The organism is Hoylesella loescheii DSM 19665 = JCM 12249 = ATCC 15930 (assembly GCF_000378085.1).
In the GTDB taxonomy this organism is placed as follows: Bacteria; Bacteroidota; Bacteroidia; order Bacteroidales; family Bacteroidaceae; genus Prevotella; species Prevotella loescheii.
On record NZ_KB899211.1, the window covers coordinates 214,071 to 271,741 of the forward strand.

Here is a 57,671-nt window from a genome sequence, read left to right on the forward strand (position 1 = left end):
GCCCTGGTTGTATTATATCTTCATTCTACATCAAACCACAACATATACCACTTACATTACTGATATTCAACTGTTTGAAAACCATATTGGGCGATATGAAGTTGTTTGATGAGGCTTATTTAATACAAAGTTACTAAAAAAACTCTAGTTGAATGGGCTTTGGGTGTTGTTTTGCTGCAATTTCTCCCCATACGTTGATAATGCTGGAATATTGTTTATCGGTTACGGCCAAGATGCTTATCATACCTTTGGTGGGAGCAAGCGATTTAACCCGTTTGATGTGTACGTTCATGCTCTCGTATGAACCACAATAGCGTACGTACACGCTAAATTGATACATGGTGAAGCCATCGCGTTCGAGGTCTTTCCTAAAACGGGCAGCTTCTTTACGCTCAAGTTTGGTGTTTGTGGGAAGGTCGAACATTAGGAAAAGCCACATGATATGGTAACGATTAAGGCGAAGGTAGGTCATTTGAGTATAGGTAGTTGCATCTTATTGGCTTCTTTTGAGAAACATTTTTCTAGAGAGGCGGTTGTCATTGTTAGGCCAACGCTGAGTGGCCGAACAACTTTCGAGAACGAGACATCGCAAAACAACACACTGATTAGTTGGCTTTTCACGTTCTTATCTAGGCTAAGTGCTTGTTCTGCAACCAGCTTACATACTATTTCATCGACAAAAGGGCGGTAGGGTTCCATTACATCATCGGCCAAAGGAAAGGCGTCGCCTCGGTTGCGATGAAATAAACCAAAGGCGGGATGCAAGCCCGAAGCCATTAAGGCGCGTGCAGTGGCTGCACGTAGCACCGCATAACCATAGTTAAGTAAGGTGTTGAGGCCTGGTAAATCGCGGTCGCGCCGAAAGCCCTTACCAAACAATTCAGTCCAATACAGTTTAGCAGCCACACCTTCCTTATTGTCCGTGTCGCCACTTTTCACGTTCATATAAAGCGGTTTTAACAGCTCTCCTCGTTTACCCAACTTGTTGAGCAAACGCGCTTGATTTCTAATCTTCGCCTCAATAAGTTGTTTCCACAATGCTTTCTTTAGTGTTTCGCTTACAGATATTTGTTCGCGGTAGCTCTCGCCTTGACTGGCGTTGGCGTGTAAGCTAAGCAAAAGAGCATTTGGCATGCCCTTTTGGTTACAGAAAATAAGGGCAACGTTGTTATCGGCCAAAGCGTTTATCAAGGGTATGGTTAGGGTTACCATTGGACTATCCACCAAAACGACCCCTAATTCTTCAATGGGAACAGTCCGACAAGCGTCGGGCTGTTCCTTTAAGGTTATCACCAGCTGTGCATTTTTTAACGAAAGGGCAGCTGGTGTTGTAAAAACGAGACATCTTTTAAGCATGACGCTCTTTCTTCTTTATCTCCCCAAGGACGTTAAACTCAAAGTCGACACCCTCGACAAGGGCTTTAAATTGCTTATGCGAAAGCACTATGCCTTGGCGTAGAACCTCATTATTCTTATATACCCCGCTTTGCATCTTCACGTCATCTTTCTTCTGAGCGTTTTGATGAAACCTCAACTCAATATTACCATAGAGGTACGTCTTCCCATTCTTTACATCCTTTTTGGTATTAATTCCTGTGACCTTATATAGTCGTCTTACCAAATCTTGTGGATTGTCAAACAAAATCTCTTCGGGAGAGTTCTCATAAAAAAGTACTTGTGTTCCTCGTTTCAGTACGGCTAATAAAGGGAGATTTCGTTCTTCACTCCGTTCAGGTACAAGTGGGGCTGCTTTACCTTTGTTGCTCCTCTTTAAACAAGCGGCAGACTCCAAGTTGTTGACAACACAAAAATCGCGTTCTTTTTTCCCTTTCAATTCTCCCTCATAGATGGCCAATAGATAATTACTTTCGTTTTCTACACAGAAAAATTGTTTGTATTCCTTTGAGGAGAGATCGCGCTGTTGGCGAATCTTTAAACGCTCCTGAGCTTTCACATAGTACCTCACCTTATTTATCCTTATGCCTTTTTCCTTATTCATAAATATGGGTTCGGTAATGGCTGTCTTGAAGTTCTTACCGGCAATAGCCTCCTTTATCTTTTCCTTTACGGCTTGGTCTACGATTTTTTCAAGCTCCGCTTCATTCTCGAACTTATTTAAAGGTTTACGAAGCACATAGCGAATTTCGCCATCTTGCTCGATAGCACCATAATAGGTGTCTTTGTGAAGCGAGCCTCTGGCCGTATCGCCTTGAGCGAGATACTTACCCGTTGCAGTTCGCACGCGCTTCTTGGCTTGTTTGGGCATGTTGTCTTTGGTGAGGTGTTTCACCAAGAGCGATTGCTCTATGGCCAACACATCTTCGGTAAAGGTGGGCCAAGGTTTATTGAAATGGGGCTTGGTGGTTGTGCCGCGCCATTGGAAAAGCTCTTCATCATGATAGTATTGAGCCATCTTGTCGTATTCGGCTTTACCAATACAGGCAATGGTTATGGCGTCGATGCAATGGTGGCAATGGTTAAGTCGGGATTTCTTTTCGTACTCGCCTTGAAGTCCCCACATACGCCTAAACTCGGCTGTGGTTACGCCTTTCACCACGTAGACGTTGCTCTTGTTGGGATTTTGTTCGTTGTGGAAGAGCGACTTTAAGAACAATCCCGCATACTTTGATACCAAACCGATGCCCGCTCCTTGACGGCGACTGAACCCTTCGGGTACTTCGGTCATCGTAAATCGGCTGTATTTGCCCTGCCAATAATCTAGATCCATCTTCAGACGATGGCGCTTTTGTATCAGCCGATCTTTCATTGCTTTCTCCATACCACCATAGGTGCGTATCTTGTCTAGCTGTTTTCGCAGGTCTTCGCACTTGCTTTTCCAATGGTCAATTCTTACCAATATGTCAGCATGGTTAGATAGTTGGGAGGGTAGTTGCGCACCTTTCACCTGCCTATTAAAAGTGGCATCGCAGAGCGTTAGGTTCATTTGCGTGCTGTCGCCACCAACACTTCGGGGAACGGTATGTTCGATATCGAACTTGGGATTGTCGCCAAGGAAATCGCAGATGCCAATCTGGGTGCCTGTATATAAGCACAGATGGTCTTGCTCTTCCCACAATTGGAACTTGAGAATATCGGTGTCTGTGGGTTCTATCTCTTTGTGACATTCACTCTTATAGAGGGCGATGATGTCATCGCGATATTGTTTTCGTTTCTTCTCTTGTTCTCTTTGGTAGTCGGCAATGGCCTTGCGCTTGTTGGCGTCGTTCAGTTCGCGGGCGTATTCTACATGCACCTCGGTGTTGCGGTCTATAATGCCATCGCGCAACAGCTGGTTAACAACACTGCGCAAGATGTGCAGCGAGCGCATGGCCATGGGGTTGCGAATGGCGTTGGTACGGGGACTACCCAACTGAAACACGCCCATCTTGTTGAGCTTTGCATCGGGATAGGTCTCTATCATCGAGGGGTGATAAAGCGCATCGGCTGCGCCAGGGCGCAGGTCGATCACGTCTTGCAAGTGACTTTTAATGCAGAAGTCTATCGTACCCTCAACGCCACGGTCTTTGGGGTTATAGTTTTCGATAATCTCCATTAGTCCCGAAAGTATCATCTCGCGTTTGTCGGCATCGTTCCAAACGGCTTTTGTAACGATGTCGGGTATCTTGGCCAAGTGCACGGCATGTGCATAAATGAACCCTTGACGCAAGAAAGGCAAGATGTTGCGAATGGCTTTAAGGCTTAACGAAGCAAAGCCATGAGGAAGTTTAGCGTTAGCGAACTTCGTGGCGCTGGCTTCATCGAGTTGCAACTTTTCGGTGGCGAAAGCCTTTAACTTGTCTTTCGAAGAAAATGAATAGAGCACATTCCAAACATCATCGGCCATTTCGTCGATGGTTTTCGTACCGTTTTTCTTTTCAACGGCCGTGTATGTCTCGGCAATGGCTGTCTGCCAATCACTGCCGAAGATGTCTATCAGCTGTGCAGTTACAGGACACCCCGACACGCCTTGTTGCATGCGGTAGTTAAACTTGAATGGTTTCTCGCCTGCATCCTTATACCAAGCATAGTTGTTTTTTCCCGCCAACGCCTTTGCAATGTCTTCGAAATCGAAGTTGGGTTTAGACTTTCTGAAGAATAGTGGCCATATCTTTTCGCGTTCGTCTTCGTTTAGAGGCCGTAGCGAAGTGTCGTTTGGGGTTTGTATCTTGACGTTATTGAGGAAGCAGAGCATCCTGAACGCTTCGTAATCGGGGTGCGATTCGGCGCAACGCGGCTTCTTTGGCTCGAAGGTACACTTGCCTACACCCTTGCGTTGCGACTTTAACGGGCGTTGGAAATATATGGCCCTTTGCAGTGCTTCAACCCATTTGGGATCTAGTTCTTGTTTTTCGCAGATAGCCAAAAACTCCTTTTTATAGTGTTCTTCCCTGTCGGTGTATCGGCTTCTTAGCTTAATGGTGTTGCCGTGTTGCTTGTAGAGCTGATAGAAATACTCGCCTAGAAACTCGCAACCTGCCTTTTCCATCTCGACAGAAAGCTCTGCTATGCCCGATTTAACCTTGCCCGACTCGTCGGAATCGGCACTGGTGTCGAGCCTGTTGCTAAGAAATCCACGACGTTGCGCCAAGTGATAGAATGCCCGACCAAGAAGAAAGCGCTGGCTTTGGTCGGTAAGGTCGAGCTTTTGGGTTAGGCAACGATGCCGGCAATAATAGGGATTGTTCTCTTCGGCACTACCCGAACGCTGCCAAAGCATAAAGTCATCGGTGAGCGGATAAGTTTTCTTAGCCTTCCATAGGTTAAGTTGTTCGTTGGAAAGATAAGGGCATAGGTCGAGTTCTACAAGTACTTTCAGCGTATCAATTTTGTGTAGACGTCGCCTGGAATAATGTACTCGCAATGCTTTGTGCGCAGTTCTTTCGGCTGCTTTGGACGATTCGATACCTTTCTCTATCTTTACGCCTTCGGTAAAGATAACGTCGCCACGTTTCACCAGTGTGTAATTGCCGTTGGCATCTCTGTCTACCACAGCCCAAGCAAGGCTGTTGGTGCCTGTATCAAGGCCTAATATTCGTGTAATCATAATCGTTAGTTATGGAGTTGTTTGTTCCTAGTTGTTTATTATCGTATTAAGATTTAGGTGTAAAATTACATTAAATATTTGGTAGAGCCAAATGTTATTGCTAAATTTGCAGCATAAGATATTCTACATCTTATCACAATAAGGCTATATGCCGAAGGGCTTAGACCCTATTGCCCCTCTTCGGAGGGGCTTATGTGTTTTATAACGTGCTCTAAGCGGAGTGGCATTGCTTTAGCTATAAAGTATAGTCGTTCAATCTGATTGCAGTAAAAAAATACGTTATAAACATGTTTTGTTATTCAGAATAATTTGTTTATGCCTGTTTGAGATAAGAGTAACGGCGTGAGTTCGGGATAAGCGACGATGTTTTTTTGAGCAAAATTAGATAAGAACAAAAGGCTACCTCACCAATTAGGGCTACGCGGTAGTTAGCACAACGAATTTCTCTTATCCCAAATTCTCGTAGCGTTTGATATTAGCTTGGCACTATCTAGGTGGCTCATTCCACAGCCTCTCACCCCCAACTAATCACCCTTCCTACCTCCAAACGCCATCTTTCGTTCCCCACGTTATAAGCTCGTGTAGTGAGCTTTTTAACCTCTCGCCTTGTTACAGCTAAGATGGAACCTTGTTCCAGATAAGTTGGAACAGTGTTCCAATTCAACTGGAACAGCATTCCAGATGACATGGAACAGCCGTCCAAAGCATATATAACACGGTGGTTAATGTAATAATGCATAATCAAGGCTTAGAAAGGGCATTTTCGGGACTATGAAAATGCGAACGATGGAATGGTTAATTGGCGAGTTCGGGATAAGGAACAAATCATCATAGCCTATGTACATGTGCGGGATGTTGCGCCAACCGCCACGCGGTAGTTGGTGAGGTAGCCATGCGTTTCTTATCTAATTTTGCGTCAAAAAACACCGCCTCTTATCCCGAATTTACGTTAAGCTATGTACGGGTTCTAATGACCGATTGGGGGTTAAATGATGTCGTAATAGGCATTTGATATAAAAAGCCCCAGTTTTAGGCAGGGCATTGAATGGGCGATTGTCGGCGTTTAACTTAGACAATAGGTCCATTTAGTGCCCTTAACCTAACACAGGGGCGGGTTATATAACGGCCTTTTTAGTTTTGGCCGCATACAATAAGCAGTCTGTTGTGTGGCTTTCGCCTTGAAAGTTTGGCATCGAAGCCTTGAAGATGGTTATAAAAACCATCAAAGAATTAATGGAGCAGAGAAGTTAAAAAGGGGATTCTGCCCGTACAATGGGGACATGAAGACCAACCTTCCCCCAATCTGCTTCTCTGCCTAACCTATTCTTCTCGAACCAGCTTGTTATTCCATTAATTCATCAAACCATTAAATCACAAACTTTTTTAAACTAACTCTATGATTCTAATAGTACTTGTTTTCGCGTTTAAGCGGTATTATCTGCTATTCTTGAGGCAGCATTTCGACGGTGATGCGGTTGCCGCTCTGCAAGATTTGCTTCATCAGCGCGCACAGCTTTTCGGGTGTTTGCTGCTTTATCATGTCGCGATAACGGGTGTGCATGTTGATGCCATGGCGGCGATACATGTTGATAACGCCACTCCAATAAGCATTGGTTTTCTCGGCACTAGCCACATTTTTGAGCATATACTCTTTCACCTTGTCGAGCATGGCAGCATCGCAAGTGCGCGTCATGTTCTCTGCTTCGCGGTAGATGATAGCCATAGCGGTGTCGCGCTTCTCGGGTTTTACGGGGCAAGTAACCAGCACGGAGTAGTCGTGATAGTCGCCCTCGATGGTTGATCCACCCTCTGCCGATACCGAGTAAGCTGCCGATGCGTCTTCGCGGATGCTCTTGATGTAGACCATGGAGAGTATTTGACCAATCATGTTCATACGTACGGCATTCTCTACAGAGTATGGTACGTCGGTGGTGTGCCACATAACGCAAGCCATGGCCTTGGGTGTTTCCATCTTGCGACGGAATACATTCTCTATCTTACCCTTGCTAAACGAGCTGGTGAGATGTCCCTTAATCACCTTTCCCTTAGTGGGCAGCGAGCCGAGATAACGGCATATAAGCTTGCGGAGCTGCGGTTCGTCGAAGTCGCCAATGAAACTGAACGTCCATGCAGCGGCGTTATTCGTACGTTCGCGTGCTATTTGCAGTATGCGATCGTAGTTGATGTCGGGTAAATCTTTCTCCAACACGGGCAACAGACGTGGGTTATGACCGTAGGCGGTTGCTACGAGCGAGTCGTTAAAGGCGATATCGTGGTTTAGGGCACGGTTTTTAAGGGCCGTACGCCACGAGTCCATAAGTGTGGCAAACGACTGTGCGTCTTTGGTGATGCCACCCGATAGATACAGGTGAGCCAACTGCAGCATCGTTTCGACATCGCGTTTAGACGATCCACCCGACATACCCATGTACTTATCGCCGATGGAAAGTCCTGCGTTAGCTATCTTGCCTGCAAGGATTTTGGGTAGTTCCATGTTGCGGAATCCACCTAAGCCACTGATGGCTACAATGTCGTTGAACACGGCTAGATTGGTATAATCCTTCGGTCCATAAAGCGATTTGCCACCATGTGCACTTGCAGCGAAGTTCACTTGATCTTTCTTAAAGTCGGTTTTCTTCAATATAACGGTCACGCCATTGGCTAGTTTCAGCTCGGTATAACCCAGTTCGGCATTCTTTTTCTCCTTTACAATCTTGCCAGGACGGGGTAACTTGATCATCAATGGCACCTCTTTCACCGTGTCTACGTAAGGTTCCACCTTGGTTTGGCGTGCTGTATGCACAGCTTGCAAGAGGGATTCGGGTGTAGGATATACGTTCCCTTCCTTCTCGTTGTTGAAGTTTACGATAACCATATTGTGATCCGTTTGTGGCAACAGCTGTGGCAACATGGCGTTGATGTCGGTCAACGGAATGTTGGGTACCAACTGCTTCATTATCTCGTAATAGTCTTCGAAGGCGGGGATGGGCTCTTGCGATAGGAAATGGCCTTTGTAATCGTCGGCAAACGAGGCGTTAGCACGCTTGTCGCGACCATTATATGCCTTTTCTAATGCACTGAGCAAGTTGGCCTTGGCACGGTCGTACTCGCTCTGTGTGAATCCGAACTTGGCCGCGCGATGCGCCTCGATAAGGGCAGCTTGCAGTGCTGCGGCTGTACCAGCCATGTCGCGCGGGGTGGCGCTGATGGTGAAGGCGCCCTTTGTTTTGGCGAAGATGAAGTTGCCATCCGAGGCCGAAGCGCCCAGATAAGGGCAATCGGTAGACTTTTGAACGGCTTCGGCGTAGCGGTCGTTGAGCATGCCTAGGGCCATATTTTTGGCATAATTGGCCAAGAGATAGTCTATGTTGCGCTTGAGTGAGTCGGGCCAAATCTCGTGTTTGAACGACACCTCGACTGCGCTACTTGGTTGTTCCTTGTCCTTATCCACAACGATGATGGGTTCTTCGTTGTCTGGCACGGGTACATCTACCACTTTCGCTTGGTTATCGGGGTTCTTCAACGGGCCGAAAAGCTTTTTAATCATGGCCTCGGTGTGGGCAACGTCGATGTCGCCCACCACGATAATACCCTGATTGGAGGGGTGATACCACTTTTCGTAGTAGTCGCGTAGCTCCTTAGGCTTGAAGTTATCTACCACGCTCATCAGTCCGATGGGGAAGCGCGCACCGTATTTTGTGCCCGAATACAGTTTAAGCAGGTTGCGTTCGAGCATTCTCATGTTAGGCCCAGTTCGTTCGCGCCATTCTTCGTGTATCACTCCGCGCTCTTTGTCAATCTCAGCAGGGTCGAGTGTTAGTGCGTTTGCCCAGTCGCTGAGTATCAGCAAGCACGAGTCTAGTGCCGTTTGGCGTGTGGTAGGCACGTTAGATATGTTGTAAACGGTTTGGTCGATGGAGGTATAGGCATTGAGATCGCCGCCAAACTTCACACCGAGTGTTTCCAAGTAACGAATGAGTTCGTTACCGGGGAAATGTTTCGTGCCGTTAAAGCACATGTGTTCGAGGAAGTGGGCCAAACCTCGTTGGCTCTCTTCTTCTTGTATCGAGCCCACCTTCTGTGCGATATAGAAGTCGGCGCGATGTTCAGGCCAGTTGTTATGGCGTATATAATAGGTCAGTCCGTTGGGCAGTTTGCCTATCCTTACGGCAGTGTCCACGGGTATGGGTGGTGCTTGATTAGTGCCTTGTCCACGCAAGTTGGTGGGAAAAAGCAAAGCTAATAGCGCCCAGCCAGACAAAATTGTTTTTAGGTTACTCATTTTGTTTCAATAAATCGGTTATTTGTTAGTGGTGCGAAACTATTGTTTTTTTCGCAGAAAACGCGGCATGGAAAATCCGCCCCGGCTGTTTCTCGTTTCGCATTCGCAAGGTTATGGGGAAGGATGCATTAGGAAACGTCCCCCTAGGTTATGTTCTTTTCTTCTTCATCGAAAAGTTGAGTTGATAGAGCGATATGCGGTTGGAGGAGAGGAACACACCGGGAGCGGGTTCGTCTTGCCTGCTACCAAGATGGGATTTAATCCTTACTTGGGTTGCCAGATAGTAATATACGTTTGTTTGTAACTACTCTTTTTGTTAACAGCATAACCTTAGCGGGCATATTTTGCCCATGCTTTTGGGTGCACGGTTGGCCATGAACCGTATAGCGATGAGCAAAATCTGCCAGCTAAAGTCATACGTTTCATCAAGAGCGGTTTATATCTTTCGCGTTATTCTTTAGCAGCGGGCGTGGTGAACTTCACCTTTTTAAGCTCGCCCCACTTGCCGTCCACGTTCTTGGCTATTGAGCAAGCGTAGTAGGTGGTGAGAGGTGTTGCGTTCCATCTAGCCCTGTCTACGCGGTATTGGTTCCAGTAGATGTCTTTGGGATGGTCGGTTTGCAGCATCTTGATAACGCCGATGTTGCCCATGTCGGGTTTGTTAAAGGCCTCTTCGGTGATGATGATGTCGCGGTGAAGCGATGCTTGGTCGTTGGGCGAGTACACCACATCTTGGTAGTATCCACCTTTCTTGCTTCCGCCAAACTCGCCAATCTTTATGTCAACAGTGGCTTCACCAGGTCCGCCCAGCTTCTTCGTGGTAACGGGAACCTTGGTTATTTCTTGGAAAACACCGTTCTTATCCCATGCCAACACGCAAAGTTCGTAGTTGGCATCGGGCACCATTTCGCGCCAAGTGTGTATCTTTTCGGTGGTGTAGTCTTTGCCACTGAACTGCTTAATCATGTCGTAAGCGTTAGAGAAGCCCATCATAGGACCATGTTCTTTCACGGTTTGTTCGATGGTTCCGCCCTCAAACTGGCATAGGGCATAGCCTGCCACGTCGGTGTTGGGGGTAAACTTCACCGTAACACTATCTGGTCCGATGTTTATTACTTGAGCCAGCACCTGCGCTGAAGCGAATCCTTGTCTGCGAGGGGCCGTAAACTGCGTGCGAGAGACCTTGCCTGGCTTGCCGTCCTTGCCATAACCAAGGGCGATGAGGGTGTATTCTTTCTCGGGAACAACCACTAGTCCGTAGTCAACCAGCTTCTTATCCTTGGCGTTTTCGGTGTATCTGGGTTTCTTTTGTCCGGTAAAATATCCGTCAACAACTTCGTCTTTGATGATGCCAGCAATGTCTGATGTGAACAAGGCTAGACAATACGCTTGGCATTCGGCCGACTTTTTGAGCGTAACTGTTGGTGCGCCGCCTTTGTTGGCAACGCTAACGTTCAGACTTACCTTATCTACACTTTGCGCTTGCACGGCAAACGCGCCAGCCAATAGCATAAATAGCGCGCCGGCACTTCTCTTTAAATACATCATGTTCTGCATTTTATCTGTTTTTGTTTTGCGACTACCCCGCCACCTTGGGCAAGGGTAGCCGCGTTATTGTATTCATTAATATAAGTCAAGATAACCACTAGGCATGGCCACTTGCTTGATGGCGCATACGCGTCCACCCACATTATACTTCTTCACTAATCGTGGATGCGAAACGGGAACAGCATAGTAAATCAGTACGTCGCCATTCTCACAGCCCACGATAAGATGGGGATATTCACCAGACAGACCTACCCAGTAGTCCATAACATCGTATACCATAAAGGTTATCTTGGATGTTATTCCCTCCAAAGGTATTTTCTTAATTTCTATTTCTTCTGCGCCAAAGTATGCCCTATTAGCGTCCCGTTGAATGCCATAAAGGTCTTTCCCCTCGGAGAACAGGTCGGTATAGGCCTTAGAAGAGTTACCTGTAAGGTGCTCGCCAGATGCTGTCAAGAACACAGTTTCGTTTGTGAACAAGTGTCCAGGTATCTCATACGGCCTTGGATATTTCATAAGATAGGTCAACCTACGTCCGTAGTTGTCCACTGCGAAACAAGACACCATGGATTTTCCCCCTGTTGTGTAGTAAGCTTGGAACCAACTATTTCGATTGTCATGGTATTCGTCCCCATTCATTGTCGTAAGAAAATACACCTTTGCGTCTTCAGGCATCTTTTCAGCAGGCGAATTGAATTGATCGGAATGGAGTGTGACCACAAAACTACGATGCTTATAAAAGTCAGAGGTGTTGGTAGTAGTTGCCAAAACTACTCTTCGGTTTTTCTCATCATAACAAGGAATATTGGTCACTCCCCAGTTTGTATGCCCGAATTTAGTGATCTTATAGCCCAATGAGTCAATATAATAAGGTTCGGTGATGAATTTACCACCTAAGTAGTTCTTGCCAAATTGGCGTGAGAACAATCGGCCGTCTTTCGTGGCGACCCAGGTCAATGCGGGCGTATTCATACCACCATCTTCCTGATCTTTTCGACCACTAACCTTAAAGTTGTCGGGTGTCCCATCGGCAAACTGCGAGCTCAAATCCCATTCTTTCTTCAAGTTGCCGGCGTTATATACCATTGCATCACCTTCTTCGGTTATCACTGTGAGTGAACCTGCTGCACCGACGTTCTTCGCTACAGCTACATCCAAAGACCTAGGTGTGCCGGGAATGTTGTCAAGCATATACTTGCCAAACTCAAAGTTCTCTTTCAGCTTACCTTGTTCTTTCAAGTAATTAAGCCTAAACACCGTTAGTTTACCTACGTTTGGCTCGTTAGGCGACTTAGTAGAGTAAACGACAAAGTCGCCACCTCCAATAGCAGGTTTAAAAAACAGTGTACATCTCACCTTGAATGTTACGCCCGACGATTTCTCGATAATGGAGAAGTCTCCAGACTGTTCTTTTACTGGCATTTCTTCGAGGCCCACTCTCTTCAGAAATTCATCAGTGGTCATTTCTTCCTTCAATTGCTCGCTATATAATTTCCCGTTCATTCGCCACTCATAGCGCACCTCTTGGCTGCGCTGTAACGAATCTAGTTTTCCCCAATTGAAGTATCTTGAGCCATCCAGTTTCACGGCGCGGCCACCATAGACCAACACTTGTATTGGCCTGTTCATAAAGTTGTCGAGCCATGTAGGTGGCTTCAGCGACTCGTATTCGTAATTCCCGTCGTCACTAAAACAGGATGCCAACATCAGTGGCATAAGCATTGCTACGAATGCATATTTTAAGTTCCGCATAATTTTCTATTTTTTAAGGTGTCACACTTTAACGGTCATTGGCGAGCCGTCTTCCTCTACAGCCTGGTCGGGATGCTTGCCCAGCCATTCCTTAAACTTCTGAACCAGCTTTCTTGCTTTCCAAGGAGCATCGGATAGCATTTCTCCATTTAGCGACGCTGTTGGGTCGATGTGGGTCACGAAAAGCTTATACTTACGGCTGGAATACTCTCCCAACAGCAGTTCTGTAACTTCAGTGTTCCACCAAGCAGGCTTAATAGCATCGCGTGTTAGTATAACGATAGCCTTTGTGCGTTCGGTCTGGCCCAATTGTAAGTTGCCAAGTGGAACCAATTCCACCATCAGGCGCACTCCCTTAGGCATGTCTTTAAGCCTGGGTCTGCGATACATCTTTATCACAACGGTGTCTGTACGGTTTGTGGCATCTGCAGCGACAGATCTTGCCCTAAACGTATAGCTATCTGCTATCTTATATTCATCGGGTATAGCTGTGGTCCCTTCGGGTACTACTCTTAACCTAAAAGTTTCGTCTTTGGTTAGGTTTCTCCCTGCCAGATGTACTTCAAGCATGGCATCTACAGCATCTACATCATCACTAAGGAAGAAGAATGACGCAAAAGTAGAGTCGGCCGTATGCTTGCCCGGTTCTTTCTCGTTTACATAATATTTGTCGAAATAAAGGTAATGGTCATCGCCAAAAGTTGTCAGCGCCTCCTCCCGACAAGAAGAAAACAAGGCGATTGCTGCCAAAGGCAGCGTAAACAATAACTTTCTCATAATGATATATGTTATGGGTCAGAGATTTTCATCAACAGATGTAGGTAATATCGTTTCTGCTTTGGTGAATGGTTTCACCGTCTTGTCATCGCGTTTCACGTCTGCTCCTAGTCTTTTATAAAGGTAGAACAGTTGTCCTTCGCTTATCCATTCTCGTTGAGCTTCTCTTACAAAGTCTTTTTGAAAGTCGCCAAAAGTGTTTTTTACCGCCAAAGGGTGTCCTGTTAGTCCACGTCGTTCACGCATGGCGTTGATTATTTCGTAGGCTGCAGCGAAGTTATTTCTACGAGCTTCGGTTTCGGCAACAATGTATCGCATCTCGGAGGTACGCAATAAGGGAAATATACTCAATGTCTTGTCGCGTTCGTCTAGGTTGTTTTCCTTAACGTACCACTTTACCGACAGATTTGTCTTGTACGCTCCGTCGGGAACATAAAGTAGGCGAGTACAGCGGATATCGTTTGCCGACTCGTCAATATTATCCACTGTCTTGAATATATCTTGACCTTCGGTGTTAACAATAAATAGTTGGTCTTGGGCAATAACTCCCTTTCTTCGAGGGTATTGGGCCAACATGTTTGTAATCAGTCCTAATTTGACATTGTCTCTATACACTCCCATAATGAGGTTGCTAACCATGCGCACACCCCTTGCGTCTTCAGCTCGTTCTGCATAAAAGAAACCTCCGAAGTCTTCTTCTTTAAATGGATAGTACTTCTGTTTGTTCTCAGAGCTGATCTCGCAATTCAGTATTTCCTCGGCACATTGTTTAGCCTTGTCATAGAAAGAGTCGTCGTAAGCTCCCTTATATTGATAAGCACGGGCCAAGGCTGCAGTTACAGCCCAATACGAGAAGCGATATCCACGGCCTGCAAAGAACTCGTCAAGCTCTTCGCGGTTGGTATATATGCTCGTTCCGTACTCAAATTGGTTATAAAAACGAGCATTGCCAGAGATGCTCGCACCACTGCCATAAGTCGATATATCGTAAGGCTTCACTAGTTCGCGTGCTTCTTCAAGGTCCGTAATCACAGCGTTTAGAGCCTCGCTTGTCTTGATGTGTGTAGCTAAGATGTTTGGGAAATCTCTTACGTAAGGGATATACGCGCCTCCGTCGTCATCTTTTGGAGCTGGTGCAAACAATCTGAGCATGTCTAAATGTAAGTAGGCGCGTATTGCTTTAGCCTCACCCAGTATCATGTTTTTCTCCATTTCGCCTTTCGCGAATTTACCTGCGTCTTCGTCTTTAACTTTCTGTATAAGGTCGTTGGCAGCACCTATGCATTTGTAGGCTGCCATCCACATCTGGTCTATCTGTGGTCGCAAGTCCTTGTTTAGATAGTCGCGTTTACCCGCAGCAATAAGAGCGGGGTTACTTAAGTCTTCGGGACGGGCGTCTATGTTATATTGGTTTGAGAAGAAATCAACCAATCCACATTGCAGGTTTTTCCCGTAAAGCACATCTTCGGCCATATTTATATATAGGCCATGCAACACGCTTCGATACCCTTCGCCTTTCTCGAACAGTTCTTTCGAGGTAGATTTTCCCTCCACTGGGACATCTAGCCAATCGTTGCATCCTGTCAAGGCCACAACCATCGTTATGGCCATTGCCATATATGTTATACCTTTCATAATTGTATTCTTTTGTATCCGTTAATAACTTGCACGCAACGATAAACTATATGTGTGTGCATAAGGATAAGAAAGTCCTCGCTCAACCTTTATGCTACTCCAGCGACCTAGGTCGGCTGCATTAAAGACAACTGATAGTGAGTTAAGCTTGAAGAGAGAAGCAATTCGCTTACTGAAGTCGTAACCAATGGCCACGCTGCTGAATGATATGTAATTGTTGTTTTGAACAAAGCGTGACGACATGTTTGTTATGCCTTTCTCTCGTATGCCGTAGAATTGTGCTACGTCGCCAACCCTATGCCAACGGTCGGTCATGACGCGCCTGTCTACATTCTCTTTTTCTATATTGGCGTTCTCCACTTTCGATACCAACGTGTTGTTGTAGGCCTGACCGCCATAAGCATATTGGAAAGATGTGTTGAGATAGATGCCTCGCCACATTACATTGATGCCGAAAGCGCCCTGCACATCGGGATTCAGATCCCCACAAACAACCATGTCATTCTTGTTCCATACTTGCGTTACCGTACCATCTTTCTTGCGGAAAAACTCTGTTCCTGTTGCAGGGTCGATACCCAGAGAGGGAACGGCATAGATGGCTGAAGTAGATGCGCCTACATAGTATAATAGTGGTGGGTTGGATGTCCCACGGCCAGAAGTTTCTGTAGAATAGTTCTCACGTATCTTCTTGTTGTACTCTTCCATAGCAGGGTTCAGTTTCGTGATGGTGTTCCTGTTATGAGCCAAGTTCGCATTAAGCACTACAGACCATTCCTTATTTCTGAAAACAGTTACGTTGGTCTTTAGCTCTAATCCCTCGTTGAGCACGCCACCTACGTTCCCGCTGTAGCTGTCGAAGCCCGATGATGGGCGAATCTTCACTTTGTCAATCATGCGGTCGGTGGCCTTGTGGTAATATGTTGCTTCTAAATAGAAGCGCTTCTTAAATAGTTCCATTGACAAGCCAAGGTCTAAAGTCTTTGTCAGCTCCCAAGATAAGTCGGGGTTGCCAAATGTAGCCAACAAATATCCAGGTCCAGTGTAATACCATGAATCTGCGCGGCTGTAACTGCTTATCACGTCGAAACGTGTAAAGGTTACCTTACCTGTGCTGCCGTATGTGCCTTTTAAGCGTAGGCTATTGATCCAAGGCATACGTTTGATGAATTCGTAATTGTGCATGTTCACACCCACGCCAATAGAGGCAAAGGGAGCGAAACGACGCTCAGCACCAAACTGTGATGAACCGTCGAGACGGAAGGACGCGTCTAGCAGATAAACTTCACCGTATGTATAGTTCAGGGCTGCCAACAAACCGAATGTGCGCACTTTGGTTTCCGTATCTCTAGTAACACCATCCTGTGATGCACTATATGAAGGCTTGTTCTGCGAACCAAGGCTGAATCCTTGATATCTGTAACCTATTGGATGGTAGACGGTCTCAATGGCGTCAACTCCACCCGTCAAGTTCACAAAGTGTTTTTGAAAACGCTGGTTAAAATGGAGGGTGGCATTCAAGTTCCATTTCAAATCAGTGTTTTTACTGATTGTCAGTTGACCACGCTTACTCTCTTCTACTCCCTTAAATGAAGGGTGCTTGGGATCGATGAAACTATCATTGTCTGTTTGCGTTTGGCTTATGCCAAAGGTTCCTCTCAAATAAAAGGTAGGAGTGAAATACAAGTTAATGCCCAAATTATTGGTGATGTCGGTAATGGTGCCTCGCTCATTATAGCTCTCTAGCTGTTGCTGTTGCCATAGTGGGTTCACCAGTCCCGATTGGGGTAATTTTTGCAAATACTCGCCATTTTCCCCATATATGGCATCGTAAGGCAAATATGCGGCATATTGTGAGAATGCTCCGAAGGGTGAATCTTCATGTGATGTGCGATTGATGGTTACATTGTCTTGTATCTGTAACCAGTCACGTAGGCGATAGTCTATCTTTAAACCACCTCCCCAGCGGTTGCGATACGAACCCTTCATCACGCCACGGTTATTGTCGTAGTTGAAAGCCAATTCGTAGCGCATCGAGTTTACACCACCCGAAAGTGTCACTCCGTTACGCCAGTTCATCACGTTGCGTAGTGGTCTAGCCAGCCAATCGGTGTTTACGCCACGGCGTATCTCGTTCAATCTGTTGTTATATAGAATTTCCTTCTCATCTTTTTGCCAGCTCTCTTTAGCCGTATAACATCCTGCGTCTTTCTCCACTTGCAGTTTCTCTGCGGCATTGGTCAGGTTATAGTCCGACAGGTCGGGGAAGGTTAGTTCCATTGTTGTGTTGTAGTCTACGCGTATCTCGCCCACTTTTGGAGGAACGGATGTTACTACAACCACACCGTTGGCAGCGCGTGAACCGTACAGAGCGGTGGCAGCGGCATCTTTGAGGATGGTCATACTTTGGATACGGTTGATATCCATGTCGTAAATCTTCTGCACAGGTACTTCGAACCCGTCGAGCATAAAGATTGGCATGTTGGGATTTCCTAGGAGGTTGGTGCGCCGCGTTAGTGCTTGGCCGTTGGCGTCGAACTCTTGACGTTGGATGCTCGACGCGCCACGGATATTGATTTCGTTGATATGGTTGGGATCCGAACCAAACCCATCGCGGTCGATAATACGGAAAGAAGGGTCGAAAGTCTCCAAAGCTTTCATGGCATCCTTTACGTTTACTTTCCTCAACTCGTCGCCCGTTACTACCGTAGCGGTACCCGTAAAACTGTTTTTCTTGAGTTTCTGGAATCCCGTAACCACAACCTGGTCCAGCTGGTTGGCGTCGTCTTCGAGGTAGATTGTTACGAACCGCTTCTTGCCCACGGTGAATTGGCGTGACTTGAAGCCAATAAAACTTACGTGAACCACATCGCCCACCGACAGACCTGGCATCATGAACTTGCCGTCGGCAGATGTTACCGTACCCCTGCTTCCGTTTTTTAGCTTCAGGGTGGCACCCACCACGGGTTCGTTCGTGTTGTTGTCGATTACAATGCCTTCAATCGTAATGTTGCCCGGAGTACCCGAACCCTGTGCGTGCGCCTGACTCCAGCACAGTAATAGTGCAATGAGCCAGTACATCACATTCATTGGTTTTGATAAGTTTCTTTGCATAGGTATTACAATTTTCGAGTTTGTAAATCTGTTGTTTAACTCTTATTTTTACACGTTTAGTGTTAGTTGTTCGTCGGTTGATTGGACTTGAGGGTCCGTAGTCTTGCGTTTTCTCCTTTGTTTGCCTTCTTGTTGCGCCTATATTATAATATGGTGTTGATTAGTGGCAGATTTGTTGGGGTAAACGTTTTGATTACTTTTGATGTGCGTTATAAAACAATTTTTCGCAAATATACGCCTTTTATTAATACAAACAAAATAAAAAATTCGGACAAGCCTATAAATGTTGCACTGCAACAATCCGATGAACAAAGGGTTTTCGCGTGTCTTTAAAGTGAAGAAAATCTCGCTATTTGCAACGAAATTTACTAACTTTGGACGTTTCATTTGTATGAAAATAGGGCGATAGAAGACCGAAATCGGCTCAAATCTTTGCTCTTATCGAGTATAACCTAGCAGCAAAGGCTATTGAGATAGCGTTATTTTGATTGGCCGAAAACCACCAATGGCGGTGTGTGAAGAATGCTTTTATCATGCGATTAAATGTAAGGTTTGATGGTCTTTATGGTCAGACGATTTGTTATCGCTTAGCTGGAATGGTGTTCCAGATTATCTGGAAGGCTGTTCCATTTCATCTGGAAGGTTGTTCCATCTAATATGGAACAGGAGTCCCGAACAGCTAGAAAGACCCCAATGGTTGTAAAACAGCAAACAAGCGTTGTGAGAACGCCAAGCAAAGGTTGTTTTAACGCGGAAAAGAGGCTTTGAAAGCGTGGGACAAAAGTGATGCATGCGCTAAGCAACAGTTGTAAAAACAGGAGGTGATGGCAGTGAGAGCACCCAGTAAACACCATGTTTTTGTGCAAAGCTTTAAGTGAGCAACCCAAGCGAGTTTTATTCCACGGATGAGCCTTATTTGGCCAATCTGCCCCGTTGTCCTTGTCCCATCTGTTCGATTAACCCTACCAAAAACAACAAAATAAGCCCAAAATTCATCTTTTAGGTAGAAAAAATTACGCTAAACGAACTATTTTTCATAATTTTGCTAACGAGCCGCCAATAACCTGTGGTGCAATCGGGTTGTGCCTTCGGTTGCTTCTGCGTGTGCCGCAGCTACGAAGCTGTACGCGCAACAACATTCGCAGAACAAACCTTTAATCTGTGCATGTACCATGGAAGCGGTCTACTATCAACGAAACCAAAACGATGATGTGCGCCAATAAACAATATCCTTTACTGACATTGTTTGCCCTGATTTTCTTGATTAGTGCCTGTAACAACCGCACTTCAAGCAGATTAGAGCAAATAGACTCGTTGTTGAGCCAAGACAACGTAGAAAAAGCCTACGCGCTAGTGCAGGCAATACCCGCGCACGAAATGGAAAACAGCGATGAAATGGCTTATTTTACGCTACTTAAAACCGAAGCAACCTACCGAAATATGCAACCTATCGACAACGATTCGATAGACCTACCCGTGTTTTATTACGAGCAGCACGGCCCCAAAGATATGCTTGCAAGGGCCTATTACTATAAGGCGTGCATCCTTTTTTTCAACCGCGACAATGTTACGGCAGCGGTTAAATTGCTAAAAAAGGCCGAAAACACCGCTCGCGGGAATGGTGGTCTGGCACTTATGCACAAGATTTTTTCGACCCTTAGCTACGTTAATCTCACCACCAAGAACTATAACACCGCGCTGTCGTATGCCAAAAAGGCTCGGGAAATGGCACTAAAGGGCGAGAATAAAATGTGGATGGCGTACAGTCTAACCTATACCGCCAATGCATACAGTGGTTTGGCCATGCCAGATAGTAATCTAACCTATCTGCTTAAGGCGCTGAAGCACTACCAATACTTAGATTCCGAAAATCAAACGGTGCTCTTAGCCAACATCAGTGACGCTTACAGGCAGATTGGAGACACGGTGAAATCGGCCAAATTCATACTTCGCGCATTGAAAGAACGCCCTGATAGCTATACCTATACCATCCTTACCGACCTCTATATGCGTAGGGGTGAATACCAAAAGGCGTTCGACTTGTTGCAAAAGGCCCTTTCAAGCGACGACATTTATACTCGCGAGAAGGCCCTGTACAATCTTTTCAAGCTGAAACAGAAAACTGGCGACTATGCAGGAGCGGCAGAGACGGCCGACTCGCTGCTGATTTTCAAAGACAAACAGCAACAAGGGTGGCAAGCCAACAATATATATGAAATACAAAATCGCTTTGATGTCGAAGCCAGCGAGCGCGAAATACGCTCGTATCGAATATATGTGGCATGCCTGGCATTGGTGTTGGTGCTCGCAGTTGTTACGCTAGTGCTCTACCATAAGTACAAAGTGGCCAAGGCTAAGCGCAGTATCTTGGAGAAAAGACTGCTCATAAGCGAGTACAGCGACCGTCTCGACCAGTTTAAACACTCACAAACCGAAGCCAATAAAGAACTAAGTGCGCTGCGACAACGCGTAAACAACCTTAAAGATAAAGAGCTGAAGATGCTTAGCAACGGTAAGTTGCTCTACGAAAGCATCCTCCAAAACCATTCCACCGTTCACTGGAGCAGTCGCGATTTCATCGATTTCATCGAGTATTTTAAGTTTATCGACGCGCCATTCATGGCCTCGTTAGATGGGGCATACAACAGTCTGTCGTCGCGTCAGTATCTCTTTCTCATCGTTACGGGCAAGATGGGGAAGAGCGAGGTCGATGCAGGTGATATACTTGGCATCAGTCCTGGAAGTGTGCGATCTATCAAAAGCCGCATCAAGACCAAGAAAAAATGATGCGCTATCTTACAAATGGCCATCTTTTAAGCTGTAAGCGGAAATCTTAAAAATAGACATCTGTTTTTATTAAAGCGCCTATAAATATGGTAAAAACAAAGTAATTAAGGTTTTTTAATTGCGAATTTATATGAGTTGACTAATGTTTTTCGTAATTTTACAACGTGAAACTCACTTGTTAGGGCTTGTCCCTTAATTTCTATTGTACGAGTATTATTTACACAGGGAAAACGTCTAGCCGAAGATAAGCAGACAGAATGCACCCAATTAAACTACAAAGCGCCAAGCGCGAGCATCACATATATATGATATGTATGCACATGCGAGGCAAATTTTAGAGAGAGTTAGAAGCTCAAAACAAAGCCATGAACAAACGCAAAACCACGTTATCATACGCTGAGATGGCCGCATACGCCACCCCAATGGGCGCTTGCACACCATTTAATCGCGTCTCCGCGCCTTTCTGCAGTATTCCGTTACAACGGATATACGGCAAAACCATGTCTTGTACATAGGTTAGGGCTTGTTCAATAAAACTTTATAGAAATAGAGAGTGACGAAGAACACGCATCATGCGGAAAACAAAAGCGACTTAAAAAACAAAAGAAATAATAATTTTAAACATCAAGAACCATGCGCATCAGATATGCTTTACCGCTCTTGCTGTTCACTGCAAGTCTTGCAGCTAACGCACAAGGGCAGTTTGTAATCAAGGGAACGATGCTGAGCGACTCCCTGTGTTACTCCAAGGGTACTGTGAGGAAGGTGTACCTCACCCACGAGGTGAACAGCCAAGAGGTGGTTGTAGATTCTGCCTACGTTACCAACAAGCAATTCGCTTTCAAGGGAACTGCGCCCGCCGTGATGACTCCTTACGCCATCACGGGGTTCGATAATGGGGCTGTACAGGTGTTTCTCGAACCGGGCAACATCGTTATCCAGCCTTTCAGCGCTAAGTTTCCCGCCCAAGCCAAGGTAAAGGGTACGCCTGCCAACAATACGTTCTTCGAGTATCAAGAGCTCTCCGAACAAATGGACCGTAAGGGTCGCGAACGCATGGACAGTGTGAAGGCAGGTCTTTCGCTTGCAGTTCTTGCCAATAAAATGGCGGTGCAGTCATACCAAAAGTCGGTAATCAGCGCCAACAACTTTGCCCTACAAGCCGCCACAATGCGCTTCGTGTGCCAACATCTTGAGTCGCCCGTGTCGCTCTACATCATGAAAAACCATCTGTTGCAATACTTTAAGCCCGACATTATTGAGGAGCAGCTGTTTAATGCAGTGCCTGCCGACACGCGTAAGCATCCCATGTACAAGCAACTTTTAAACATTGTGCGTTCCGGAAACATGCAAATTGGCAAGCCCGCACCAGATGTCGAGGGGCAAACGCCCGATGGAAAGACGGTCAGCCTATCGCAATTGCGTGGCAAATACGTGTTGCTCGACTTCTGGGCTTCATGGTGTGTGCCTTGCCGTCGTGAATTCCCATTCATCAAACAAGCCTTAAAGGTTACTGGCGATAAGGCACAATTCGTTGTGCTTAGCTATTCGATAGACAGCAAAAAGAATGAGTGGACCGACTGCATCACCAAAAACAAGCTTGCCAACGAGGATTGGAAGCACATCTCTACGCTAAAAGGTTGGGATTCGGAAGCCCTAAAACTCTACAATATCACAACCGTTCCATGCACAATTCTCATTAGTCCCAAAGGCAATGTATTAGGTTTCGACCTGCGGGGCGAACAGCTGCTCAACACCGTAAAACGCTTAAAGAATGGAGAACTAAGTCATGATTAAAACCATACATCTCACTCGCCAACACCTGTGTGCCACCCTCTCGACCTGTGCTCGCAAGTTGAACACGACGGGGCAACAAAGGTTTGCCCTTGTGCGCAACGTTGCATTAACGCTGGCTTGTTCGCTAATGGCCACCAAGGCTATGGCACAACTGCCCACGCCCACATTGCCACAAGACAACACCGAGACATGTGTGATTCGCGGACAGATAAACTCGCTGGTGGCGGCAGGTGCCAAAGCGAAGGTCAAGAACGTGTCGCTCTGCGTTGATTATGGTGATGGCAATCTCGTTCAGGTCGCTTCCACCGTAACAAATAAAGGTCGTTTTCGCTTCAATCGCAACATAACGCCCGCCAATCCCTCTATGCTTTACTATGTAACGGGGCTTGGAAGCGGTGCCATTCCCGTGTGGGTGGAGTCGGGCGAAGTAAATATCGTGGTACCAACGATTACTCAAGGCGCCGATGCCACTGTTACGGGGCCCACCACCAACACGCTATACCAAGCCTATTTTGCCCTCGCACGTCAGCGTGACCTTGCCTATAACGACTCGGTTTTGGCTTTGCAACGTCGTAAGGGAGCAGATTTCATGGCCACAAATGCGGGTAGGGATGCCCGTCAGGCTCTGCGTTCGGCAGTCGAAGTGGAATGGAACGCCAACCGAATGCAATTCTTGCTCGAGCACAACGACCTGCCACTTGCACCGCTTTTGATAAATCGCGATTTGTTGCCGCTCTTCAATAAGGGCTATGTACGCCAGTTGGCGCAATGCATTTCGCCTGCATTGGCCAAGCATCCATATACCCAAACGCTCGAAAACAACATCAAGGCGTTGAGCTTGGGAGAAGGAAACGAAGTGCCCGACATCCGTCTTCCGCAAGAAGATGGTCGCACAATCATGCTTAGCGACTTGCGTGGTAAGCACGTGTTGCTAACCTTTTGGGCGTCGTGGGCACCGGGATGCCTCGACGAAATGCAAAACCTTAAGCGCATATACGACGAAACGCGCGATGCCACCGACAAGTTCGCCATGGTGAACATGTCTATCGATAGGGAAAGAGATGCGTGGATTCGCACCGTCAAAGCACTCGGAATTAATCGCCCAGGATGGTTGCAAGCCTACGACACGCAAAACAAAGTGTCGCCCTCGGCCAATCTTTTTGGGGTTCGCGACATTCCCAAGTGCATCTTGATAACCCCTGATGGCAAGGCAATATCCTTCACGCTGATGGGTATCGAACTGTTTGCGCGAGTGAAACAAATACTCTCGGGCGACCTCTATTATCTAAGAGACGAGAGCGCAGACGAAGGAAATTAAACGCCAAGGCTTAGAAAGTTGGAAGCCAAAGGATAGGTTTGCCTAATCAGCTAGACTACTCTTGCTGGACAATCCCTTTAATTTGCCCAATTAGCACGACGCCTTTGGCTAGCCAACTTGTCTCATCTCTACGATTAGTCAGATTGTTCCAAGCAGTCAATCGGTCTTTTTCGTTCCACAAGTCTGATAGCTATTGCTAGACTTATTGGCCTTATTCCCACGGCCAAATTAAGCTTTTTTCCAAGAAAAAGCTTGTCGTTTGTACGATTGTTATTAATTTTGTGCGCGTTATCCATGGGTTAACGCGCACTTTATATATGATTATGTGTGCCACATTCCGCCTCCAATCAGCATGCTATGGCATGCTGCGCGTAACGCAAACACCCCATACCAAACCTCATTAAGCAATGAAAGAAAAGATTAAAACGATATTAGAAGATGCCCTGCCATTGGTTGATTTAGACTCAGAATTTTTGATGGCCGAACTCGATTCGTTAGATGTCACCACGATTATGATGCTCTTGTCTGACAGGTTTAACATACAAGTGGATGCCACCGACGCCACTCCGGCCAACTTCAAGAGTCTAGACACCCTTGCAGAGATGGTTCAACGAAAGATGGCAGGCAATGCTTAGCATTGAAGCACGCATCGAAAGGCATGCCCACACCACACCCAATAAGATGGTGGTGGTAACTGCCGACGACTCCATAACTTATCGTCAGCTGTACGATCAGGCAGTGGCGCGTGCCGAACACTACAAAAACATGCGAGGAAAGGGCGTCGTTCTCACCGCTACATCCAATATCGGCTTCCTCGTTAACTACTTCGCCACGCACATTTCGGGTGCTGTGGCCGTGCTTTTGCCCGCTACCGCCACGCCCGAACAGGTTGGCAGGATGGAGAAAGCCCTGCAAGGGTTCACCTTTCCCGAAGGTTCGGCCGACGTGTTGTTTACCACAGGCACCACAGGCGCACCCAAAGGGGCTGTTATTAGCACGCTCGCCATTGCCGCCAATGCCGAGAACATTACGCATGGGCAAGCCTATCACCCCGACATTACTTTTATCATACCAGGCCAACTCAACCACTTGGGTTGCCTGTCTAAGGTATTTGCCACCATTGCAACGGGTGCCACATGCCATCTTATGCCCAAACTAGACCTCAACGAGTTCTTCGCCATAGCTGCCAAAGGCAACGATATGGGCATTGCAGCCTTCCTTGTTCCGTCGTGTATACGTATGCTTGCGAAGTTCGGTGGCACGCAGATGGAGAATTTGGCAACAAAGATGGCGTTCATCGAGACAGGCGGTGATGCCTTAGACGCAGCCACAATGGCCGACATTCACAGGCAGTTGCCCCATACGCGCCTATACAACACCTACGCCTCTACTGAAACAGGAGTGGTCGCCACCTTCGAATTTACCCACCACCATGTGGCAGGATGTGTGGGCCAAGCTCTGCCTCACACGCGCTTCACCATAACTCCCGATGGCTATATACGTTGCACTGGCGACACGCTGATGAGCGGTTATCTGCGCATGGGCGAGCAAACCGCCTACGAACCGCTAGCTAGCGAGGGATTTACCACCTGCGATTGGGGCGAGATAGACGAACAAGGGAGTCTGCGTTTCAAGTGTAGGGATAGCGATGTTATCAACACGGGCGGATTCAAGGTTAGTCCGCAAGAGGTTGAGTCGGTTGCCAACAGCTTCGCCGAAGTAAAAGCTTGCGTGTGCATTGCCGTGCCTCATCCCATTTTGGGGCAAGCATTAAAATTGCTTGTTGTTGCTGATAAGCAAGCATCCATTAATCCCAAAGACTTGGCACGCCGACTAAAAGCGCATTTAGAGACGCATCAAGTGCCGCTATTTTACGAGCAGGTGGATGCTTTGGCGCAAACGCCTAATGGTAAGATAGACCGAAAATGGTATCGCAACAACCTTTCTTAAATAGGAAAGTCAGTGCATGGCGCATCGTCAAGCATTTAGGTTTGAGACTATATAATGCACCCAATGGCTTACCCCCGCTCGGCTAAACACACCATATTCAAATAGGGCATACGAACCACCTGCAAAGCCGATGGCTCGTATGCCCATATAATTTCCCATTCGACCATTAGGTTTTCCGAAGGCATATAGCATTGAAAAACCCTAATTGCCGATTGAAGATAAACCACCTTTTGTGGTTATATGTCCTTTTCTATTGGCGTTCCTACCCTTATAACCACCTTTCCTCGCAGTCCTTTACGATACTCAAAGGAGAATTTCTTGTGAGCTTTGGAATTCTGTAAAACAGTTAGCGTGTACTTGCGATTGGTGAGTTTGCCAATCTTAAAGTTCAAGTCGTAAGGACAAAAACAGTCGGCTTGTCCATCAACCTCAGTCTCATTGAGGGTTATTTCCCCGTCAACTTCGGTCAGCGAAGCCCTTAAGCTCTCGGGACGGCAATTGAAAACGGCATTCACGTGCTTAATGATGAGGTTGCCATCATTGTCTGCCTCATATTCAATATACTCTCCATCCGTTGGTATAGGCTTGCCTACATTGTCCATTGGCACTGTTCCGGTTAGTTTCTTACAACTCGAATGGGTAAAATTATCCAACTTAATGGCACCATCGGCCACTTGTTTCTCGCCCGTGCAACCGATAATCACGAGCGCGAAAGCACATGCGATAAAATAAAAAGCGTTTCTAATCATAAGCGAAAGTTTAAGTGTGTAAGTAATATAAATGGGACGCCAGCATGCCACGAAGGGTAGGGTGGCAGGGTGCTTGGTATTTAAGTCGTGCGTTGTGGGTAAATTACTGTCTGGCCATTGGGTTGCTACCATTTGCCTTTAATCATGTTGAGGTAGCCTCATTGTGGTGGAATTGTCGCCCTGTTTTGGCAACATTGCCCGCCTGTCATAGGGTGATAGTCCGTCTGATGTGCCGTTATTGCTCGCTTGTCGTAACAAGGTGGGCTACAATTTCTTGGCTCAACACCCCTCTAATATTTTGTAAAGATACGAAAGGGGTATGATATATCAATCTTACTCATATATGTTTAACCCTTTTTATGGCATGTTTTTCTTGTAACTATCTCTTTATAAGGAGGTTTTGTATTATGAGGGCGTTGTCTGTGTTAACGTGGTTTAAATGCTCGTACTCGTTCAATTCCTTGTCAAACACTGATTTAGCCTACTGTTTGAGGCGTGTTGATGGGGTTATAATCACCTTTTGCATACGTTAAACTTTGTGTAAAGAAGAGCGTTTTTGCCTGCTCTTAGTTGCATGTTACCGATAAGTAACCTAACTTTGTAGTTACTTATCGGTAACATTAAAATAAGAAACGGAATGAAAGACAAGGAACTTACACAGGTGAAAATACTCGAAGCAGTTGACAGCATCATTGTCAACGATGGTTTCGAACGCATCGGCGTCAATGCCATTGCCCAAAAGGCGGGTGTTTCGAAGATGCTTATCTATCGGTATTTTGGTGGCTTAGACGAGTTGATTGCTCAATACTTGCTGCGCAAAGACTATTGGGCCAACACCGATATGCACATTATCGATGGGGCGGATGTGGCAGGAAGCCTTAAGCGAATGTTTCGCGAGCAAATCGTTCAGTTGCGAAACGACGTCACGTTGAGGCGTTTGTGCCGTTGGGAACTCACCGCCGACAATGAGAACACTCAGCAGTTGCGCGACAGTAGGGCACGAAATGGCTGCGAACTGATAAAGGCCGTGAGTGGTTTTACCCATTCTAGCCACACCGAAGTTGCGGCCTTGGCCACCATTCTCTCTGCTGCCATCAGCTATTTGGTGCTGATTGAGGACCAAAGTCCCACGTATAACGGCATCAACTTGCAGAGCGACGAGGGCTGGGAGCAGATTATTAAAGGTTTAGACTTAATTATTGATTTATGGATTAAGCAAGTTTAATGCCTAAGTTAGGGGTGTGCCGAATGCGAAGATAGACCCAAACGCCTTGCCTGCTTCGTGCTCCCCTTGTCAACGCGTTAGCTTGTTAACTTGTCAACTTAATTAATGAGCGATGAAAAAATATTCGTAACACTTATCTTATTTGTAGGAATGATGAGTAATGTATTAGCCCAAGAAGCCGACTATCTGTTTATGATAGCGCAGGCTGTTAAGGCCCCATCGGGCCATAACACGCAACCATGGTTGTTTAAGATAGCAGATGGGGAGATAGACATTATCCCCGACTTCACCAAGTCGCTGCCAGTTGTCGATCCAAACCACCGCGAATTGTTCGTGAGTCTTGGCTGTGCTGCCGAAAATCTCTGTGTTGCAGCCGCCCATAAGGGGTATGAAGCAAGGGTGGCTGTTACCAACGAGGGCGTAATTAGGGTGCTTCTAGCCAAGCAAAGCCATGATGTGGCAAGCCCTTTGTTCGCCCAAATCCCCCTGAGGCAGACCAACAGAAGCAGATATGATGGTAAGATCATCCCTGATGACAGCATTGCCTTGTTAAAGAATGTCGCTGCAGAACCTCCCATTGCTGTGCATTTCTATAAGAATGGTTCGTCGCCATACGCTGCGATAACCGAAATGGTATATGCGGGCAACCATCTGCAAATGCACAACAAGGCCTTTAAGGAGGAGTTGCAGCTGTGGATGCGGTATAACAAGAAGCACCAGGATGCAACGAAAGACGGACTAAGCTATGCCGTATTTGGTGCACCAAACGTGCCCAAGTTTATCGCAAAGCCGATAATGGCCAAAGCCATCAACGAGAAAAAGCAGAACAAGAGCGATAGCAAAAATCTTGCTTCGGCCTCTCATCTGGTGCTACTGACCAGCAAGGACAATACGATTGAACAATGGGTGAACTTAGGACGAACGCTGGAACGCATCCTTTTAAGAACCACGCAAATGGGAATTGCGCACGCTTACCTAAACCAACCCAACGAAGAGGCCTCGTTGTCGGGGCAGCTTGCACAGAAATTGGGACTTACCAACGAGTATCCCACCATCTTAATTCGTATCGGTTATGGCAAGAAAATGCCATATTCGTTGCGGAGAGAGGGCGTAATCGTAAGATGATGTCTCAATCCCCAACCCCTCTCCGATGGGGGAGAGGGGTGTAATTAGCATTGTTGGTGAGCAAAGATTGCTTGTTCTTTAAAAACATGTCGATATTTTCTTCTGCCAAGCAAGATGCCCGTTTTCTATCAAAAAGGCCATGTTGCGTATCGTCGCAGGTGAGCTTTCATAACCCGCTTGTTATGCCTTTGTAGTCAACTTTATCAGTGCATGGCGTGTTCTCGCTAACTTGGAACGCTGTTCCGGATGAAATGGAATCACGTTCCAGTTGATATGGAACAGCATTCCGGATGATATGGAACAGGGTTCCAGCTTATCGATTGTAACCCTCTTGTTTATATAGAATAGCATCTGCAACGTTTCAATAGGTGCTTGATGTTAAGCTGTTGATTCCTAAAAGAGCAATGATGGGATGTTGATCTCTGTTTTTTGGTGGTGCGATAACTGACTTTTGAGGAACGAAAAAGAGTGCGTCCCACCTTTATTCACGCTCCTATACTTGTGCTTTTCTCGTTCGTCGAAAAGCATGTTTCGCCTTTCCGTCTGGCTAAAAGTTCCGTTCAGCTGATGCACATTCTTGGCTAAGGCGAAGCCCAAGCAAGCTTGGCGTTGTTCGTATGCCTTAACAAAAAAGTTCATGAGTTGATGTCCGTGCGACACCCAACCCATGAACTTTAATTGTTTATATGCTTATAAGCTTGCTAATTCGTAGTTTTGCTTACTCCAAATATGTGTATCCGTACAATCCCGAACGGTAATTCGAGAGGAACTCTTTACCCTCTTCGAGCGAAATCTTACCTTGCTTAACGCTCTTCGTCACCCATATTTCGAGTTGTCTAACCAGCTTCTTGGGGTTATACTGTACGTATGCCAGTACCTCTTCAACCGTTTCGCCGTCGAAAATCTGGTCGATGTGATACTGCCCATCCTTTACCGACACGTGCACGGCATTGGTATCGCCGAAGAGATTGTGCATATCGCCCAATATTTCTTGGTATGCGCCAACGAGGAACACGCCCAAATAATATGGTTCGTTTTTGCGAAGCGTGTGCACGGGCAGCACATGCGAGATGTGGCGGTTGGTAACGAAGTTGGCAATCTTTCCGTCGCTGTCGCACGTAATGTCTTGTAGCGTGGCGTTGCGTGTGGGTCTTTCGTCGAGCCTTTGTATGGGAACGATGGGGAAAAGCTGGTCGATGGCCCAACTGTCGGGTAGCGATTGGAAGAGCGAGAAGTTGCAGAAGTACTTGTCTGCTAAGATTTTGTCCATGTTGCGCAATTCTTCGGGCACGTGTTTCAGGCCTTTGGCGATGGTGTTAATCTCTCGGCACACGCTCCAATACATGCTTTCGATCTCTGCTCGCGTACGAAGGTCAACCAATCCGTGGGCAAAAAGGTCGAGCGACTCTTCTCTAATCTGCTCCGCATCATGCCAATCTTCGAGCATCGAGCGTGAGTTGATGTTGTCCCAGATGTCGTAAAGGTCTTTCACCAGTTGGTGATCGTTCTCCGAAGGCTCAAACTCTTCCTTCATTTCGGGTAGCGAAGCCGTTTCCAACACGTCGATAACCAGCACGCTATGGTGAGCCGTTAGCGAGCGTCCACTCTCTGTAATGATGTTGGGATGGTCTATGCCGTTTTTGTTTGCAGCCTCAACGAAGGTGTAGATACAGTCGTTAACGTATTCTTGTATCGAATAGTTCACCGAACTTTCACTGCTTGGCGACCGCGTTCCGTCGTAATCCACGCCCAATCCACCACCACAATCCACGAAATCTACATCGTAACCCATATTATGTAGCTGCACATAGAACTGCGAAGCCTCACGAAGGGCGGTTTGAATGCGGCGTATTTTGGTGATTTGCGACCCGATATGGAAGTGTATCAGCTTTAAGCAGTCGTGCAAACCCTTTTGATCGAGCAGTTCGAGAGCCTGTAACAGTTCGCTACTTGTTAGGCCGAACTTGCTGGCATCACCACCACTCTCTTCCCATTTACCCGATCCCGACGAGGCCAACTTGATGCGAATGCCCAGGTTGGGACGCACGTTTAGCTTCTTGGCAGCACGTGCGATGAGCTCCAACTCATTGAGTTTCTCGATGACAAGGAAAATGCGCTTGCCCATTTTTTGTGCCAAAAGCGCCAGTTCGATATAGCTTTGGTCTTTATATCCGTTGCAGATGATGAGCGAGTCGCTTTGGCATTGCACGGCGATAACGGCGTGCAGTTCGGGCTTAGAGCCAGCTTCAAGGCCAAGGTTGAACTTACGGCCGTGCGAGATAATCTCTTCTACCACGGGTTGCATTTGGTTAACCTTGATGGGGTAGATAACAAAGTTCTCGCCTTTGTAATCGTATTTCTCGGAAGCTTGCCTGAAACAGCTGGCCGTTTTCTCGATGCGACTGTCGAGGATATCGGGAAAACGCAACAGCACAGGTGGCGTAACGTCGCGCAAAGCTAGCTCGTCCATCACGTCGCGCAAGTCTATCTCGGTGTTGTCCTTACATGGCGACACGCATACATCGCCCTTATCGTTAACGCCAAAAAACGAAGTGCCCCAACCGTTGATGTTGTACAGTTCCTTCGAATCTTCAATAGTCCATTTCTTCATTTCTGCTATTTGTGGGTTCTGTTATAAATATTGAGTGGTAACTTATGGCTACATGCTACACCTTGAGCATGGCCCGAGCCTGCGCCACCGATATCTTTATCTTCTCGTAGTTATCCATCAGGCTCACGTCGAGCGTGTGGTGCGCGCGCAGGTAGTAGGGTTCGCGTGCCGCAAGCTGGTCGCTGATGAAGCGTTCCACCTCGTCGGGCGTTTTATTGAGTAATAGTGGGCGTACCGTCTTGCCCATTTTCAGGTGTTTGTACAGCACGTCGGGCGAGGCTTTGAGATAGAGCGTGAGGCCCTGCTGATTGATATATTCCATGTTGTCGAAGAAGCATGGTGTGCCGCCTCCACAGCTAATGAGCACCCCTTCAAACTCAGCCACCTCGTGCAACATGTTTCGTTCGATGCGCCTAAAACCCTCTTCGCCCAGTTCGGCAAACAGTTGGGCCACCGTTTTATGCATGCGTGTCTCGATATACCAGTCTAGGTCGTAGAAGCGCATGCCCAATTCGTCTGCCAAAGCCTTGCCGATGGTGGTTTTGCCTGCCCCCATATAACCAACGAGTATGATGCGATGGCATGCGCCTTGCATCTTGTTGGGGGTGGTGGGGCATTGCAAATCGTTGTGCATGTTGGTGCTTAGCTTATGCGCTATTCGGCCTTTTGCCGGCGCTAGTTTACTTCTTTGCCTTGCTGGTGGTGGCTTTTCGCGTTGTGCGCTTGGTTTTGGTGGGTGTTGTTTTCACCAGTTCCATGCACTGCTCGTAGGTCAGTTCGCTGGCTTTATCGTGCAGATCTTTGGGCAATTTGTAGTTTTTGCCGTCGTAAGCGAGGTATGGACCGAACTTGCCGTTTATCACTTCGAGCTTCGGGTCTTCGGCAAACGACTTCAAGTGCTTTTGCTTTTCCTGCATACGCTTTTGCTCGATAAGGGCCACCGACGTTTCTAGCGTCACCGAAGTGGGGTCTTCGGTGCTGGGCAACGACGTGTACTTCTTGTCGTGTAGGATGTAAGGGCCGAACCTTCCCGTACCAATCACCACCGGTTTACCCTCGAATTCGCCAATGGTTCGTGGCAATTTAAACAGCTCGAGCGCCTCTTCCAGGGTGATGGTTTCGATGCTTTGGCCTGTAGTAAGGTTAGAGAAGCGTGGCTTTTCGTCGTCGCTGGCGATACCAATTTGTGCCACAGGACCGAAACGACCTATCTTTACGAGCACAGGTTTGCCTGTTGCGGGGTCTTCTCCCAGCACACGTTCGCCCGCCTTATGTTCCGAACGGGCGTTCATCACGCTGTCTACCGTAGGACCAAAACCGGCGTAAAAGTCTTTCATCATTGCCTTCCATTGCTCTTGTCCTTCGGCAATGCGGTCGAAATCTTCCTCTACGCTCGCCGTAAAATTGTAGTCCATGATGTTGGGGAAACTCTCCATCAGGAAGTCGTTCACCACGATGCCGATGTCGGTTGGCAGCAGTTTGCCCTTGTCGCCACCAACATTCTCTTTCTTGTTTTTGCTGGTTACGACAATGCCTTTTAGCGTATCAACCACGTACTGGCGCTCTTTGCCCTTGCTGTCGCCCCGTGTTACGTATTGGCGTTGTTGTATCGTGCTGATTGTTGGGGCATAAGTGGAGGGACGACCGATGCCCAATTCTTCCATCTTGTGTACCAAACTGGCCTCGGTATAGCGTGAAGGACCTTGGCTAAAACGTTCGATAGAGGTTATCTCACGTCGTTCCAGCTTGTCGCCTTCGCTAATGGGTGGCAGCATTCTCGATGCATCTGCCTGTCCTTCATCTTCGTCGTCGGTAGACTCGCGATACACTTTCAAGAACCCATCGAACACCAGTACCTCGCCCGTAGCTATGAAATGCTCTGTCGTTCCCGAAACGTTTATCGCTACACGGGTCTTTTCCAATTGGGCTTCAGCCATCTGCGAGGCGGCCGTTCGCTTCCAAATCAGGTCGTACAGTTTCTTTTCTTGTTGTGTTCCGTCAATCTTTGTGACGTTCATATAAGTAGGGCGTATGGCCTCGTGTGCCTCTTGTGCGCCCTTCGAATGCGTGTGGAAGTTGCGCGGCATGCTGTATTGCTCGCCCCATTGTTGGGTAATCTCTTCCTTGGTAGCGTTAATGCAAAGACTCGAGAGGTTCACACTGTCGGTACGCATGTAGGTAATGCGACCGCTTTCGTATAGTCTTTGGGCCACCATCATGGTTTGCGACACGCTGAAACCTAGCTTTCGGGCCGCCTCTTGTTGAAGTGTTGAGGTGGTAAAGGGTGGTGCCGGCGAGCGCTTTACGGGCTTTTTGGTTACACTTTCTACGATGAAATCGGCGTGTTTGCACTTTTCGAGGAAGGCCAAGGCCTCTTCATGGGTTTTAAAACGCGTGTCTAGTTCGGCGTCTACTTCGGTGATGCCGCCCTCGGCATTGGTTATGGCGAAGATGGCAACGATGCGATAGAAGGCTTCGGGTTTGAAAGCGTGTATCTCGCGTTCACGATCTACCACCAGTCTAACGGCTACGCTCTGCACCCTACCTGCCGAAAGCGAGGGCTTAACTTTGCGCCAAAGGATGGGCGACAGCATAAATCCCACCACGCGATCGAGTACACGTCGCGCTTGTTGCGCGTCAACGAGGTTCATATCCACACGTCGCGGCTCTTCAATGGCCCTAAGTATGGCGGGTTTAGTAATCTCGTGGAACACGATACGGTTGGTTTTGTCTTCGTCTAGACCCAAAACCTCGCACAAGTGCCATGATATGGCTTCCCCTTCGCGGTCTTCATCACTTGCCAACCATACGCGTTTGGCGTCCTTTGCCGCCTTTTGCAGTTCGCTAACCACCTTCTTCTTGTCGTCGGAAATTTCGTAATAAGGCTCGAAAGTGTCTAGATCCACGCTCAATCCGGTCTTTTTCAGGTCGCGAATATGTCCGTAGCTAGACATCACCTTGAAGTCGTTTCCAAGGAATTTCTCTATGGTTTTGGCCTTTGCGGGGCTCTCAACGATCACTAAATTTTCTTGCATGGCGCTATGTTGTTATTTCGTTCGGTGCATGTTGCAATAGTTCGCGCATCTCGATGTCATGCAAACCATTTGCCGCGCAAAAGTAAATAAAACTTTTGCATACACATTATTATATATAGAGGCTTTAACCTTTTTTAGCAAAAGAAGCTTATGTGATGGTTGATTGGTTGGTGAGTGCGAAGCATTGGTTGAGGGGTGGGGGTGAGTTAAGCTGTGATTTGTAGGCCAATAAATGTTGCTTGCGGGGTAAAATGCCGATGGATGATGCGCCCTTGCTACGCACAAGGCCAGCTGTCATTCGCTACAAATCCACCTTCCATTCGCCACAGATCCAGCTGTCATTTGCTACAAAGTCACCTGGCATTCGTCACAAATCCACCTGCCATTCGTCGATTTGCATACGTTATGTATAACATCAATTTATATTCAAACGTACATAAAAACTGCATAAAACTATAAATTCATACCAAAAACAACGTTTTTATAATAAATTTCTTGGCTAAACTAATAAATTATCATACTTTTGCAGCTCTTTACAGATAATAGATAAGAATTCGAAAGCAAACATTAGTTCTTTTGTGTAGATAAATATGCAGTTTAAAAAGATGCTCATACAGATTATATTGATAGAAAGCATAGACGGTGAAAGCTAGATGAAATGGCCGTCGACACACATTTACGAATAGCTCCAATTAAGTTGATTGAAATCGAATGGGAGCGCGAACGAAGTAGAAAGAAAGTTAAAGGATAAATCAGATTAAAAGGTTTTTTATGGTAAAAAGATTAGCAACGATCCTGACCGGGCTGTTCCTTGTTATTGGAACAGCACTGGCCGACGACCGATTTAGCGGTGTAGTAACATCAAGCGACACTGGTGAGCCCATCGTTGGAGCAACGGTAAAGGTTGTGGGAACGACCTTGGGCACAGTAACCGACATCGACGGCAAATTCTCTATCGATGCTCCCGATGGCGCAAAATTAGAGATTACATACGTGGGAATGACTCCCAAGACCGTGAAAGCAGCCAAGCAGATGACCATTAAGCTTGATCCCGATAGCCGACTTCTTGATGAAGTGGTGGTGACGGGCTATGGAAACTTCAAGAAATCTTCGTTTACGGGAGCCGCCTCCACAATTAATACATCGGCTTTAGAAAGCGTTCCTGTGCTGTCTGTTGAGAACAAGCTGGCAGGAAGTGTGCCTGGCGTAACCATTACATCAGAGTCGGGCTCGCCTGGAGCCGTCTCGCAGGTGCGTATACGTGGTATGGGTTCTATCAACGCAGGCAACGAGCCCCTCTATGTTATCGACGGAACGCCTGTAACATCAGGTAACATCAGCGAATTTGACTATAGCAGCGCCGGAACAAACGTGCTTGCTACCATCAATCCCAACGATATTGAGAACGTAACCATTATTAAGGACGCAGCGGCAGCCTCACTTTACGGGTCGCGTGCAGCCAACGGAGTTGTGGTTATCACAACGAAGAGCGGCAGCCGAGGCAAAACCAGAGTGGATTTCAGAAGCGATTGGGGTGCGTCTAACATGGCTGTGGACTATCGTCCGCAACTTGGCGGACCCGAAAGAAGGGCTGTTTTGCAAGAGGGATTGAAGAATTACTACCTATACGAAGAAAAACTGACGGCCGAAAAGGCTGCTGAACAGGCCGCGAAAGATATAGATGAGTTTGCAGCTATGCCCGCAACGGGATGGACCGACTGGAAAAAACTGCTGTTCAGAACGGGTACTCACCAGAACTATCAAGCGAATGTGTCGGGCGGAAACGAACGTACAATGTTCTATGCATCGGCTGCCTACACCAAGCAAAATGGTATAACCGAGCAACAATCGCTAGAGCGCCTCACGGGAAACCTCAACGTTACCCACACCTGGGGTAGGCTTACGTTGAACCTAAGCTCGATGTTCTCGAAGATGGGACAGAGCGTTTCGGGTGAAAGTGGTGGCTACGACGCGCCCATTGCCAACTACGTATTGATGCAAACGCCTTCGTCGGTGGCCTATAATGCCGATGGAAGCTTTGCTCCTGGTGGTGGATATTTCAACCGAAACCCACTATACCAGTGGCAACATAAAAGCGACAAGAACGTGGTACATAGGGCTTTCAATAGCTTGAAGGCCGACTTTAAGATACTGGATGGTCTTAAATTCAGCCAGAAGGTTGTCTACGACTTTATTGCGGGCAACCAAAGTGTGCTGTGGGACCGCTATTCGGGCGACGGCGCATCTGCTGGTGGAGACTTCCAACGTATGTTAGTTGATGTTCAACAGCTCAACGCCCAGTCGCAGCTTAACTACGTTAAGTCGTTTGGGGAACACAACCTCGACGCCCTGTTGGGTTTCGAAACAGAAGACTACACCTACACGGTGAACTATCTTGACGGTTCGAACTATCCTGGTGACCTTTACGAAATAAGCAATGCCGGAACGACAAAGGCATCGACCGAGTTTGTACAAAACAGGCTCGTGTCTTATCTTGGCCGCGTAAACTACAACTACGCCAACCGCTATTACCTTGGTTTCAGCTTCCGTCGCGATGGTAGTTCGCGTCTGGCACGTAGCAACCGATGGGGCGATTTTTGGTCGGTGTCGGGTTCATGGCGCTTTACCGAAGAGCCATTCTTCGCTTCCCTACGCCCCGTGATAAACGATGGTAAGTTCAGAGTTTCGTACGGATTGAACGGAACGCAGCCAAGTTCGAGCTACGGATACTTCAATCTCTTTAAATATGGTGAGCGATACGATGGCAAACCCGGAATAGGTGTAACCACAGCAGGTAATGCCGACCTGAAATGGGAGAAGAACAAGGCCCTCAATGTGGGACTTGATCTCAGCTTCATAAACCGCATCAACCTAACGTTCGACTATTACACGCGCACCACGAGCGACCTTATCTACGATATGCCCATATCTTTCATACCGGGATATTTCAGTGGCTCGGGTGCAACGCAAGCCCGAAACATCGGCTCGTTGCGTAACTCGGGTTTCGAGTTAACCATCTCTTCGGTGAACATCTCTAAGAAAGATTTCACTTGGAGCACGTCGCTCAACATGGGACATAACCGTAACAAGGTGCTATCGCTTAACGGCTTAATAAACGAAGCTACCGATACCGACTATCCGCGCCTAATTCTTCACCGCGTGGGCGAAACCTATAACGCCTATTACGGTTATGAATATGCAGGTGTAGACCCGAAGACGGGTAAGGAACAATATTACATTAACGACCCCAATAACCCTTCGCGTGAAACAACCACTGAGGTGGGCAAGGCCAACAAGGTGATTTTGGGTAGCAGTGAAGCGGCCATACAGGGCGGTATAACCAATAACATCACGTGGAAATTTATCGACCTGGGCCTCACCTTTACCTACCAATTGGGCGGCGATGCTTACGACTATCTGCGCTTCCAGCACTCTAATGGTGGTGCCGAGATGTATCGGGGTAGCACGCCTTCTTACAACAAGCTTGAAGATATGTGGAAAGGTCCGGGCGACACGTCGGCCAAATTGCCGAAGTTCCAGTATGGCAGCACGGGCGTTTACTCGTCGCGCTGGATGATGCCGCTAGACTATCTGCGACTGAAGAACCTCACCCTAGGTTTCTCTGCGCCTCAAGACTACCTGCGCCGACTGGGCTTGACCAAGGCACGCGTTTACTTCTCGAGCAACAACCTGCTCACATTTAAGTCGAGCAAGCTATACGTAGACCCCGAAGTACCTGTAAGCGGAGCGGCCGGTTTCGAAACGCCACAGCTGCGTACCTATACCTTCGGTGTAGAGATTGGGTTCTAAACACCCACACATTATCATATATATACAAACAAGAAGCATATAGAATATGAACATCATAAAATCAACCGGCAAGACCGTGGCTGCATTGGCATTAGCCTTTAGCATAACGGCATGTGGAAACGACTGGCTCGATAGGGAACCAGGAACGGGTCTTCCCGAAGAGCGCGCCTTGACCAACAGCGAGAGCCTGAACAACGCCCGCATCGGATTGTATAACGCCTTGAAGGGTCGTAACAGCAATTACGTGGACTATTATGGGGCTACATTCTTCGTTTATGCAGAGATGCGAGGCGAAGATATGCAGTACAACTCGAAATACGGAAGCACTAGGGCACCTTTCTGGTATCGTCAAGAGGGTAACAAACCCGAAGAGTTCAACTATGGTAATTCTGTTTGGCGTAGTGCATTTATCGTTATCGCACGTGCCAACCGCATTGTGGAGGCAGCCACTAATGGGGCGCTAACCGACCGCGGAACGAAAGCCGACTCGCTTATTAACCTCTGTCGCGACGAGGCGAAGGTGCTTCGTGCCATGGCCATGTTCGACCTTACCCGCATCTACGGCAAGCCCTACACCCAAGATCAAGGGGCTTCGTGGGGAGCACCAGCCAACACCAGCGTGTTAGATCCTAACGCCAAGGTGAAGCGAAACACGGTGGCCGAATGTTATACGCAGATATTGAAAGACCTCGATGAGGCCATTCAGGGCAATTTGGTGAAAACTCCCAATACGGGATATGTGAACCTTTGGACGGCGAAAACCTTGCGCTCGAGGGTTTATCTCACCATGGGCAACTGGGCAAAAGCCCTTGCCGATGCCGAAGACGTTATACAAAACTCGCCTTACTCGCTATGGACGCCTACGCAATATGCCACAGCGTGGAGCAAGAACGATGCTCACCATGGCAATGAAATGATTTTCGAGATAGCCATAACTAGTAGCGAATGGACTGACCGAGAGGGTATTGGCTACCTCTATACCGAGGATACCGACGCTAAGGACGTGCCCAAAGGCTATGGTGACATGGTTGCAACCAAGGCATTTGTAGACTCGTTGAACACCGATGGCAACGATGTGCGTCGCGACGTATGGAAAGCAGCCACTTCGAGTAAGGAGAAAAAGGCCAATGTCTTCAATGGGGCTAGGGTATATCTGAACAAGTTGCCCGCCATAAACGGCGATACCCGTTTGAGCAATGTGCCAGTGATGCGCCTGTCGGAACTTTATCTTAACGCTGCCGAAGCGGCTTTCCAAGCGGGCGATAAGGCAAAGGCTGCACAGTATCTTAATGCCATCGTAACCAACCGAACCACCACAGCGAGCCGCCAAGTTACGGCTGCCAACGTTTCTTTGGCACGTATCTATATGGAACGAAGAAAAGAATTGGTGGGCGAGGGACATCGTTATTTCGATGCTTTGAGGCGTGGCGAAACCATCACGCGTTATACATCGGAAGCCAATCGTGGATGGCACGAGGCATTAAATAAAGATGTACAGAGTTACAACACTTGGACTTTTAATAAGCAATTGCCACTAATACCGATTGATGAGGTGAACGGCAACTCGGAGATACAGCAAAATCCGCTGTATTAACAAATTCAAGCAGTAGAGCATAAGCTTAACCTTAGGCAAAGTATTAACCCAAAAGCGCGCTGGAGTGGAGATGTTCCATTTCAGCGCGCTTCGTTTTTTTCGGTTATTTGTTTCCCTTAAACAGATGTGTTCTTTCCTCTAAGCAGGTGTGTTATCTCCTCTTAGATGGGGCAGGGGATGAGACCTTTTATGATAAACACTTCTCCAACTCGTCGAGGCTGTTTACCACCATGATGCGTTTGCGATAGTTTCCGCGTATCATGCCTTGGCTTTCAAGCTTGTTGAGAAGTGCCACCAGCTCGTCCCAAAAGCCTTCCATGTTGTAGATGATGATGTGTTGTTGGTGGTAGCCAATAGAGTTTGCTGCCGTGAGGGTGAACACCTCGTCGAGCGTTCCCACGCCACCAGGCAGGGCGATGGCCACGTCGCAAAGCGTGTTTAGCATCTCTTTTCGGTCGGTTAGGTTCTCGGTATGGTACACCTTATCCATATACGTCGATTCCATTCCACCCTCTTCCACAAACTTAGGCACAACGCCTTCAACGCGCCCGCCCGCCTCGTGTGCCGCCTTGGCTATGCATTCCATCAATCCTTGGTTAGTTCCACCGAAAAGCACAACGTGCCCTTTCTCTGCGCACCATCGTCCCAAGGCTTCCGTAGCCTTGAAAAAACGAGGGTCGATGTCGGCATTTGCCGAACAAAATACTGCTATCTTCATCTGTGAATTTATGAGTTTATAAGCTTGTAAGTTCGTTAACTTTTGAGCCTATATGTGCTTGAACTTATGAGTTATTAGGCAAAGGTAATGATTTTTTCTGAGTCGGGGCAGGTTCAAAAAGCATGTTTTGCATTCCATATAATAAGTGAACGAGAAGCGATAACAAGGCTTTAATAGTCAACTAAATGAGCTTACGTTGTGTTATCTCTTGTCTGTACTGTTGTTCCATGTTATCTGGACTCTTGTTCCAGTTGATATGGAACAGGATTCCAGATGATAAGGAACACGGTTCCAACTTAGCTGGACCAAGACGGGAAAACAATAGATGGTGTTTTGTTCCTTAACTGGCGGTATCCAATTGGTTTGAATAATGTCGCCGTGTAAGTTCATTTGAGATGTGTATAGGTTTGTGCGCGATGGCGTAAAACTTATCTGAAGTGGTGTCAGCGTCATTTCAGCCATTTGCCTTTCGTAAACAATATACTAGTCCTGTGTAAGAAGTCATACGTTTTGTGCAAGTTTAGGGTGTAAGTAATGAATATATTATTCCATCGGGCCAACCGCTGCGCAGTAGATGACCAATGGCTAACGAGCTTTCAATGTGAATGTGGCGTCGTCTTTATTTCTGAAATTTCAACTAAATTTTCTAAACTCAATTCTGTTCATTATAAAAACAATCATGACCTTACTTCTTTCTCTTATCACAGTTATATTGTTCACACCCTATTGTGTAAAGGGTGTCTATCATTACAGCGGTTCAGCACTTGCTAATTTGTTTATGGAAAAAGCAAGCTTATTAATTATCAAAAACTTATCCTTGGTTCATTGAAATATAATGTCTACTTTTGCAATATGTTAAACTTATAAACATAATTATCATGAAAGGATATATAGATTATCTCATCTCATTAGACGCAGAGATCCAAAGAGAAATCGAAAGAGACGTGTTTGGCATTAAAGTTCCTTATTTGGCAATAAGGTATAAGAAATGGATGGTTACTATCGACGAGAAAACCGAGAATGTAGCCAATGCCTATATTAGCTATATCAAATCAGCAGATAAACAATTGTTCTCATCTGAAGAAGATTTCTTTGAATTTCTACCTCAAGAAGTTGAGGCAGGCGACATTAAGGGTGTATCCGCTTTGTTTGATAAATATCTTAATGTTGTTAATGAATGGTTTGAATTGGCCAAAGATGAAGATTATGGCTTTTCTCCTAAGCTAGTGAGCGACTGGAGAAGTGCCTTCAGAAACTATCGTCGCTTTATAGAAGAGTGGGTTTTACCTAAATTCAGCGGTAAGAAAAGCGACATACCAGTTATGCAAGGAGCAAATGTCTATAAACAATTGTTTGCAGGAGAAGAGTTTCTACATTGGCTAACGACAACTGATGAGAAAGGAAAAACAAGTGCTCAGAGCTACATCTCTCGACTAAAAAGATTGAATCGCACGCTGTCTCAGGCTATTTCCGCTAAATCACAAACGCTTCAAGGCGGCCTATTTAGCTTAATACCCATTTTCCTAAAAGCCAAAAAGGAAGGGAAAGTGCTTGGTTTCTTTACATTACTAGACAATATGCTGAAACATGCTATTGACAACAACGATTGTCAGTGGATGCCAATTTCTTCTCTAAGAGATGCGCTTAGTGCCTTGCGTAAGTATGGACAATTCATCAATGAAGAGTTTATTAACGGCGACTCAACCGATGAGGAGGATCCAGAAGAAGAAACGACTGATATTAGCCAGTTAGGATTTAGTGGTGTAACAAAGACTTATGATTACCAAACGCTCGAGAATAATTTCCGTTTCAGACTTATTACTCAAAACCGTATGAGTGAAGGTAAGGATGTGTTTTACCCAATAAGCATCATCAACCGCTTATTTAGATTAAGCAGCAAAGCTATAGCAAAACACGTTGAGCGTAAGGATGATTACAAATGGTTTAATAGGTGGATAGATGATTGCATTGCAGAAACACATGTAATAACCGACAAAGGTGACTTTATTTTGGCTGAGCTGAGCGAGAATAATACAATTATCATCAATCCTACAACAAAGGAAGTAACGGTTAAGCTACTGGATGGAACAACTGCCAGAATGCTAACCCAAACAGAAGAAGCTACTGCGCCTGCTCGTTTTATGGAAATAAGCCAGCTATGCAAAATCCATATCGACCATACACCACTGATATGTAATCTGCTTTCAGAAAACATATCGAATCTACCTGCTATGGTAAGACTGACAGAAATAATACGCGAGGTTGCCAAAGAAAACAATTTATCCATTGTTAGAGACAACTTTTCAACCATTGCAAGCAAGGTGATGAAGAGCGAAAAGCATATTGTTGAAATGCTGGAAATGATTCCTACACTAAAGAATGAGTTAGAATTTATTCGCTCAAAATCAAAACTATGCCTGATGAACGCAAAATATAATTTAAGAAAGAAGAAATAATAATCACCGCGTTAAACATAAGACGTAAAAAGAGCTTACAATTAATGTAGAACCCTTTAAACATCTTTATCGCCTATGAATAAATTTGATGTAATAAGTAGTATTCTCGAATCTGAGACGTTTAACAAAAAAGGTATAGAGTTAGATTTAAGTAGCAGCACTATAAGTGACTATGAAAAAACCTGTTTGAAAGACAAGGTTGAACAGATGCATTGTAGTGCTGGCTACAGAAGGAACATACAAGTACTAATACCATTAGTAAAAGCAGCCTTTATCGACCTGCCTTTGGCTAGTAAGATATACCTTTCTACAATAAATGGAAATAGCTTGGCAGAAATAATTAAGAAGATTGATTCCGACTCAAAAAAATGGGAAAGCAAAATCATCATTAACTTTATTATCAATGATGAAGCCATCTTGAAAGTTATTGACGAGCTATACAATAGAATAGATAGCCTTTCTAGCATTGAGCAAATTAGATGGGGTGCAGCAGTGGAAAATGATGTTACTAATAAGTATTGCTTGGAAATAATAAGCTATAGCTGATTAATAATTTTGATGGCTTTGTATCTCATCAACCAACTAATAGCACAAAACGCGAGAACGTTCTATGGCTTCGCCATAGAACGTTCTCACATGCTTACGCACAAGCGAAACATCTGCACCTGCACTTAGGCAAGTGTAGATGTTCGTTGCACTGGTTTCGTTATCCCTCGCGTTTAGTCGGCCAACTTAGCCGAAATAAACTCGCGGTTGAGGCGTGCGATGTTCGCGATAGACTCGTTTTTGGGGCATTCAGCCTCGCAAGCGCGGGTGTTGGTGCAGTTTCCAAAGCCTAATTCTTCCATCGTCATCACCATAGCCTTGGCGCGTTTTGCTGCTTCGGGTTTGCCTTGGGGCAACAAAGCCAGCTGGCTAACCTTAGAGCTGACGAAGAGCATAGCCGATCCGTTCTTGCAGGCAGCAACACAAGCGCCACAACCGATACATGTTGCGCAGTCCATTGCTTCGTCCGCGTCTTCCTTGGGAATAAGGATGGCGTTGGCATCTTGGGGTTGACCCGTGCGAATGGTGGTGTAACCGCCTGCTTGGATAATCTTATCGAAGGCGCCACGGTCTACCATACAGTCCTTAATAACAGGGAAAGCGGCCGAACGCCATGGTTCAACGGTGATCACGTCGCCATCTTTGAAGCGGCGCATGTACAGCTGACAGGTGGTTGCACCTGCTGCTGGGCCATGGGGATGACCGTTAATGTAGAGCGAACACATACCGCAGATGCCTTCGCGACAGTCGTGGTCGAACACGAAAGGTTCTTGGCGTGCTTCGATGAGCTGTTCGTTAAGGATGTCGAGCATCTCTAGGAACGAAGTGTCGCCAGGTATATCTTTCATTTCGAACGTATCAAAATGCCCCTTGGCTTTGGGTCCATTCTGACGCCACACTTTGAGTGTGAAACTTATATTTTTGTCCATGTGATTTACTTTTGTTTAAGTTGGCGAGTTAACCCGTCAACTTCTCAACTCGTTAACTTAATTTACTGCTTATAGTTACGTGTTTGAACCTTTATCGCTTCGTATTCCAGAGGCTCCTTAATGAGTTCGGGCTCGGTGGTATCGTTGCCTTGATACTTCCAGCAACCTACGTAGAAGAAGTTCTCGTCATCGCGTTTGGCTTCGCCTTCTTCCGTCTGGTATTCCTCGCGGAAGTGTCCGCCGCAGCTCTCGTTACGCGAAAGAGCGTCGTAAGCTTCAAGCTCGCCCATGATGATAAAGTCGCGCAAGTGAATAGCCTTGTCAAGTTCAACGTTCAATCCTTCTTTCGAACCAGGGATGAAGAGGTTGGTGTCGAACTCCTTACGCAGTTCTTTCAACTTCTTGATACCCTCGCGCAGACCCTCGGCCGTACGACCCATGCCCACGTGTTCCCATAGGATGTGACCCAATTCCTTGTGTATCGAGTCTACCGAGCGCTGACCTTGAATGGCCATCAACCTGTCTATCTCGTCTTGCACACCCTTCTCTGCCTCCGCAAACTCGGGTAGGTCGGTAGAAAGACGTGGCCAAATAGCTTGGTCGGCCAAGTAGTTCTGGATGGTGTAAGGCAAAACAAAGTAACCATCGGCAAGACCTTGCATCAGTGCAGACGCACCCAAGCGGTTTGCTCCGTGGTCGGAGAAGTTGCATTCGCCGATAGCAAAGAGGCCTTGGATAGAGGTCATCAACTCGTAGTCTACCCAAATGCCACCCATGGTGTAGTGTATGGCGGGGTAAATCATCATTGGGTTGTAATACTTCACACCGTTAATCTCGTTGGCCAACTCGCCTGGATTAACGTCGGTAATCTCTTCGTACATGTCGAAGAGGTTGCCATAACGCTGCTGAATGGCTTCGAAACCAAGGCGTTCGATGCTCTCAGAGAAGTCGAGGAACACCGCAAGACCCGTGTTGTTAACACCAAATCCCTTGTCGCAACGTTCCTTAGCGGCACGCGAAGCCACGTCGCGGGGCACCAAGTTACCGAAGGCGGGATAGCGACGCTCCAAATAATAGTCGCGATCTTCTTCGGGAATGTCTGAGCCGCGTTTCTGTCCAGCCTGCAATGCCTTAGCGTCTTCAATCTTTTTGGGCACCCAGATGCGGCCGTCGTTACGTAGCGACTCCGACATCAACGTGAGTTTAGACTGCTTGTCACCGTGAACGGGAATACAAGTAGGGTGAATTTGCACGTAGGCAGGATTGGCGAAGTATGCGCCCTTGCGGTAGCACTGTATGGCGGCAGTGCAATTGCAGCCCATTGCGTTAGTAGAAAGGAAGTAGGCGTTGCCATATCCACCCGTGGCAATTACCACTGCGTTGGCCGAGAAGCGTTCTAGCTTACCGGTAACAAGGTTCTTGGCGATGATGCCACGTGCGCGATCGTCTACGATAACCACGTCTTCCATCTCGTAACGCGTGTAAAGCTTCACCTTTCCAGCCTGTACTTGGCAGCTCAGAGCCGAATATGCACCCAGCAAGAGTTGTTGGCCAGTTTGTCCTTTGGCGTAGAACGTACGGCTAACCTGAGCTCCACCAAACGAACGGTTAGCTAACATACCGCCATATTCACGTGCGAAGGGTACGCCTTGCGCTACACACTGGTCGATAATGCTGTTACTAACCTCGGCCAAGCGGTAAACGTTGGCCTCGCGAGCACGATAGTCGCCGCCTTTAACGGTGTCGTAGAAGAGGCGATACACCGAGTCGCCGTCGTTTTGATAGTTCTTGGCGGCGTTTATACCACCTTGAGCGGCGATGGAGTGTGCCCTACGGGGTGAGTCTTGTATGCAGAAGTTCAGTACATTGAAGCCCATTTCGCCCAGCGAAGCGGCTGCACTGGCTCCGGCAAGACCAGTTCCCACCACGATAACATCGAGTTTGAGTTTGTTCTTGGGGTTAACCAGTCGCTGATGAGCCTTATAGTTGGTCCATTTTTCAGCTACGGGTCCTTCGGGAATTCTCGAATCTATTTTAATAGCCATAATCTTTATCTTTTTATTCGTATTATGATTTAAGCGCAGCAAGCGCACAAGCTAGGCGCGCAACCGAAAGCGAAGGCCAACACTACGATGAGGAAGCCCAGCATGAGCAATGTGGTGTAAGCCAAGCCGATGACTTTCCAACGGTTGAACCACACCTTGCCGCTAACGCCGAGACTCTGCATGGCACTCCAAAAACCGTGTGAAAGGTGGAACCAAATGGCCACAAGCCACACAATGTAGAGAACTACATAAACGGGATTAGAGAATGTTTCCTTGATGTAAGCAAACCCGTCGGCGGGATGGAACTGCATATGCACTCCCATAATTTCAGCGAACATCATGTTGTACCAGAAGTTGTAGAGGTGCAACACCAAGCCTAGGGCGATGATAATACCCAGAACAAGCATGTTTTGCGATGCCCACTCCACCTTCTCGTGCCTGCTGGTAACGGCGTAACGCTCGTTTCCGCGTGCCCTGCGGTTTTGTGCCGTGAGGATGAAGGCATACACGATGTGCGCCACAGTTAAGGCTCCGAGGCCCATTGTGGCAACTACGGCATACCAGTTGGCACCCAAAAACTCGCAGATCATGTTGTATGCCTCGCCCGAGAACAGCGCAACGATGTTCATAGACATGTGAAATGTCAAGAACAGAACGAGCGCCACGCCGGTTACAGACATGACAACCTTTCTACCGATAGAAGAATTGATTAACCACATAAATGATTGAATTTAATTATTTAATTATGTTTGTATTATTTTCCTGTTATCTATCGCGTTTGTTCTAGCCGAGCCTGGGCAGTCCTCTTATGCCAAAGGGTCGTCTTCTTGTGTTGCGCTTAGTGGCTATTTGGCATTGCCTAGCACCCTCTTTATTCGTCTTAAAACAATGGCACGTTGTATCTTCCCCAAGAGCCAACGTGGGTTTCGCGTGGGCTTAATTTTCTAGTTCCACCGAAGGAACTTCTTCAAACCTCTGCAATAAACCAACTTATTTTGGATTGGCAATACCTTGATTTAGGTATGCACTATGTGTAACACGATGCAAAAATACTATATTTTGATGAGTATTCAAAGTATTTTTGACGCTTTATTACACCATTTCGCACTATCAATACTTACACCATATACCGCACGAACATTGACAAATGGCAAGCAAAACCCAACAACGACGGCAGGAAGTCAGCCTTATTGTCCGAAAAGCTTTCTCCTTGATGCCGTAAAAAGCCTTTTACTAGCCGTATGTAAACGCCACATCGTGAAACGCTATGCAACGAATAACTTTTAGAAAAGCGAATTGTTGCCTAAAAGTCGCTTTTAGAATAGTTGTTTTTCGCATATCATTCGCTTTTGCAAAAGCAACTTTGCATATTCCCAACACACGCTAAACGCGAACAAAGTATCACCTTATGAAAAAGCTGCCAACAGCCTACAAGCGTGCGTCATTGAACCGAAAACCATCATCTCGACTTCTTAACTTGCCAACACATCAACTTAAACTCATCTACTTTGTTACATTTTCTCCCCCGACCGCTTTGTTGTCTCATGAATAATCAATATATTTGCAGCCATATATTATAAAGGAAACCCTCTTGTGCGTGCAGCATAACGAAGTGGTGCGAACGCCCTCTGCCTCGCCATTCACTATCCGAACAGTCACATTTAATATAAAGACATTCCATTTATTGATGATGAAAACTACCCTCACTATCGTGGCCCTTGCCTTAGCTACATCGGTATCGGCCCAAGAAAACCCTTTGTGGATGCGCCATTGTGCCATTTCGCCAGATGGTTCCACTGTGGCTTTCACCTATAAAGGTGACATTTATTCAGTGCCTACAACGGGTGGAACGGCACGCCAACTTACAACTAATGCCGCCCACGACACACATCCCGTATGGAGTCCCGACAGCAAACAGCTGGCATTTTGCTCCAATAGGGAGGGCAGCATGGATATTTACGTGATGCAACGCGAAGGTGGCACGCCCCGAAGAATTACCACCAACAGCGGCAACGAAACGCCCATCGCCTTCAAAGACAACAATACCGTGCTCTACACCACCAGCATCATGCCCACGGCACAAAGCATTATCTTTGCCAACAGAATGCTTCCGCAGGTGTATGAGGTGGGTACGAATGGTAGCCGACCCCACCTTTTCTCGGCCCTTCCCATGATGGATATCAGCATTAGGCCCAACGGCGACCTGCTGTATCACGACCAAAAGGGCTACGAAGACCCCTGGCGTAAGCACCATCGCTCACCCATTACGCGCGATATTTGGCTTCGCCGTGCTGGCAAATACACCAAGCTTACCAATTTTAACGGTGAAGATCGCACACCCGTTTGGGCTGCTCAGGGCGACACCTTTTATTATCTGAGCGAAGAAGACGGAACCTTTAACGTGTATATGCGCAATATCGACGGTACTGGAAAACAGCAGCTAACCCGCCATACCACCAATCCCGTGCGCTTTCTCACGGCTGCTACCGACGGCACACTGTGCTATGGCTACGATGGCGAGATATATACGCTGAAGCAGGGCTCACAACCGCAGAAGCTGAAAGTGAGCATCGTGACAGACAAAATAGACAAAGACCTTGACCGCCAGACGCTGTTCACGGGTGCAACCGAGATCTCGCTCTCGCCCGACGGCAAAGAACTGGCTTTCGTTCTGCACGGCGACGTGTATGTAACGTCTATCGACTATCGCACCACCAAACAGATAACCGACACGCCCGAACAAGAACGCGAGATACAATTTGCACCCGACGGGCGCAGCATCGTTTATGCATCAGAACGCGGCGGACTGTGGCAAATCTATCGCACAAAGCTGAAACTAGACAAGGAAAAGAGCTTCGCATACGCCACTCAGCTTGAAGAAGAACAGCTGGTAAAGAGCGACCGCACCTCGCAACAGCCGCGTTTCAGTCCCGACGGCAAGAGCATCGCCTTCTTCGAAGACCGTTCTACGCTACGTGTGCTCGACATTAAGAGCAAGGCCGTTCGTACCGTGATGGACGGAAAGTATGTTTACTCGTATGCCGATGGCGATATTGGCTTCGCATGGAGTCCCGATAGTCGTTGGTTGCTTTCGTCGTATATCGGCGTTGGAGGCTGGAATAGTCCCGATATTGCTTTGGTAAAGGCCGATGGAAAGGGCGAAATTCACAACCTTACGCAAAGCGGATACAGCGACGCAGGTGGACGTTGGGTGCTTGGCGGTAAGGCCATGCTCTTCGTTAGCGACCGTGCTGGCTATCGCAGTCATGGCTCGTGGGGTGCCGAACGTGATGTTTACATCATGTTCTTCGACCTCGACGCTTACGAAAAGTTTAGGCGAGACAAGGAAGAACGCGAACTGGCCAAGAACGAGAACCAAGAAAAACAAGACAACAAGAAAGATAAGGAAGAAGACAAGCTAAAGCTTGGCTCTTCTAAAAAGGATAAAAAAGATGAGGTGAAAGCCTTAGAGTTCGACCTCGAGAACTGTCGCGACCGCGTTATTCGCCTTACCGACCACTCTTCGCACCTAGGCGACTATGTGCTAAGTAATGGTGGCGATACGCTGTATTACCAAGCCGCATTCGAAGACGGATACGACCTTTGGAAACGCGAGATAACCGAAAACAAGACGTCTATCGTGATGAAGAACGTGGGTGGAGGTGAATTCGTACCCGATAAGAACTTCCGCAACCTGTTCCTCTGCACCTACAATGCCATCAAGAAGATAGACTTGGGCAGCAACACAAGCAAGAACATCGAGTTCGAGGCACGTTTCAACCTCAAGCCTTATGCCGAAAGGCAATACATGTTCAACCATGTTTGGCAACAAGTGAAGGATAAGTTCTACGTGCCAACCCTGCACGGAGTGGACTGGGCCAACTATCGCAAGGTGTACGAAAAGTTCCTTCCCCACATCAACAACAACTTCGACTTCAGCGAAATGCTAAGCGAAATGTTGGGCGAACTGAACGCCTCGCACACTGGCGCACGCTATTGGGGCACTGCTCCGAAACTACAAACGGCAGAATTGGGCCTCTTCTTCGATCCCGAATATAAGGGCGACGGCCTCCGTGTGCAAGAAGTGATCAAGCGCGGACCATTTGCCGTGCGCAACACAAAGGTTACGCCGGGCTGCATCATCGAGAAGATTGATGGCGATAGCCTTCTACAGGGCAAAGACTATTTCCACTTGCTCGATGGTAAAGTGGGTAAACCCGTGCGCGTATCGGTGTTCAACCCCAAGGGAAAGAAACGTTTCGACGTGGTGATACGTCCCATTTCGGCCGGCGAACAGCAAGAGTTGCTATACAAACGCTGGGTAGACCGCAATCGCCACCTTGTAGATAGCCTCTCGGGAGGTCGTTTGGCATACGTACACGTTAAGGCAATGAACAGCCAAAGCTTCCGTCAAGTGTACCTCGACTTGCTTAGCGACACCAACCGACGCAGAGATGCCGTCATCGTAGACGAGCGCCACAATGGTGGAGGATGGCTACACGACGACCTTTGCACCTTGCTTAGCGGTAAGGAATATCAACAATTTGTGCCCAACGGACGCTATGTGGGCAGCGACCCCTTTAACAAATGGACCAAGCCCTCGTGTGTAATGGTGTGCGAAGACGATTACAGCAACGGCCACGGCTTCCCTTGGGTATATAAAGAGTTGGGTATTGGTAAGCTTATTGGTACCCCCGTGGCTGGCACTATGACTGCCGTTTGGTGGGAAAACCTGCTCGATCCCTCCATCGTATTTGGCATTCCGCAAGTGGGATGTCGTGATATGCGTGGCAATTACGGCGAAAACACCCAGCTCGATCCCGATATTGAAGTGTATAACACACCCGAAGATTATCTCAACGGATACGACCGACAATTGGTTAGAGCCGTAGAAGAGATGATGAAGGTGGTGAAGAAGTAAGCGCTGCTTTAGGAGTAAAGAAGTAAAGGAGTAAGGAGTAAGTAGTGGGGGAATAAGTAGTTAAGAGTAAAAGGAGGTAAGCCAAATGGCTTTGAACAGCGAGGCAAACGCCTTAATTAGCTGCTTATTCTTCAACTGCTCAACTTCTCACCTGTTGTTACTTATCCCTTACTCCTTACTCCCTACCATTTACTTCTTCACTCTCTCACACTACTTACTCCTTACTCCTTTACTTCTTAACTCCTCGAAAGAAATGAACAACCTTAGACGCGAACTTGAGCTACTGCTGTTATTAACCGAAAACCGCGACTATACCGTGCAATTACTGGCCGATAGGTTAGACATAACCCGTCGGCAATTGTATTACGACCTTGAAAATCTACGCGCATGCGGGTTCAAACTCGTTAAGACAAACACGCGTTATCGGCTCGATCGCCACTCGTCTTTCTTCAAACGCCTGCACGAGAACATCGCCCTCACCGAAGAAGAAGCCATGTTTGTTTATCGGCTGCTCGACCGATTGCCCCACACCGACTATCTTTCGAAGAACATACAGTCGAAGTTGGAGCGTTTTTTCAACCTCGAATTGCTCACCGATGTAGGACAACGCCGACAGGCAGAGAGTAATGCTGCCGTGCTGCGCGAGGCTATCGAGTTGCGTCGCGTGGTAATACTCAAAAACTATTCGTCGCCCCATAGTCACACCGTTAGCGACCGAATGGTGGAGCCTTTCCTGTTTCTCAATGCCGAAATGGATATCCGTTGCTTCGAAATAAACAGTCATACCAACAAGACTTTCAAGACATCGCGTGCCGCATCGGTAGAGATGACCGACGTGGAATGGCTCAACGAAAAGAGCCACAAAGCCATTTTCACCGACATTTTTATGTTTAGCGGTGAAGATCGTTTGCCCGTTAAGCTGAAATTGGGTCGCCTTTCGCACAGCATTCTCTTAGAAGAGTACCCCATGGCAGAGGCCTACATCACCCCAGCCGACGATCCCGACCATTGGATTTTCTCTTCCGACGTGGCTAGCTACCTAGGCATTGGCCGCTTCGTGCTTGGCCTTTACCACGACATCGAGGTGCTGGGCAATCCCGATTTCGTAGCCTATATATATAATAAGGTGAAGGGCATGGTAGAGAAAGTCGGTCAGTAAGCGTCGCACAACCTCCCGCACACATCCTGTTTTCTTCTCCTTCGCGCCGTGTCCGTCATGTTGCAGTCGTGCGCATAGTAGCCATTCGTGAACCGTTTACATGATATAGATAAATTACAAACAGATGCGCCAGCGTGTCCATAGCAGCTCTTTGGAAGCTGTTTACATGGGGCTGCATCTCCATTAGCCTATCGTTGCCATGCCCATCCTTTTCTTTTAATGGGCATTTGTGGGCCCCATGTATCCCATTTCATCGCCAAACGAAAGGGCCTGAATTAGCCTTTGTACAGAGCCTTTTATTCTCCCGCCTTGTTCCATCTTAGTTGGAACAGTATTCCATGTCATCCGGAACCTTGTTCCAACTCATCTGGAACAAGGTTCCAACTAAGATGGAACAGCAGTACCAATGAACTGTAACGCGTCGATAGGTATTAAAGCAGTGCTTTATCCCTTAACTTTCGGTTCCCAAGAACTCATCTTCAATATGCCATCATTTCGTTTGGGCGGATGATAAAGATTAGAAAGTGTATGCATGTTTGGGATAAGATGGTGTATAACCTAAGCGCGATTAGATACGCGAGTTTGAGATAAGACACAACTGCCACCCTGTAATTAGCACAATGTGCCTCATTTGTAGGCAGATTGTTATAAGCTGTTTGATAATTTCGAATTGGCGTAATAAAGCTGCCCTAACCGCAAAAGAGAACGTTAAATAAGGGTGGGCAACTGGGAGAAACGGGCATAAAAAAGTCCGGCGACATCGCTGCCACCGGACCTGCGGAAAACTAATTCTACCAAATAAAAACTAAATATCAATCAAACTAAACATTACAAGTGTTCTATTTATAGTTGGCAAACCAACGAGTTAGCGAGTAAACCAGAGCTGTTTTCTGTTGGTAAGCTAACCACTTGGCGAGATGTCAAGTTGGTATGCTTGTTTACACATTAACCGTTGGTTCAACTAAAACGTTCTGTGTTATGGCCACACAGTTAGTCAATCTGTATCGAACGGAACAGTTTTTGTTCCTCTTTCTGCACCTTGGGCAAGTCTACCGTTAGCACGCCGTCGTTAACACGGGCGGCAATAGCTTCGCGGTTCACGTCTTCGGGCAAGAGCAACGTCTGCTCGTATTTCGAGTAACTGAACTCGCGACGCAAGTAGTGCGTCTTTTCGTTCTCTTCGGCCGACTCGCGCTTTTGCTCCATCTTGATGGATAGATTGCCGTCTTCGTTCACGTTCACGCTGAAATCATCCTTCTTCAAGCCAGGAGCGGCAAGTTCAACGGTATATTGTTTGTCGTTCTCCAATACGTTGATGGCGGGAGCCGTAGCGTTAGTGCGTGGCATAAGGTTGCTGTTCAAAAAGTCGTCGAATACTTCGGGCAACCACGAATTTCTTCTCATTACTGGTAACATAATCATATCTCCTATATTTATAAAGTTGTTTCTGTTTGTTGTTTTATTGTTTTGCCTCGGCTTTCACCTTGGCGTTCACTTATCAATACACAACTTCCGTACCAGTGAAAAATGAGCGACAAAATGGCATGAATATATGACAAAATGACAAAAAGAGACATTAAGAAGTCTTTCTAAGGGGTTAAATGGTTATTAGGTAAACAATTTAAGCCGCCTGCTTTTCAGCTTCTTTTCTTCGCTCAACTTGGCTTGCCGCTCGCGAACCCTAAAGCCGCTCGCGCCATGCTATCATCTGGAGGAGGGTAGAAGGTTTTCCTTTCTACTTCTTTAACATTTTCTTGCGAACCTCTAAGTTTGTCAACTAAATTCTCTACACACGCACCTGAAATCAAAAATAATGTGTATCTTTGTCCACGATAACTAAAATACGGCTTTACATACAGCCACTGCCGGGAGGCAATAATGGGCCCATCACACGCCAAGAAACCACGCCCAAACAATCAATAAGCAGCATAATGCATACATCTTAATATATATACGAGAAATGTTAATTAGCACAACTCCCACTATCGAAGGACGTCCCATACAAGCGTATAAGGGCGTAGTGACTGGCGAAACCATCATCGGTGCCAACTTATTTAAAGACTTCATGGCCGGAATACGCGATATTATCGGCGGAAGAAGTGGCTCTTACGAGAAAGTTTTGCGTGAAGCCAAAGACACCTCGCTGGCCGAAATGCAACAACGAGCCGAACAAATGGGCGCCAACGCCATTGTTGGTGTAGACATAGACTACGAAACCATTGGCCAAAACGGCTCCATGCTGATGGTAGCCGTTAGTGGAACGGCCGTGGTTATCTAGATTGTGAGTTTATGAGATTTTAAGTTTATAAGTTTATGAGTTGGTAAGGTCGTGCGTTTTTGAGTTCATGTTTTTTTGAATTCATAACTTTAAGAGTTGCCAGTGTTTGAAATTAGCGAGAGAAGGAGTTCGCTAGTTTACTTTTCAACTCACGAATTTATAAACTAAAAAACCTACCACCGCATAAACTTATAAACAAAAAACTTACCCCCTCATAAACTTATAAGCTAAAAACTCACAACCTCATAGACCAAAATATTATAACTAAAAACAAAATAAACCAAGAATGAATTGTTTACTGCTAAACAACCGAACGAAGGTGCTCGGTTGTTGTCGACACGCTTCACGCCTAACCCTGGCATGGGGTTTGGCCAGCCTTTGCTTGCTAACCACGGCAAATGCAATGGCCGAAAACAATCCTTTGTCACGCAACAATGGCAAACCTGAAACTAGTTTACAAAGCAACAACGCCACCGTAACAGGTACGGTGAACGATGCTAACGGCGAACCACTGGTGGGAGCAACCATCACAGCCAAGGGTTCGAGCGAAAAAGCCGTGACCGACATTGATGGGCGCTTCTTGATTAACGTACCTGTGGGAACATCGCTTACGGTGTCGTTCATCGGAATGAAAGACAAGGAGGTGGTGGCTCAGCGAAACATGACCATTACACTAGACGACAATGTGAAGATGCTCGACGACCTCGTTGTGGTGGGTTACGGTGTGATGAAGAAGAAAGACCTTACGGGAAGTATCGCCTCGGTTGGCGCTACAGACATCGCCAACGCGCATGCCACCAACCTTTCTACGGCTTTGCAGGGAGCGGCAGCGGGTCTTACCGTTACGCGCGACAACGGAACGCCCGATGGTAAACCGTCTTTGCTGGTGCGCGGTGTTACCACCATCAGCGATACAAGTCCGCTAGTAATCATCGATGGCGTGCCTGGCGACATCGCCAACGTAAATCCCGACGACGTGGAGACGCTCTCTGTGCTCAAAGATGCAGCTTCGGCGGCCATCTATGGTTCGCGCGCAGCAGCCGGCGTTATACTTATCACCACCAAAAGGGCAAGAAACAACGAGATAAGCATGAACTATTCGTTCGAGCAAGCTTTCACCAAGCCAACCGTTTTGCCTAAATATGTGGGATGGAAGCGTTTTATGCAGATGGTAAACGAAACCCATTACAACGACAATCCTAGCGGAGGAGAATACCAAACATACGCAAAGGACTTGATAGACAATTACGAACGCAACAACGCTACTGATCCCGACAAGTATCCTATCACGCAATGGGAAGACTATCTGTTTAAAAACACGGCGTCGCAGCAAACCCATTCGCTGAGCCTTATGGGTGGAGGCAAGAACGTTCGCACCAAATTGTCGCTTCGTTACGATAAGAACACGGGCCTATATGCCAACCGCAACTTCGAAAGATACATTGCCCGACTGAACAACGACTTGGATATCAACCCCTATTTGGAAGCGCACATAGACGCTAACTTTGCTTATGGCAAGGTGACAACGCCTCATAACAACCCCTTTGAAAGTGGGGCGCGCAACATTCCACCCATTTATGCAGCTTATTGGCGTAACGGTAACTATGGCGACGTTAAGGACGGCGAGAACATTTTGGCCAAAATTAACGAGGGCGGAACGATAAAGACTTCCGATTATAGCATTGCCGCCAAGGGCGAATTGGTGGTGAAACCGCTGAAAGGACTACGCATATCGCTGGTGGCAGCACCCAACTTCACCTTCCATAACGTGAAAGACTTTAATAAGGAGGTGACTTACACGCGTGCCGACGATCCAAATACGCCGGCAGGACATGTGGGCGGGTTCCGCACCACCTCGCTAACTGAGACGCGAAACACCCACTACGACATCACCACACAGGCTTTGGCCAACTACACACACGACTTCGGATTGCACAGCCTCACAGCAATGGCAGGTTTCGAATACTATTATATGCGCGACGAAAACCTGTGGGCAAGTGGCGATAAGTTCCAACTCTCCAGCTTCCCTTATCTTGATCTCTCGCCGAGAGATGGCAGAAACAACGGCGGAAATGCCCTCGAATACTCTTATCGTTCGGCTTTCGCACGCGTAAACTATGCTTACGCCAATCGTTATCTGCTCGAAGCCAACATACGTTACGATGGTTCGTCACGTTTCCACAAAGATTATCGTTGGGCAACATTCCCTTCGGTATCGGCTGGTTGGGTTATTTCGGAAGAGAATTTCTTTAAAGACAACGTACGTTGGATGGACCATCTGAAGCTGCGCGCTTCTTACGGTCAGCTGGGTAACGAACGTATCGGCAGCTATTACCCCTATCAATCGTCCATTAGGTTTGGTTCGGCCTTGCTGCTTAACGGCACAACGCCCGTAACCGTACCCTCTGCGGCACAAGTGAAGTATGCCGTTAAGGACATCACTTGGGAAACAACCGAAACGTGGGACGT

General features: G+C 47.0%; 36 protein-coding genes (1 of these 36 only partly in view). 16 read left to right on the top strand and 20 right to left on the bottom strand.

What is annotated here, in order from left to right; translation table 11 throughout:
• Positions 1–133: 133 nt before the first annotated feature.
• The 10 genes from cas2 to F453_RS0103200 form a co-directional block, all read right to left on the bottom strand.
• Positions 134–472, bottom strand: coding sequence for a CRISPR-associated endonuclease Cas2 (cas2, locus tag F453_RS0103155; RefSeq protein WP_009237137.1), 339 nt, complete (start codon positions 470–472; stop codon positions 134–136).
• Positions 469–1,356, bottom strand: a complete 888-nt coding sequence (gene cas1, locus F453_RS0103160) for a type II CRISPR-associated endonuclease Cas1 (protein ID WP_025789923.1) — start codon at positions 1,354–1,356, stop codon at positions 469–471. Before cas1 ends, cas2 begins: the two co-directional genes overlap by 4 nt.
• Positions 1,349–5,044: a type II CRISPR RNA-guided endonuclease Cas9 gene (gene cas9 / locus F453_RS0103165; RefSeq protein ID WP_018966699.1), complete on the bottom strand. Its 3,696-nt coding sequence runs from the start codon at positions 5,042–5,044 to the stop codon at positions 1,349–1,351. Before cas9 ends, cas1 begins: the two co-directional genes overlap by 8 nt.
• 514 nt (positions 5,045–5,558) lie before the next feature.
• On the bottom strand, positions 5,559–5,786 hold the full coding sequence (locus F453_RS16055; protein ID WP_081619104.1) for a hypothetical protein: 228 nt from the start codon (positions 5,784–5,786) through the stop codon (positions 5,559–5,561).
• A 699-nt stretch (positions 5,787–6,485) separates the two neighbouring features.
• Positions 6,486–9,326: a M16 family metallopeptidase gene (locus F453_RS0103175; protein ID WP_018966701.1), complete on the bottom strand. Its 2,841-nt coding sequence runs from the start codon at positions 9,324–9,326 to the stop codon at positions 6,486–6,488.
• Between the two features lie 450 nt (positions 9,327–9,776).
• Positions 9,777–10,874: a hypothetical protein gene (locus F453_RS0103180; RefSeq protein WP_234398376.1), complete on the bottom strand. Its 1,098-nt coding sequence runs from the start codon at positions 10,872–10,874 to the stop codon at positions 9,777–9,779.
• 75 nt (positions 10,875–10,949) lie between these two features.
• Complete coding sequence (locus F453_RS0103185) at positions 10,950–12,626, bottom strand: hypothetical protein (RefSeq protein ID WP_009237144.1); 1,677 nt, start codon at positions 12,624–12,626, stop codon at positions 10,950–10,952.
• Positions 12,627–12,647: 21 nt separating this feature from the next.
• Entirely contained in the window at positions 12,648–13,403 is a 756-nt protein-coding gene (locus F453_RS0103190) for a DUF4843 domain-containing protein (protein WP_018966704.1), read from the bottom strand.
• An 18-nt stretch (positions 13,404–13,421) separates the two neighbouring features.
• Positions 13,422–15,038, bottom strand: a complete 1,617-nt coding sequence (locus F453_RS0103195; RefSeq protein ID WP_018966705.1) for a RagB/SusD family nutrient uptake outer membrane protein — start codon at positions 15,036–15,038, stop codon at positions 13,422–13,424.
• Positions 15,039–15,059: 21 nt separating this feature from the next.
• Positions 15,060–18,125 carry a SusC/RagA family TonB-linked outer membrane protein gene (locus F453_RS0103200; protein ID WP_018966706.1) on the bottom strand — a complete coding sequence of 1,022 codons (3,066 nt, stop codon included), beginning with the start codon at positions 18,123–18,125 and terminating at the stop codon, positions 15,060–15,062.
• 1,185 nt (positions 18,126–19,310) lie between these two features.
• Between F453_RS0103200 and F453_RS0103210 the strand changes: the two genes are divergently transcribed.
• From F453_RS0103210 to F453_RS0103235, 5 genes are all read left to right on the top strand, one after another.
• Positions 19,311–20,936, top strand: a complete 1,626-nt coding sequence (locus tag F453_RS0103210) for a tetratricopeptide repeat protein (protein WP_244869407.1) — start codon at positions 19,311–19,313, stop codon at positions 20,934–20,936.
• A gap of 633 nt (positions 20,937–21,569) precedes the next feature.
• The gene (locus F453_RS0103220; protein WP_009237152.1) at positions 21,570–22,733 is read left to right on the top strand and encodes a TlpA disulfide reductase family protein; all 1,164 of its coding nucleotides are present in this window, start codon (positions 21,570–21,572) and stop codon (positions 22,731–22,733) included.
• The gene (locus tag F453_RS0103225; protein ID WP_018966710.1) at positions 22,726–24,051 is read left to right on the top strand and encodes a TlpA disulfide reductase family protein; all 1,326 of its coding nucleotides are present in this window, start codon (positions 22,726–22,728) and stop codon (positions 24,049–24,051) included. The genes F453_RS0103220 and F453_RS0103225 overlap by 8 nt, the downstream gene beginning before the upstream one ends.
• Positions 24,052–24,458: 407 nt before the next feature.
• Complete coding sequence (locus F453_RS0103230; RefSeq protein WP_018966711.1) at positions 24,459–24,686, top strand: acyl carrier protein; 228 nt, start codon at positions 24,459–24,461, stop codon at positions 24,684–24,686.
• Entirely contained in the window at positions 24,679–26,001 is a 1,323-nt protein-coding gene (locus F453_RS0103235; RefSeq protein ID WP_018966712.1) for a class I adenylate-forming enzyme family protein, read from the top strand. The genes F453_RS0103230 and F453_RS0103235 overlap by 8 nt, the downstream gene beginning before the upstream one ends.
• A 236-nt stretch (positions 26,002–26,237) precedes the next feature.
• Here F453_RS0103235 and F453_RS0103240 read toward each other — a convergent pair whose 3' ends face one another.
• The gene (locus F453_RS0103240) at positions 26,238–26,882 is read right to left on the bottom strand and encodes a hypothetical protein (RefSeq protein WP_018966713.1); all 645 of its coding nucleotides are present in this window, start codon (positions 26,880–26,882) and stop codon (positions 26,238–26,240) included.
• Positions 26,883–27,387: 505 nt separating this feature from the next.
• Between F453_RS0103240 and F453_RS0103245 the strand changes: the two genes are divergently transcribed.
• Positions 27,388–27,975, top strand: coding sequence for a TetR/AcrR family transcriptional regulator (locus tag F453_RS0103245; RefSeq protein WP_018966714.1), 588 nt, complete (start codon positions 27,388–27,390; stop codon positions 27,973–27,975).
• Between the two features lie 153 nt (positions 27,976–28,128).
• Positions 28,129–29,100 (top strand): Acg family FMN-binding oxidoreductase, encoded by a 972-nt coding sequence (locus tag F453_RS0103250; RefSeq protein WP_445236354.1) that lies wholly within the window; start codon positions 28,129–28,131, stop codon positions 29,098–29,100.
• Between the two features lie 393 nt (positions 29,101–29,493).
• Here the strand turns inward: F453_RS0103250 and F453_RS0103255 are convergent, their stop codons facing one another.
• The 4 genes from F453_RS0103255 to topA form a co-directional block, all read right to left on the bottom strand.
• Positions 29,494–29,739 carry a heat-shock protein gene (locus F453_RS0103255; protein WP_148295804.1) on the bottom strand — a complete coding sequence of 82 codons (246 nt, stop codon included), beginning with the start codon at positions 29,737–29,739 and terminating at the stop codon, positions 29,494–29,496.
• Positions 29,740–29,818: 79 nt separating this feature from the next.
• Positions 29,819–31,711, bottom strand: a complete 1,893-nt coding sequence (gene speA, locus F453_RS0103260) for a biosynthetic arginine decarboxylase (RefSeq protein ID WP_018966717.1) — start codon at positions 31,709–31,711, stop codon at positions 29,819–29,821.
• Positions 31,712–31,766: 55 nt separating this feature from the next.
• Complete coding sequence (locus F453_RS0103265) at positions 31,767–32,345, bottom strand: shikimate kinase (RefSeq protein ID WP_018966718.1); 579 nt, start codon at positions 32,343–32,345, stop codon at positions 31,767–31,769.
• Between the two features lie 46 nt (positions 32,346–32,391).
• Complete coding sequence (gene topA, locus F453_RS0103270; RefSeq protein ID WP_018966719.1) at positions 32,392–34,746, bottom strand: type I DNA topoisomerase; 2,355 nt, start codon at positions 34,744–34,746, stop codon at positions 32,392–32,394.
• A 771-nt stretch (positions 34,747–35,517) separates the two neighbouring features.
• On the opposite strand from topA, the gene F453_RS0103275 reads away from it, so the two are divergent.
• Both F453_RS0103275 and F453_RS0103280 read left to right on the top strand, forming a co-directional pair.
• Positions 35,518–38,556: a SusC/RagA family TonB-linked outer membrane protein gene (locus tag F453_RS0103275; RefSeq protein ID WP_018966721.1), complete on the top strand. Its 3,039-nt coding sequence runs from the start codon at positions 35,518–35,520 to the stop codon at positions 38,554–38,556.
• Positions 38,557–38,602: 46 nt separating this feature from the next.
• On the top strand, positions 38,603–40,150 hold the full coding sequence (locus F453_RS0103280) for a RagB/SusD family nutrient uptake outer membrane protein (protein WP_018966722.1): 1,548 nt from the start codon (positions 38,603–38,605) through the stop codon (positions 40,148–40,150).
• Between the two features lie 187 nt (positions 40,151–40,337).
• On the opposite strand, the gene F453_RS0103285 is transcribed toward F453_RS0103280, so the two are convergent.
• Entirely contained in the window at positions 40,338–40,868 is a 531-nt protein-coding gene (locus F453_RS0103285; protein ID WP_018966723.1) for an LOG family protein, read from the bottom strand.
• Positions 40,869–41,746: 878 nt separating this feature from the next.
• On the opposite strand from F453_RS0103285, the gene F453_RS0103290 reads away from it, so the two are divergent.
• Positions 41,747–43,324, top strand: a complete 1,578-nt coding sequence (locus tag F453_RS0103290) for a hypothetical protein (RefSeq protein WP_018966724.1) — start codon at positions 41,747–41,749, stop codon at positions 43,322–43,324.
• Between the two features lie 75 nt (positions 43,325–43,399).
• Entirely contained in the window at positions 43,400–43,870 is a 471-nt protein-coding gene (locus tag F453_RS0103295; protein WP_018966725.1) for a hypothetical protein, read from the top strand.
• Between the two features lie 173 nt (positions 43,871–44,043).
• Here the strand turns inward: F453_RS0103295 and F453_RS0103300 are convergent, their stop codons facing one another.
• The 3 genes from F453_RS0103300 to F453_RS0103310 all read right to left on the bottom strand — a co-directional run bounded on the left by F453_RS0103300 (position 44,044) and on the right by F453_RS0103310 (position 47,563).
• On the bottom strand, positions 44,044–44,799 hold the full coding sequence (locus F453_RS0103300; RefSeq protein ID WP_018966726.1) for a succinate dehydrogenase/fumarate reductase iron-sulfur subunit: 756 nt from the start codon (positions 44,797–44,799) through the stop codon (positions 44,044–44,046).
• Positions 44,800–44,861: 62 nt separating this feature from the next.
• Positions 44,862–46,844 carry a fumarate reductase/succinate dehydrogenase flavoprotein subunit gene (locus tag F453_RS0103305; protein ID WP_018966727.1) on the bottom strand — a complete coding sequence of 661 codons (1,983 nt, stop codon included), beginning with the start codon at positions 46,842–46,844 and terminating at the stop codon, positions 44,862–44,864.
• A 29-nt stretch (positions 46,845–46,873) separates the two neighbouring features.
• The gene (locus F453_RS0103310) at positions 46,874–47,563 is read right to left on the bottom strand and encodes a succinate dehydrogenase cytochrome b subunit (protein WP_025789929.1); all 690 of its coding nucleotides are present in this window, start codon (positions 47,561–47,563) and stop codon (positions 46,874–46,876) included.
• Between the two features lie 322 nt (positions 47,564–47,885).
• Here F453_RS0103310 and F453_RS15610 point away from each other — a divergent pair, with 322 nt between their 5' ends.
• The 3 genes from F453_RS15610 (at position 47,886) to F453_RS0103320 (ending at position 52,924) form a co-directional block, all read left to right on the top strand.
• Positions 47,886–48,131, top strand: a complete 246-nt coding sequence (locus F453_RS15610; RefSeq protein WP_148295801.1) for a hypothetical protein — start codon at positions 47,886–47,888, stop codon at positions 48,129–48,131.
• Between the two features lie 400 nt (positions 48,132–48,531).
• Positions 48,532–51,765, top strand: coding sequence for a S41 family peptidase (locus F453_RS0103315; protein ID WP_018966729.1), 3,234 nt, complete (start codon positions 48,532–48,534; stop codon positions 51,763–51,765).
• Positions 51,766–52,018: 253 nt separating this feature from the next.
• The gene (locus F453_RS0103320; RefSeq protein WP_018966730.1) at positions 52,019–52,924 is read left to right on the top strand and encodes a helix-turn-helix transcriptional regulator; all 906 of its coding nucleotides are present in this window, start codon (positions 52,019–52,021) and stop codon (positions 52,922–52,924) included.
• 990 nt (positions 52,925–53,914) lie between these two features.
• Here the strand turns inward: F453_RS0103320 and F453_RS0103330 are convergent.
• Positions 53,915–54,328, bottom strand: a complete 414-nt coding sequence (locus F453_RS0103330; protein ID WP_018966731.1) for an Hsp20/alpha crystallin family protein — start codon at positions 54,326–54,328, stop codon at positions 53,915–53,917.
• 556 nt (positions 54,329–54,884) lie between these two features.
• Here F453_RS0103330 and F453_RS0103335 point away from each other — a divergent pair.
• Both F453_RS0103335 and F453_RS0103340 read left to right on the top strand, forming a co-directional pair.
• The gene (locus tag F453_RS0103335; protein ID WP_009237184.1) at positions 54,885–55,202 is read left to right on the top strand and encodes a heavy metal-binding domain-containing protein; all 318 of its coding nucleotides are present in this window, start codon (positions 54,885–54,887) and stop codon (positions 55,200–55,202) included.
• 286 nt (positions 55,203–55,488) lie between these two features.
• Positions 55,489–57,671, top strand: the 5' portion of a protein-coding gene (locus F453_RS0103340) for a SusC/RagA family TonB-linked outer membrane protein (RefSeq protein WP_018966732.1). The gene runs 973 nt beyond the window's last position; 2,183 of the gene's 3,156 nt are visible here — the first part of the coding sequence; its start codon is at positions 55,489–55,491; its stop codon lies off the right edge, out of view.

Excerpts from the sequence above, each read along its gene's own strand:
- F453_RS0103280 (WP_018966722.1), top strand. The coding sequence starts at position 38,603 with ATGAACATCATAAAATCAACCGGCAAGACCGTGGCTGCATTGGCATTA.
- F453_RS0103240 (WP_018966713.1), bottom strand. The coding sequence starts at position 26,882 with ATGGTAGCAACCCAATGGCCAGACAGTAATTTACCCACAACGCACGAC.
- F453_RS0103330 (WP_018966731.1), bottom strand. The coding sequence starts at position 54,328 with ATGAGAAGAAATTCGTGGTTGCCCGAAGTATTCGACGACTTTTTGAAC.
- F453_RS0103190 (WP_018966704.1), bottom strand. The coding sequence starts at position 13,403 with ATGAGAAAGTTATTGTTTACGCTGCCTTTGGCAGCAATCGCCTTGTTT.
- F453_RS0103290 (WP_018966724.1), top strand. The coding sequence starts at position 41,747 with ATGAAAGGATATATAGATTATCTCATCTCATTAGACGCAGAGATCCAA.
- cas9 (WP_018966699.1), bottom strand. The coding sequence starts at position 5,044 with ATGATTACACGAATATTAGGCCTTGATACAGGCACCAACAGCCTTGCT.
- F453_RS0103315 (WP_018966729.1), top strand. The coding sequence starts at position 48,532 with ATGATGAAAACTACCCTCACTATCGTGGCCCTTGCCTTAGCTACATCG.
- F453_RS0103175 (WP_018966701.1), bottom strand. The coding sequence starts at position 9,326 with ATGAGTAACCTAAAAACAATTTTGTCTGGCTGGGCGCTATTAGCTTTG.
- F453_RS0103230 (WP_018966711.1), top strand. The coding sequence starts at position 24,459 with ATGAAAGAAAAGATTAAAACGATATTAGAAGATGCCCTGCCATTGGTT.
- F453_RS0103185 (WP_009237144.1), bottom strand. The coding sequence starts at position 12,626 with ATGCGGAACTTAAAATATGCATTCGTAGCAATGCTTATGCCACTGATG.
- F453_RS0103275 (WP_018966721.1), top strand. The coding sequence starts at position 35,518 with ATGGTAAAAAGATTAGCAACGATCCTGACCGGGCTGTTCCTTGTTATT.
- F453_RS0103195 (WP_018966705.1), bottom strand. The coding sequence starts at position 15,038 with ATGAAAGGTATAACATATATGGCAATGGCCATAACGATGGTTGTGGCC.
- F453_RS0103295 (WP_018966725.1), top strand. The coding sequence starts at position 43,400 with ATGAATAAATTTGATGTAATAAGTAGTATTCTCGAATCTGAGACGTTT.
- F453_RS15610 (WP_148295801.1), top strand. The coding sequence starts at position 47,886 with ATGCAAAAATACTATATTTTGATGAGTATTCAAAGTATTTTTGACGCT.
- F453_RS0103200 (WP_018966706.1), bottom strand. The coding sequence starts at position 18,125 with ATGAATGTGATGTACTGGCTCATTGCACTATTACTGTGCTGGAGTCAG.
- F453_RS0103180 (WP_234398376.1), bottom strand. The coding sequence starts at position 10,874 with ATGATGTATTTAAAGAGAAGTGCCGGCGCGCTATTTATGCTATTGGCT.
- F453_RS0103300 (WP_018966726.1), bottom strand. The coding sequence starts at position 44,799 with ATGGACAAAAATATAAGTTTCACACTCAAAGTGTGGCGTCAGAATGGA.
- F453_RS0103235 (WP_018966712.1), top strand. The coding sequence starts at position 24,679 with ATGCTTAGCATTGAAGCACGCATCGAAAGGCATGCCCACACCACACCC.
- speA (WP_018966717.1), bottom strand. The coding sequence starts at position 31,711 with ATGAAGAAATGGACTATTGAAGATTCGAAGGAACTGTACAACATCAAC.
- cas1 (WP_025789923.1), bottom strand. The coding sequence starts at position 1,356 with ATGCTTAAAAGATGTCTCGTTTTTACAACACCAGCTGCCCTTTCGTTA.
- F453_RS0103285 (WP_018966723.1), bottom strand. The coding sequence starts at position 40,868 with ATGAAGATAGCAGTATTTTGTTCGGCAAATGCCGACATCGACCCTCGT.
- F453_RS0103305 (WP_018966727.1), bottom strand. The coding sequence starts at position 46,844 with ATGGCTATTAAAATAGATTCGAGAATTCCCGAAGGACCCGTAGCTGAA.
- F453_RS0103250 (WP_445236354.1), top strand. The coding sequence starts at position 28,129 with ATGAGTAATGTATTAGCCCAAGAAGCCGACTATCTGTTTATGATAGCG.
- F453_RS0103320 (WP_018966730.1), top strand. The coding sequence starts at position 52,019 with ATGAACAACCTTAGACGCGAACTTGAGCTACTGCTGTTATTAACCGAA.
- F453_RS0103265 (WP_018966718.1), bottom strand. The coding sequence starts at position 32,345 with ATGCACAACGATTTGCAATGCCCCACCACCCCCAACAAGATGCAAGGC.
- F453_RS0103245 (WP_018966714.1), top strand. The coding sequence starts at position 27,388 with ATGAAAGACAAGGAACTTACACAGGTGAAAATACTCGAAGCAGTTGAC.
- cas2 (WP_009237137.1), bottom strand. The coding sequence starts at position 472 with ATGACCTACCTTCGCCTTAATCGTTACCATATCATGTGGCTTTTCCTA.
- F453_RS0103225 (WP_018966710.1), top strand. The coding sequence starts at position 22,726 with ATGATTAAAACCATACATCTCACTCGCCAACACCTGTGTGCCACCCTC.
- F453_RS0103335 (WP_009237184.1), top strand. The coding sequence starts at position 54,885 with ATGTTAATTAGCACAACTCCCACTATCGAAGGACGTCCCATACAAGCG.
- F453_RS0103310 (WP_025789929.1), bottom strand. The coding sequence starts at position 47,563 with ATGTGGTTAATCAATTCTTCTATCGGTAGAAAGGTTGTCATGTCTGTA.
- F453_RS0103255 (WP_148295804.1), bottom strand. The coding sequence starts at position 29,739 with ATGAACTTTTTTGTTAAGGCATACGAACAACGCCAAGCTTGCTTGGGC.
- topA (WP_018966719.1), bottom strand. The coding sequence starts at position 34,746 with ATGCAAGAAAATTTAGTGATCGTTGAGAGCCCCGCAAAGGCCAAAACC.
- F453_RS0103220 (WP_009237152.1), top strand. The coding sequence starts at position 21,570 with ATGCGCATCAGATATGCTTTACCGCTCTTGCTGTTCACTGCAAGTCTT.